Annotated in this window: 46 protein-coding genes and 2 pseudogenes (1 of these 48 only partly in view); 20 read left to right on the forward strand and 28 right to left on the reverse strand. The window is 70.8% G+C overall.

Annotation, left to right across the window (positions count from 1 at the left end; genetic code table 11):
- Window positions 1-49 precede the first annotated feature (49 nt).
- The gene (locus tag ACG83_RS12240) at window positions 50-811 is read right to left on the reverse strand and encodes an SDR family oxidoreductase (RefSeq protein WP_054566592.1); all 762 of its coding nucleotides are present in this window, start codon (window positions 809-811) and stop codon (window positions 50-52) included.
- A gap of 202 nt (window positions 812-1,013) precedes the next feature.
- Here ACG83_RS12240 and ACG83_RS12245 point away from each other — a divergent pair, with 202 nt between their 5' ends.
- Window positions 1,014-1,877: a helix-turn-helix transcriptional regulator gene (locus ACG83_RS12245; protein WP_054566229.1), complete on the forward strand. Its 864-nt coding sequence runs from the start codon at window positions 1,014-1,016 to the stop codon at window positions 1,875-1,877.
- A gap of 18 nt (window positions 1,878-1,895) precedes the next feature.
- Here ACG83_RS12245 and ACG83_RS12250 read toward each other — a convergent pair whose 3' ends face one another.
- Entirely contained in the window at window positions 1,896-2,345 is a 450-nt protein-coding gene (locus ACG83_RS12250; RefSeq protein WP_054566230.1) for a group II truncated hemoglobin, read from the reverse strand.
- 248 nt (window positions 2,346-2,593) lie between these two features.
- On the opposite strand from ACG83_RS12250, the gene ACG83_RS12255 reads away from it, so the two are divergent.
- The gene (locus tag ACG83_RS12255) at window positions 2,594-3,355 is read left to right on the forward strand and encodes a crotonase/enoyl-CoA hydratase family protein (RefSeq protein ID WP_054566231.1); all 762 of its coding nucleotides are present in this window, start codon (window positions 2,594-2,596) and stop codon (window positions 3,353-3,355) included.
- A gap of 40 nt (window positions 3,356-3,395) precedes the next feature.
- Here the strand turns inward: ACG83_RS12255 and ACG83_RS12260 are convergent, their stop codons facing one another.
- The 6 genes from ACG83_RS12260 to isoA form a co-directional block, all read right to left on the reverse strand.
- On the reverse strand, window positions 3,396-5,054 hold the full coding sequence (locus tag ACG83_RS12260) for a GMC oxidoreductase (RefSeq protein ID WP_054566232.1): 1,659 nt from the start codon (window positions 5,052-5,054) through the stop codon (window positions 3,396-3,398).
- Between the two features lie 782 nt (window positions 5,055-5,836).
- Window positions 5,837-6,883 carry a toluene hydroxylase gene (locus ACG83_RS12265; RefSeq protein ID WP_054566233.1) on the reverse strand — a complete coding sequence of 349 codons (1,047 nt, stop codon included), beginning with the start codon at window positions 6,881-6,883 and terminating at the stop codon, window positions 5,837-5,839.
- Entirely contained in the window at window positions 6,880-7,224 is a 345-nt protein-coding gene (locus ACG83_RS12270; protein ID WP_083473159.1) for an MmoB/DmpM family protein, read from the reverse strand. The genes ACG83_RS12265 and ACG83_RS12270 overlap by 4 nt, the downstream gene beginning before the upstream one ends.
- 74 nt (window positions 7,225-7,298) lie before the next feature.
- Window positions 7,299-7,676 carry a Rieske 2Fe-2S domain-containing protein gene (locus ACG83_RS12275; protein ID WP_054566234.1) on the reverse strand — a complete coding sequence of 126 codons (378 nt, stop codon included), beginning with the start codon at window positions 7,674-7,676 and terminating at the stop codon, window positions 7,299-7,301.
- Window positions 7,669-7,974: a toluene-4-monooxygenase system B family protein gene (locus tag ACG83_RS12280; RefSeq protein WP_054566235.1), complete on the reverse strand. Its 306-nt coding sequence runs from the start codon at window positions 7,972-7,974 to the stop codon at window positions 7,669-7,671. Before ACG83_RS12280 ends, ACG83_RS12275 begins: the two co-directional genes overlap by 8 nt.
- Before the next feature lie 100 nt (window positions 7,975-8,074).
- Window positions 8,075-9,559 carry an isoprene monooxygenase oxygenase subunit alpha gene (gene isoA / locus ACG83_RS12285; RefSeq protein WP_054566236.1) on the reverse strand — a complete coding sequence of 495 codons (1,485 nt, stop codon included), beginning with the start codon at window positions 9,557-9,559 and terminating at the stop codon, window positions 8,075-8,077.
- Window positions 9,560-9,684: 125 nt separating this feature from the next.
- Between isoA and ACG83_RS12290 the strand changes: the two genes are divergently transcribed.
- Genes ACG83_RS12290 through ACG83_RS12300 form a run of 3 tightly spaced genes read left to right on the forward strand, consistent with a single transcriptional unit; the run spans window position 9,685 to window position 11,318 of the window.
- Window positions 9,685-9,948, forward strand: coding sequence for a hypothetical protein (locus tag ACG83_RS12290; protein ID WP_054566237.1), 264 nt, complete (start codon window positions 9,685-9,687; stop codon window positions 9,946-9,948).
- Window positions 9,949-9,960: 12 nt separating this feature from the next.
- Window positions 9,961-10,407: a nuclear transport factor 2 family protein gene (locus tag ACG83_RS12295; RefSeq protein ID WP_054566238.1), complete on the forward strand. Its 447-nt coding sequence runs from the start codon at window positions 9,961-9,963 to the stop codon at window positions 10,405-10,407.
- Entirely contained in the window at window positions 10,404-11,318 is a 915-nt protein-coding gene (locus ACG83_RS12300) for an LLM class F420-dependent oxidoreductase (protein ID WP_054566239.1), read from the forward strand. Before ACG83_RS12295 ends, ACG83_RS12300 begins: the two co-directional genes overlap by 4 nt.
- A gap of 25 nt (window positions 11,319-11,343) precedes the next feature.
- Here ACG83_RS12300 and ACG83_RS12305 read toward each other — a convergent pair whose 3' ends face one another.
- From ACG83_RS12305 to ACG83_RS12315, 3 genes are all read right to left on the reverse strand, one after another.
- Window positions 11,344-12,672 carry a cytochrome P450 gene (locus ACG83_RS12305; protein ID WP_054566240.1) on the reverse strand — a complete coding sequence of 443 codons (1,329 nt, stop codon included), beginning with the start codon at window positions 12,670-12,672 and terminating at the stop codon, window positions 11,344-11,346.
- Window positions 12,673-12,695: 23 nt separating this feature from the next.
- Window positions 12,696-13,334 (reverse strand): TetR/AcrR family transcriptional regulator, encoded by a 639-nt coding sequence (locus ACG83_RS12310; protein WP_235497842.1) that lies wholly within the window; start codon window positions 13,332-13,334, stop codon window positions 12,696-12,698.
- 124 nt (window positions 13,335-13,458) lie between these two features.
- A complete protein-coding gene (locus ACG83_RS12315; protein WP_054566242.1) occupies window positions 13,459-14,466 on the reverse strand; it encodes an effector-associated domain EAD1-containing protein in 1,008 nt (335 codons plus the stop codon).
- Between the two features lie 260 nt (window positions 14,467-14,726).
- Here ACG83_RS12315 and ACG83_RS12320 point away from each other — a divergent pair, with 260 nt between their 5' ends.
- Genes ACG83_RS12320 through ACG83_RS12335 form a run of 4 tightly spaced genes read left to right on the forward strand, consistent with a single transcriptional unit; the run spans window position 14,727 to window position 20,321 of the window.
- Window positions 14,727-15,797, forward strand: coding sequence for an effector-associated domain EAD1-containing protein (locus tag ACG83_RS12320; protein WP_152991350.1), 1,071 nt, complete (start codon window positions 14,727-14,729; stop codon window positions 15,795-15,797).
- A complete protein-coding gene (locus tag ACG83_RS12325; protein WP_054566244.1) occupies window positions 15,797-16,825 on the forward strand; it encodes a MoxR family ATPase in 1,029 nt (342 codons plus the stop codon). Before ACG83_RS12320 ends, ACG83_RS12325 begins: the two co-directional genes overlap by 1 nt.
- Complete coding sequence (locus ACG83_RS12330; RefSeq protein WP_054566245.1) at window positions 16,822-17,991, forward strand: VWA domain-containing protein; 1,170 nt, start codon at window positions 16,822-16,824, stop codon at window positions 17,989-17,991. The genes ACG83_RS12325 and ACG83_RS12330 overlap by 4 nt, the downstream gene beginning before the upstream one ends.
- A complete protein-coding gene (locus ACG83_RS12335) occupies window positions 17,988-20,321 on the forward strand; it encodes a toll/interleukin-1 receptor domain-containing protein (protein WP_054566246.1) in 2,334 nt (777 codons plus the stop codon). The genes ACG83_RS12330 and ACG83_RS12335 overlap by 4 nt, the downstream gene beginning before the upstream one ends.
- A gap of 118 nt (window positions 20,322-20,439) precedes the next feature.
- On the opposite strand, the gene ACG83_RS12340 is transcribed toward ACG83_RS12335, so the two are convergent.
- The 5 genes from ACG83_RS12340 to ACG83_RS12360 all read right to left on the reverse strand — a co-directional run bounded on the left by ACG83_RS12340 (window position 20,440) and on the right by ACG83_RS12360 (window position 28,816).
- On the reverse strand, window positions 20,440-21,681 hold the full coding sequence (locus ACG83_RS12340) for an EAL domain-containing protein (RefSeq protein ID WP_235497843.1): 1,242 nt from the start codon (window positions 21,679-21,681) through the stop codon (window positions 20,440-20,442).
- A 230-nt stretch (window positions 21,682-21,911) separates the two neighbouring features.
- Window positions 21,912-22,451 (reverse strand): hypothetical protein, encoded by a 540-nt coding sequence (locus ACG83_RS12345; RefSeq protein ID WP_054566247.1) that lies wholly within the window; start codon window positions 22,449-22,451, stop codon window positions 21,912-21,914.
- Between the two features lie 3 nt (window positions 22,452-22,454).
- Window positions 22,455-24,317, reverse strand: coding sequence for a VWA domain-containing protein (locus ACG83_RS12350; RefSeq protein ID WP_054566248.1), 1,863 nt, complete (start codon window positions 24,315-24,317; stop codon window positions 22,455-22,457).
- A 17-nt stretch (window positions 24,318-24,334) separates the two neighbouring features.
- Window positions 24,335-27,025: a P-loop NTPase fold protein gene (locus ACG83_RS12355; protein ID WP_063793042.1), complete on the reverse strand. Its 2,691-nt coding sequence runs from the start codon at window positions 27,023-27,025 to the stop codon at window positions 24,335-24,337.
- 189 nt (window positions 27,026-27,214) lie between these two features.
- Entirely contained in the window at window positions 27,215-28,816 is a 1,602-nt protein-coding gene (locus tag ACG83_RS12360; RefSeq protein ID WP_083473161.1) for an MFS transporter, read from the reverse strand.
- A gap of 129 nt (window positions 28,817-28,945) precedes the next feature.
- Here ACG83_RS12360 and ACG83_RS12365 point away from each other — a divergent pair, with 129 nt between their 5' ends.
- Window positions 28,946-29,878 (forward strand): helix-turn-helix domain-containing protein, encoded by a 933-nt coding sequence (locus ACG83_RS12365; RefSeq protein WP_054566250.1) that lies wholly within the window; start codon window positions 28,946-28,948, stop codon window positions 29,876-29,878.
- A gap of 275 nt (window positions 29,879-30,153) precedes the next feature.
- Here the strand turns inward: ACG83_RS12365 and ACG83_RS42205 are convergent.
- Window positions 30,154-30,276 (reverse strand): annotated as a pseudogene (locus ACG83_RS42205) (helix-turn-helix domain-containing protein); the annotation flags it as partial.
- A 21-nt stretch (window positions 30,277-30,297) separates the two neighbouring features.
- Between ACG83_RS42205 and tnpA the strand changes: the two are divergent.
- Window positions 30,298-30,722 (forward strand): annotated as a pseudogene (gene tnpA, locus ACG83_RS12370) (IS200/IS605 family transposase).
- A gap of 89 nt (window positions 30,723-30,811) precedes the next feature.
- Here the strand turns inward: tnpA and ACG83_RS12375 are convergent.
- The 3 genes from ACG83_RS12375 to ACG83_RS12385 form a co-directional block, all read right to left on the reverse strand.
- A complete protein-coding gene (locus ACG83_RS12375) occupies window positions 30,812-31,462 on the reverse strand; it encodes a hypothetical protein (RefSeq protein WP_054566251.1) in 651 nt (216 codons plus the stop codon).
- A gap of 137 nt (window positions 31,463-31,599) precedes the next feature.
- The gene (locus ACG83_RS12380) at window positions 31,600-32,664 is read right to left on the reverse strand and encodes a winged helix DNA-binding domain-containing protein (RefSeq protein WP_054566252.1); all 1,065 of its coding nucleotides are present in this window, start codon (window positions 32,662-32,664) and stop codon (window positions 31,600-31,602) included.
- Window positions 32,664-33,683 (reverse strand): aldo/keto reductase, encoded by a 1,020-nt coding sequence (locus ACG83_RS12385; RefSeq protein ID WP_054566253.1) that lies wholly within the window; start codon window positions 33,681-33,683, stop codon window positions 32,664-32,666. Before ACG83_RS12385 ends, ACG83_RS12380 begins: the two co-directional genes overlap by 1 nt.
- A 152-nt stretch (window positions 33,684-33,835) precedes the next feature.
- On the opposite strand from ACG83_RS12385, the gene ACG83_RS12390 reads away from it, so the two are divergent.
- Complete coding sequence (locus ACG83_RS12390) at window positions 33,836-34,468, forward strand: TetR/AcrR family transcriptional regulator (protein WP_063793043.1); 633 nt, start codon at window positions 33,836-33,838, stop codon at window positions 34,466-34,468.
- Window positions 34,469-34,562: 94 nt separating this feature from the next.
- On the opposite strand, the gene ACG83_RS12395 is transcribed toward ACG83_RS12390, so the two are convergent.
- From ACG83_RS12395 to ACG83_RS12415, 5 genes are all read right to left on the reverse strand, one after another.
- Window positions 34,563-35,882: a lipase gene (locus ACG83_RS12395; protein WP_200931307.1), complete on the reverse strand. Its 1,320-nt coding sequence runs from the start codon at window positions 35,880-35,882 to the stop codon at window positions 34,563-34,565.
- A gap of 121 nt (window positions 35,883-36,003) precedes the next feature.
- The gene (locus ACG83_RS12400) at window positions 36,004-36,753 is read right to left on the reverse strand and encodes a hypothetical protein (RefSeq protein WP_054566255.1); all 750 of its coding nucleotides are present in this window, start codon (window positions 36,751-36,753) and stop codon (window positions 36,004-36,006) included.
- Window positions 36,754-36,862: 109 nt separating this feature from the next.
- Window positions 36,863-38,407: a TIR domain-containing protein gene (locus ACG83_RS12405; RefSeq protein WP_054566256.1), complete on the reverse strand. Its 1,545-nt coding sequence runs from the start codon at window positions 38,405-38,407 to the stop codon at window positions 36,863-36,865.
- A 201-nt stretch (window positions 38,408-38,608) separates the two neighbouring features.
- Window positions 38,609-39,778 carry a thiolase family protein gene (locus ACG83_RS12410; RefSeq protein ID WP_054566257.1) on the reverse strand — a complete coding sequence of 390 codons (1,170 nt, stop codon included), beginning with the start codon at window positions 39,776-39,778 and terminating at the stop codon, window positions 38,609-38,611.
- Window positions 39,779-39,833: 55 nt separating this feature from the next.
- On the reverse strand, window positions 39,834-40,601 hold the full coding sequence (locus ACG83_RS12415) for an SDR family NAD(P)-dependent oxidoreductase (RefSeq protein WP_054566258.1): 768 nt from the start codon (window positions 40,599-40,601) through the stop codon (window positions 39,834-39,836).
- 135 nt (window positions 40,602-40,736) lie between these two features.
- Here ACG83_RS12415 and ACG83_RS12420 point away from each other — a divergent pair, with 135 nt between their 5' ends.
- The 5 genes from ACG83_RS12420 (at window position 40,737) to ACG83_RS12440 (ending at window position 46,286) form a co-directional block, all read left to right on the forward strand.
- A complete protein-coding gene (locus ACG83_RS12420) occupies window positions 40,737-41,747 on the forward strand; it encodes an LLM class F420-dependent oxidoreductase (RefSeq protein ID WP_054566598.1) in 1,011 nt (336 codons plus the stop codon).
- Window positions 41,748-41,798: 51 nt separating this feature from the next.
- Window positions 41,799-43,514 (forward strand): AMP-binding protein, encoded by a 1,716-nt coding sequence (locus tag ACG83_RS12425; RefSeq protein ID WP_054566259.1) that lies wholly within the window; start codon window positions 41,799-41,801, stop codon window positions 43,512-43,514.
- Window positions 43,515-43,530: 16 nt separating this feature from the next.
- Window positions 43,531-44,400 (forward strand): SMP-30/gluconolactonase/LRE family protein, encoded by an 870-nt coding sequence (locus ACG83_RS12430; protein WP_054566260.1) that lies wholly within the window; start codon window positions 43,531-43,533, stop codon window positions 44,398-44,400.
- A 432-nt stretch (window positions 44,401-44,832) separates the two neighbouring features.
- Window positions 44,833-45,627, forward strand: coding sequence for a GntR family transcriptional regulator (locus tag ACG83_RS12435; RefSeq protein WP_054566261.1), 795 nt, complete (start codon window positions 44,833-44,835; stop codon window positions 45,625-45,627).
- Entirely contained in the window at window positions 45,624-46,286 is a 663-nt protein-coding gene (locus tag ACG83_RS12440; RefSeq protein WP_054566262.1) for a YdcF family protein, read from the forward strand. The genes ACG83_RS12435 and ACG83_RS12440 overlap by 4 nt, the downstream gene beginning before the upstream one ends.
- Window positions 46,287-46,389: 103 nt before the next feature.
- Here ACG83_RS12440 and ACG83_RS47905 read toward each other — a convergent pair whose 3' ends face one another.
- Window positions 46,390-48,186 carry an IS481 family transposase gene (locus ACG83_RS47905; RefSeq protein ID WP_369812880.1) on the reverse strand — a complete coding sequence of 599 codons (1,797 nt, stop codon included), beginning with the start codon at window positions 48,184-48,186 and terminating at the stop codon, window positions 46,390-46,392.
- Window positions 48,187-48,714: 528 nt separating this feature from the next.
- On the opposite strand from ACG83_RS47905, the gene ACG83_RS12450 reads away from it, so the two are divergent.
- From ACG83_RS12450 to ACG83_RS12460, 3 genes are all read left to right on the forward strand, one after another.
- Window positions 48,715-49,176 (forward strand): hypothetical protein, encoded by a 462-nt coding sequence (locus ACG83_RS12450; protein ID WP_200931308.1) that lies wholly within the window; start codon window positions 48,715-48,717, stop codon window positions 49,174-49,176.
- Between the two features lie 67 nt (window positions 49,177-49,243).
- Window positions 49,244-49,420, forward strand: a complete 177-nt coding sequence (locus ACG83_RS46595) for a hypothetical protein (protein WP_206745187.1) — start codon at window positions 49,244-49,246, stop codon at window positions 49,418-49,420.
- A gap of 791 nt (window positions 49,421-50,211) precedes the next feature.
- Window positions 50,212-51,159 carry a LysR family transcriptional regulator gene (locus ACG83_RS12460; protein ID WP_054566266.1) on the forward strand — a complete coding sequence of 316 codons (948 nt, stop codon included), beginning with the start codon at window positions 50,212-50,214 and terminating at the stop codon, window positions 51,157-51,159.
- A gap of 29 nt (window positions 51,160-51,188) precedes the next feature.
- On the opposite strand, the gene ACG83_RS12465 is transcribed toward ACG83_RS12460, so the two are convergent.
- Entirely contained in the window at window positions 51,189-53,495 is a 2,307-nt protein-coding gene (locus ACG83_RS12465; RefSeq protein WP_054566267.1) for a hypothetical protein, read from the reverse strand.
- A protein-coding gene (locus ACG83_RS12470; protein ID WP_054566268.1) for a type I polyketide synthase crosses the window boundary here: on the reverse strand, window positions 53,482-57,671 show its 3' portion. Its footprint extends 2,182 nt past the window's final position; only the last 4,190 of its 6,372 coding nucleotides appear in the window; the start codon falls outside the window, past its right edge — the gene reads right to left on this strand; it ends in the stop codon at window positions 53,482-53,484. Before ACG83_RS12470 ends, ACG83_RS12465 begins: the two co-directional genes overlap by 14 nt.

Consider the following 57,671-nt stretch of genomic DNA (forward strand, 5'->3'; position numbering starts at 1 on the left):
TGTCTGACTGCTGTCGGCAAATCGAAGTCGCTGGTCGTCCCCGCCCGTTTCAGACCAGGCGGTGGCCGCCGTCGACGTGCAGCACGGCGCCGGTCATGAACTCGTTGCGCAGAACGGCGAGGTAGGCCTGCGCGAGGTCCGCCGGGGTGCCGATTCGCCCGGCCGGGAGGCGGTGTGCCATCGCCGCGAGCGCGGATGACCGGTCGACCCCGGCGAGTGTGTCCCAGACCGGGGTGTCGACCCAGCCAGGGGAGACCACGTTGACGCGGATCGGCGCGAGTTCGAGGGCGAGTGCGTAGGCGAGCGATTCCAGTGCCCCGTTCGCGGCGGCGACGACCGAGCCGCTGACCGACGGCCGGTAGGCGGCGATGCCGGAGGTGAAGGTGAGGGAGCCGCCGGCCGGCAGCCGCCGCGCGCAGTGCTTGGCGACCAGCCAGGGGCCGAGCACCTTGGTACCGAGAAAGCCCAGGGCGCCCTCGACGCTGATCGTGGCGATCGGCCCGCTGGCGCCCGTCCCGTCAGCGGCCGTCGTCACGACGTGTTGGATGGGCCCGGCTTCCTGGAAAAGCCGCTCGACGTCGCTCTCCCGGGAGATGTCCGCCGCAGCGGTGCGGACGAGCGTTCCCGAGCGGTCGAGGGCGCCCAGCGAGCGGGCGGCGGCGGCCAGCCGGTCGCCGGAACGTGACACCACCGTCACCTCGGTGCCTGCGCGCACCAGTGTCTGGGCGAGCCCAAGCCCGATGCCGGAGCTACCCCCGACGATCAGCACCCGTCCGCAGGCCGCGGGCAGGGGCTGGTCGGACGGCACCATGCCGGCCGAGGTGGCTGTGCCGGCCGAGGTGGCTGTGCCGGCGGATGACGTCGGAGTCGGGGCTGGAGTCGTCATGACGCCCAGACTGGCGGCAGGCAGCCGGCCCGACGAGACCGTGCTGTACCGGGTGGTGCCGAACCAGGGTGTGGCAGGGCCAGGCAGCGGGCCCGGCCGACGGGACATGGGCTGACACAATCGGTAGATGGCCGATGACCACGGGATGGGAGCCTTCCTGCGGGATCGGCGGGCCCGGGTGCAGCCGGCGGACGTCGGGCTTCCTGGCGGGCCGGGCCCTCGGCGCACGCGCGGCCTGCGGCGGGAGGAGCTGGCGGCGCTGGCAGGGGTGAGCGTCGACTACTACACCCGGATCGAGCAGGGCCGCGAGACCGCGCCGAGCGATGCGGTGCTCGACGCGCTCGCTCGGGTGCTGCGGCTCGACGACCACGAGCGGGCATACCTGTTCACCCTGGCCGATCACGCGGCCCGCCGGGCACCCCGGCATCCGGTGACGCCCAGCAGAGTCGTCCGGCCCGGTCTGGCGCAGCTGCTGGAGTCGGTGCGGACGAACCCGGCGTTCGTCCTCAGCCAGCTCAACGATATCCTGGCCGCGAACCCGGAGGGCCTGGCCCTGCTCGTCGGGATCGACCGATGGCCGGTAGGCCGGCGCAACCTCATCCGTTACGTCTTTCTGGACCCGGCATCCAGGACAGTCTTCGTCGACTGGGAGCGGATCGCCCGCAACACCGTCGCGCACCTGCGTGCGGTCAGCGCCGCAAGCTCGGAGCCGGCGGACCTTACTGCGCTGGTGGAGGAGCTGTCCGCCAGCAGCGCGGAGTTCGCCGAGCTGTGGCGGACCTATGACGTGCGGGTCAAGACGGGTTCCGAGATCCGGTTCCGGCATCCGGCTGTCGGCGAGTTCAGCCTCCGCTCGGAGATCCTCGGGCCCGGCCCGGACGGTCAGCGTTTCGTCGTCTACCAGGCCGCGCCCGGCAGCCGGGACCAGGACGCTCTCGTCCTGCTGGCCATGACGATCGACGGCGGCAGCGGCGAGCGCGTCACCAGCTGAGACCGGACCTGCGTCGGGTCAGTGGACGAGCCCCTGGTACCCCCAGCGGGGGGTGGCGCCGGGATCGCCCAGGTCGGTTCCGACGGGATCCTGGGAAACCTCCTGGGCGATGGCGGTGCCCCACTCGAAGTACTCCATGAGCGTCGTGGCCAGCTCCGGCCGGGCGGGTAGCACCTCGCTTATCGCGTCAGCCATCAGGTCCAGCCAGCGTTGGCGGTGCTCGTCGCGGATGCCGAGGCCGAGATGGCTGCGCAGCAGGGCCTGATGCCCGCCGAGGCGGGCCGAGAAGTCCGCCGGGCCCCCGAAGACCTCTCCCAGCCAGATGGCGACATGGTCGAGGTGGGTGGGTGTGAAGTGCGCGAACACGGGTGCGAGCACCTCGTCCGCGAGCACCCGGTCGTAGAACGCCTCGGAAAGTCGCCGAAGACCTTCGAGCCCGCCGACGTCGTCGTAGAGCGAGGAGCTCATTGTTTCCTCCAGTGGGACGGCTGTCGCCAGCCTCCCGGAAGTCCTGACGGACCGGAACGACTTTCGCCGGTCGCGGATTCGCCGCGGGCGAACGACCACGGGCCCAGCTGTTGTTCCCCGCCCGCCCGCCCGCGTGCACTGCCATGTCACCATTCCAGCGTGGTTGGCTCGGCCGATGGGCCGATGGGCCGATGGGCCGGTCTGATGACGGATGAGCTGATGACGAGACAACCTGTTGAGGAGGTCCGATGGCCGACGAGGCGCTGGTCGATGTCGACGGCGACGTCATGGTCATAACGCTGAACCGGCCGGCGGTGCGCAACGCGTTCAACCGCGCGTCCAGCCAGGCGGCGGCGGACGCGTTCCGGGAGTTCGACGCCCGCCCCGATCTGAGAGTGGCCGTGCTGACCGGCGCGGGCGGCACCTTCTCCTCCGGCCAGGACCTCAGAGCATTCGCCGACGGCGAGGTCGCCGAGGTCGAAGGTGGACTGGCCGGCATCACCGGCGCGCCTCCGCGCAAGCCGGTGATCGCGGCCGTCGAGGGCTATGCCCTGGCCGGCGGCTTCGAGGTCGCGCTCGCCTGCGATCTGATCACGGCGGCGTCCGATGCGGTTTTCGGCCTGCCCGAGGTGCGCCGCGGCCTGGTCTCCGGAGCCGGCGGTCTGCTGCGGCTGTCCAGACGCATCCCGTACCACACCGCGATGCGCCTCGCCCTCACCGGCGCGACGCTCCCCGCCCCGCAGGCCTTTGAGTACGGCCTGGTCAGCACCCTCACCGAGCCGGGTGAGGCGCTGGCGGCTGCGCTGGACCTCGCTGCCGAGATCGCGGCCAACGCGCCGCTGGCCGTCATCGGCAGCAAGGAGGTCGTCGCCGGATCAGCGCAGTGGGGCGCCGACGAGGCCTGGCAGAGGCAGCGGAAGATCATGAAGCAGGCCGCCCGGTCCGCCGACGCACGTGAAGGCGCGATCGCCTTCACGGAGAAGCGCCCGCCGATCTGGCGCGGTGAATAGCAGGCGCCGTGACGTCCCGGACGGCCGGTGTTCCGTTGAATCAGAAGATGGTGCCGACGTCCTGGGTGACGATGCGGGACATGCTGTGTTCGGCGAGGGCGGCGATGGTCATGGACGGGTTGCACGCGCCGGTGGAGCCGGGGATGCGGGCGCCGTCGAGGACGTAGAGGCCGCGGTGGCCGACGATGCGGCCGGTCAGGTCGACGGCTGATCCCATGGGGACGCCGCCGAGGGCGTGCCAGGTCGAGTTCTCGGTCAGGTTGGTGTCGATCATGACGCCGCCGCCGGTGAGGGCGAGGCCGGTCATGCGTGCGGAGATCAGGGTCTGCAGTGCGGTGTCGGCGCCGATGGGCCAGGTCAGGACGGCGTCGTCCTTGGCGGCGTCGTAGGCCCAGGTGCCGACGGCGGGGACGATGCCGAAGCCGACGACGGTCATCAGGCGCTGGATTCCGGCGATCAGGGGTGGCGCCCCGGCGTGGATGATCTTCAGGGGGATCGGGCTGGTCGTGTCGGTGGCGCCGACGCAGGCCGGGCCGCCCTGGACGGCGCCGGGGTCCTGCCACATCCCGATCCATTCGTAGATGCGGTCGCCGTTGTTGCCCCACTGGGTGCCGATGGCGTCCGGCAGGTTGGGGATGAGGTTCTTGGCCTTTGCTTTGACGAGGAGTCGGGTCGTGCCGGGGGAGCCGGCGTTGAGGAAGACCGCGCCCGCGGTGATGATCTTGCGTTCCTGGACGGTTCCGGCGGTGTCGATGCGGTCGACGGTCAGGGTCCATGTGTTGTTGGCGGCGAGGGCGATGTCGCGGACGATGTGCAGTGGTTGCACGGTTACCTTGCCGGTGGCCTCGGCGGCGGCGAGGTAGGTGACGTCGATGGAGTGTTTCCCGCCGTTGTTCACGCCGAAGGCGATGTCGCTGTTGGTGTAGGCGGGGTTGTAGGTGCCGTTGAGCTCGCCGCGTACGTAGTTCCAGTCGACGGGCAGTGGGACTTTGAAGGTTTTCAGTCCGAGGTTGCGGGGGGCGACGTCGAGGAAGATTCTGGAGGATTTGTAGGGTGCGGCGTTGAGGATGTCGTCGGGGACGGTGGAGACTCCGAGCATTGATGCGACGGTGGGGTACCAGGTGCTGTTGAGTTCGTCGTACAGGCCGGCGGCCATGGGCATGGAGCGGGTGAAGTCGGATTTGGTTGGCTGCAGGGTCATGCCGTGGTACATGAGTGAGCCGCCGCCGACGGCGGCGCCGCAGTTGACGACCATGTTGTTGCCTTTGATGACCTCGAGTACCCCGGTGTAGAGGGGCCAGGTCTGGTTGGCGCCGCCGGTGAGGCTCGCGATGCTCGGTAGTGGGGGTGTGGGGGAGAGCCAGGCTGATCGGTTGTCGAGGTTCGCGAGGGTGGCGAAGGTGTTCGAGTTCGGTCCGGTCGGCCACCGTAGGCCGCGTTCGAGGACGAGGGTGGGTACTCCGGCCTTGGCGAGGCGTAGCGCGGTCACCCCGCCGCCGAAGCCGGTGCCTACGACCACCGCCCGTGCGCTGACCTCGGTCGTCGTCACGGCCCGGGCCGGTGACGCACCGGCTACCAGGCCGCCGAAGGCGGCGGTGCCGACACCGGTCGCCGCGGCGCCGATGAACGTGCGCCGGCTGAGGCCGGTGGGGTCACCCGGAACGGTGGTCTCGGGTAACGGTGCTGCTGTGCTGGGCATTTTGCTCTCCTGTGCATAGAGTTGTTGCGTTCCGCCGCCGTGCGGACGGAACGTGGGGTACCTGTTCATCGCGCGCTCGTCGGTGTTGTGAGTCCTGTTTGCGCGCGGACACCTGCGGGCTGGGTCGACAAAGAGAGGAGCGCGGGCCGCTCCTGAAGGCTCCCGTTTCCTCGGGCAGGTATTCGTCGCGGCCGTCGCTCGATATACGGTGAACGTGGCGCCGGGTTGTCGGATCGTGCGCGTTCGGCATGGGTGGCCGGGTCCGGCGGCCAGTGGAAGGGGGCGTCACCGGGTATCCGGTGGCCGCCGACACTCATTGAGCCCTGGCTGTCTCACGCCCCACGGTCGGCGGTGTCGTGAATCCGAGTCGGCGAAGGAAAAGGCTCGTTCGCGAGCCGATCGCGCCCGGGTCGTTCGGTCAACTTGTCCGTTTATGTATAGAAGATTCGTGTGCGGGAGATTTTTAGCATGTGTTCAGAGTGTTATACAAGTATCCTCGTTGGAGGATGTTCCGGGATCGGCGAGTCGACCCACTTATCGCATATATTGGATAATTTGAGATCGCAAATTATGGCGTTTGAGGTGTGCGATGGTCCCTGGAAACGGATCTCAGACCTGCACGCCGAACCCGAACCCGAACCCGAATCCGGATCCGAGGAGTGGCCGTGCCTTCGGGGGTGCTCCACCGCCCGAAGGCACGGCTGTGTCCGGGCAACCGCGACCGGTGTCGGTCACGGTTGGATCCCGCGTATCGGTAACCGCGCCGTCCCGTAACAGCGCGGTCAGAGCCTCCCGGCGCCAGGACCGGCCGCGGTGGCCAGGCCGGCCTCGGCCAGGAGGGCGCCCCACCGGGTGCGCACGGCAGCGGCGATCTCGGCGGCGTCACGTCCGCTGCCGGTGGCGAGCAGCCGGCCCCCGGAGCCGGCCATGGCGTCACCGAGCGGGGCGAACTCGTCGAGGTGGCCCTGCAGCACCTCCCGGTTGGCCTCGTCGGCGAGCAGGAACCTGGTCAGCGCGGCGGTCCACCGCCAGCCGCGCTGGGCGTCGATCCACAGGTTCTCCAGGATCAGCGCGTCCAGCCGGGCACCGGCCTCGGCGCACTGCCTGCCGAGCTCGCTCAGCGTCAGCAGGTCGGCGACCGGCTTCACGACAAGGTTGGTGACGACGAAGGCGCGGTCCCAGTCGAACTCGACAAGCGCGAGCTCGACCGCACGGCGGATCGGCTGCCAGTCGTCGGCGCCCTCCCAGTCCTGGCGCTCCCCGGTCGCGAACCCGGCCCGCGGATGGGCCGACCGCAGCTGGGTCGTGCGGTAGGCGGTGAGCTGCACGCGACGCAGCTGGTCCGCGGTCTGGAACGCGGCGCAGTTCGCGACATAGCTGCTGGACGCGAGCTGCTGCAGGTAGGCGGAGAGCATCTGCTGGCCGTGCGCCAGGTAGCGGCTCGGCGCCAGGGCCCGCCGCAGCAGGGCGACGGCCTCGGAGCCGAGCGTCGCGTCGTGGTCCTCCCGCTCGAACTGCTCCAGCAGGCCTTCGACGTAGGTCTCCTGATCGTCCTGCTGCGCGACGTACTTGCCGTAGGTCATCGCGTCCGGGTCGCGGAAGGCGTCCCAGTCGGCGCAGCGCAGCCTCGTCGCGTCCCGGTGCTCGCGCAGCCACACGTTGCCATGGACGTCCGGGCCCATCTCCAGCGGCACGGGGCGCCCGGTGGTGTGGTTGAGGCCGTGGGTGAGGATCTCGTACTCGGTCGGCCGCCGGCCGAGGTTCCCGAACGCGCTCCAGGTCTTCAGCGCGCGCTGGCGCGATCGGGGCGTGGCCTGGGGATTCGTCATCGCTGATCTCCTGGGGTGGCGGCGCCGCGCTGGTTGTAGAACCACAGGTACTCGTCGTCGTGGGTCTTCAGCCTTCCCCGGAACGACGGCATGTCGATCTCGAGCTCGGCGAGCCGGCAGGGCTGGCCGAGGCATGCCTGCAGGCTCGCCTGGGTCAGCCGGCAGGTGCCGAGCGTGTGGACCCGGACGTAGTCGTCGCGGTCGAGGACGAGGACGTCCGAGCCGGGATTGTCGAGGGCGACCGCCTCGATGACCGCCTCGGCGAGGTTGCCGGCCCGGATCACCGGGCCGACGAGGTCCGGCGAGGCTTCGGCGTCGGGCGTCATCTCGAGTATCGCCATCTGGGTGCCAATCCTTCGGTCGGACGGGGCGGGTGCGGGCTGTGGGGCGGGGCGAGCATGCGGCCGGCGGTCTGCTAGCGGGCCTGCGCGGGTTCCGTCGGGGCTGGCCGCGCGCCGGAACGGGCGCGGGCGCAGAGCCGGACCTGGATCACACCGGACTCGTCGATCCGCACGTCATGCCTGGTCAGGCGGCTTCCCCGGGGGTTGATGCTCTCGCCGGTGCGCGCGTCGAACTGCCACTCGTGGGCGCTGCAGGTCAGCACGCCGCCGGCCAGCTCCCCGTCGACGAGGGAGATGCTCTGGTGCGGGCAGGCACCGTCGTAGGCGTGGATCTCCCCGTCGACCCTGAGCAGGAGCACCTCGTCGGCGCCGACGTCGAACGCCTCCATCTCGCCGTCCCAGAGGCTGTCGGCGTCGACCAGGTCGACGAAGCCGTCGCCGGGCTCAGGCATGGACGGCGCCCGGCTCGGCGGTGGGGAGCTTCGGCTCCCGGAACCGGACGTCGAACCACTGCAGCGGCAGGATCTGGTGCTCGGCGATGACCTGGCCGAAGGTCGCGGCCGGGTCGAGGACCCGGCCGTCGAACAGAACCTCGTACCCGGGCTCGGCGGTGGGCCGGGCGACGCGGCGCCCGACGCTGTGGACCGCCACCTTCGCGGCCACCTCGTCCAGGGTGTCCTCGGTGTCGACGGCGACGAGATGCGGGACGAAGTCGCCGACGAACCGGCCGGTGATCGGAAACGCTGCCATGCGGACATCCCTTCGGATTTCTGGCGTTCGGCCTGGAGGCCGGCCAGGATGGTCGGCCTGGAGGTCGACCATCCTGGTCGGTTTTCCGGGGGGATCCCGGTCAGTCGGATTCGGTGCCGGCGTAGTCCTTCGCCCAGGCGTAGTTGTAGACGTCCTCGCCCATCACCTCGGGGGTGATGCCCATGTACGCCAGGCCACCGGTGAGGTCGGGTGGCAGGATCTGGCCGTCGATGAACCGGTCGACGATGTTCTGATGGCCGGCGTAACGTTCCGGATCCTGCTCGAAGCACCATTTCGAGACCGCATGGTCGAAATGGTAAAGACGGCCCCGGTGGACCAGCTGGTGCGGGGCCAGGTCATGCCGGGACGCGGCGGAGCCGAGCGGCAGCTGGGTCAGGTTGCACAGTGACGGCAGGGTCTCGGGAAGGGTCTGTTCCATCGAGCCGTCGTTGACATTCCTGATGATCTCGTCCCACAGGACGCCCCAGTTCTCCTCCCAGGTGGGATATTTCTCGTTCAGCCAGGCCCGCTCGTCCTTGGAGACCCCGGCATTGGGCCGCCAGAACAGCGTCGGGCGCCAGAACCAGGTCCCGATGTGCATGGCATGGTGGCCGTTCTCCAGCGAGTGCAGGAAATCGTCCCAGTACCACGGCTTCTTCAGCCCGTAGTCCTCCAGAACCCGCTCGTGGTGGTTCACGATCCACTCGAGCATGAACTCCTTGAACGACATCTTGCGCTGGTCGAGCGGCGTGTAGTAGTCCATCGCGGGGCCGGTCAGGGTCTGGAACAGCCGGGTCGACCGCCAGAAGGCGACGTCGAGTGCCTTCTGGGCCCGCTCGGGGTCGTGCTCCATGAGCACGGCCAGCGTCGGGAAGCCCTGCTGTGCGTGCCGGGCCTCGTCGGTCTGGATCGAGGACAGCAGGTTCGACCAGTTGATGTCGCCGGCCGCCATCGCGTCGGCGGCCAGGGCGACGAACTGGATGTTGGTGAATCCGTGTTCGACGGTGAGGCTGGTCGCGAGTGCGGCCTCGACGCAGTCCGCGTTGAGCATCACGTCGTCGAAGAAGTTCTTCACGGCCAGCACGCCCCACTCGTTGGTGTGGAACGCCTTCTGGGTCCAGTCGAACCGCTGGTCGTGCCGGAGCAGGTTGTGCGCGAAGCGCATGTCCAGCTGGGTGTGCCGGGTTTCGTCGAGCATGCCGAAGACGCCGAGGTTGCGCCACCGGGGCGTGGGTGCGAACCGGCAGAACCGGCTCTGCATGGTGACCGCCATGTGCTCGACCATGCAGGTCGTGCCCATATGCAGCTGGGAGGCGGCGACGTGGGCCGGGTCGAGCTTCTCGTAGGTGGCGGACCGCAGCAGCGCATTGCTGACCGCCTTGACGCCGGCCTCCTTCTCGCGCTGGATCCGGACGTAGTCGCGGTAGGAGACCCGGAACGGCTCGTCCCACGCCTGCCAGGCCTCGGCCGGAATGCCCTGGGTGCCTGACCACCGGGCCGGGAACGCCAGCTCGGGGTCGACATAGGACAGGGTCCACTCCAGGTCGCGAGAGGTGTCGTACCAGTCGTCACGATTCAGCGGCATCGGCGCGATTCCTCCAGGTGGACGACATCCAGGCCGCCCGGCGCGCGCGGCCTTCCCGGGCGCTTGGCTACCGTTTGCTCCACAGCACGAAGACGCCCGGTTCAGCCGGGCGGGCCGTGCGGTGAATGCGCCTGGACGAGCGGATCTTAGACGCGCCGTCCGGCCGCTGGCCGGCATTTGCCGAATCCGCCGGACGGATACTCGCTCTGTACATCGCGAACCGAGAACTCGGCGACCGTTTTGGCCGTTTCAGGTTGTGGGCCCAGGTAATCCCCTCCCTGGTCGGAGGTGTCGGTGTGGCTGGTGGCTGGTGGCGGTCGTCGGCTGGTTCGACCGTGGATGTTGACGTCGATCTCGATATCGAGAACGATGTCGACCTGCGATGCTGACAGGAGATCCAGGTGGGAGGCAGCGTGACCGACGCCGACGACGCCGCTGCGATCATGGCGGTGCAGAACTCCTATGCGATCGCCATCGACCGCCGGGACTGGGTGGCGCTGCGTGCCTGCTTCGCGCCCGACGCCACGATCAGCTTCGGCATGCGGCTCCAGGTGGGAACCCTGGACGAGTTCATGGCCTGGGCCGCCGACTTCCACGACCCTCTCGGCCCGACACTGCATCAGATCTCCACCCACCAGGTGGTGTTCCAGGCATCGGCCGCCGTCGCCGAGGCGTCGTGCTACCTGCACGCGGTCCTGGTGGAAGCGGCGCGCGGTTCAGCCACCTCCGTCTTCGGCCGGTACGACGACGAGTTCATTCGGAGGCGCGATCGCTGGGAGATACGGCGGCGGCGCTTCCGCCCGACCTGGCTGTCGACGTCCGGCGCGACGGAAGGCCCGCGGACATGACGCATGGGTCGGTTCGGCCGGGCCACGGGCCTGTCCGGCTGGGAGTGGTGCTCCCGCAGGCGGAGATCCGTCCGAGCGACCCGCGTGCGGTACGACGTTTCGTCGAGCACGTCGAGGAGCTCGGATTCGATCATCTGATCGCCTACGACCACGTGCTCGGCGCGGACTCGCAGAGCCGCCCGGGCTGGACCGGCCACTACGACCACCGGACGCCGTTCCTCGAGCCGCTGACCCTGTTCGCGTATCTCGGCGCCACCAGCTCCCTCGAGCTCGTCACCGGGGTCCTCGTCCTGCCGCAGCGGCAGACGGCGCTCGTGGCCAAGCAGGCGGCGACCGTCGACCTGCTTCTCGACGGCCGGCTGCGTCTCGGTGTCGGCATCGGGTGGAACGAGGTGGAGTACGAAGGCCTCGGCGTGTCGTTCCGCTCGCGCGCCGCCCGTCTGGAGGAGCAGATCGGTCTGCTGCGCCAGCTGTGGACCCAGCCCGTGGTGGATCACCGGGGCCGGTTCGACATCATCGACCGCGCCGGCGTCGAGCCCCTGCCGGTCCAGCGACCGATTCCGATCTGGATCGGATGCGGTGACGCACCCACCGCACTCGAACGGGTGGGCCGGGTCGCAGACGGCTGGATACCCCATCCCGCGCTCGGCGGCGGCAGCCGGCTCGCCGCGGCGTGGACGGCCGTGCGCGCGGCGGCGGAACGGGCCGGCCGAGACCCGGCAACCCTCGGCCTGCAGGGGCAGGTACGGCTGACGCCCGGCAGCCTGAACGACGTGACGACCAGGATCGACCGCTGGATCGAGCTGGGCGCCACCCACGTGGCCCTCAACACCCTGGAGGCGGGGCTCACCTGGCCAGCCGACCACCACGACCTCTACACGCGGATCGCGCGGGCCTGGCGAGCCCGGTAGCACCTGGCAGGCCCGGTAGCACCCGTCAGGGCCGTGCGGCCCCGGCACGGCGGTCGGCCGCGGTGAACTCGACATGCAGCGCCTTCAGGCCGCGGAAAAGGCTGGTCGGGTCGTAGTCGTACCGGCGGGCGCCGGCCGGGCCGTGCTCCGCGGTGGAGATTCTGATGCCGGCCATCCGGTCGAGGATGTGTTCCAGACCGATGCGGGCCTCCGCGCGGGCGAGCGGCTGGCCGAGGCAGGTGTGGACGCCCCGTGCGAAGGTGACGTGTTCGTAGCTGTTGCGGCGGTCGAGGCTGAACTCGTCCGGCGCGTCGAAGCGGCGCGGATCGCGGTTGACGGCGCCGATCATCACCATCACGGTGGTTCCGGCAGGTATCGACACACCGCCGAGTGTGGTGGCCTTCCGCGCCAGCCGGAAATGATCCTGGACCGGGCTTTCCAGCCGGAGGATCTCCTCGATGAAGCCCGGGACGCGGTCCCGGTGCTCGCGGAGGAACTCCTGCGTCCGGGGATACTCGGCCAGGTACTGCACGGCGAAGGCCAGGGTTCGCGCGGTGGTCTCCTGCCCGGCGGCGAACAGGAAGGCGGCCTCGTTCGCCAGCACGGTGGTCGTCGGTGTCGAACCGTCGGGGAAGGTGACCTGCGCCAGATGAGTGAGAACGTCCCCCCGCGGCCGGCGCCGACGGTCCTCCAGGTAGCTGGTGAAGGCGTCCTCGAAGGATGACAGGACGTTCAGGTCCTCGACCTGGACCCTTCCCTCACCGGCGGTGTTGCGGGCCTGCTGTGCGTCGAACCAGGCCCGGAAACGCGGCAGGTCCTCCTGCGGCACGCCGAGGAGCGTGGCGATCACCAGCATGGTGTACGGCACCGCGAACTGGTAGATGAGCTCGCAGGCTCCGCGTTCGAGGAACTCGTCGATCTGGCGCTCGGCGAGCCGCCCCATGAAGGCCTCGGTCGCCGCGAGCCGCCGTGGTGTGAACAGCCCGGTGAGCAGGGAACGGTACGCGGTGTGCTGCGGCGGGTCCCAGGTGGCCATGTACCCGTGCAACGGCATGTCCGCGCGGTGTTGCTCGACCAGGGCACTGACGTCGTCGACCTCGGTGCTGGCGGGGAATCCCGAGAACGGCCCGGAGGGCGCGTTGCACGAGGAGAACGTCTCGTGATCTCGGTAGACGGTGAGGGCCTCCTCATACCCGGTGACCATCGCCATGCCGTGGACGGGCTCGATCCAGACCGGTCCACGCCGCTCGTGCAGGAACTGGTAGTACGGGTACGGATCCCGGATGATTGTTCCGTCGGTCAGGAAGTCGAGTGACTCGTACCTGTCTGTCGTTTCCTTCGATGCCTCGTGCACCGTCCACCTCCGCTGGCGGGGACCTACCGGGGTTCCAGACCGCGCAGCACGGTGGTGGCGAACTGGTCGAGCGCGTCCGCCCGTGCCGCGTTGTTCTCCTGTGTGAGCAGCAGTGCGTAGAGCCCGAGAAGGAAAACCGTCGCGCTGTTCGAGGGGTCGGCCGCCGCATCGATCTCGCCGCGATCCCGGGCAGACCCGACCTCGCCGATGACGCGGGCGACGACCGGGTGCTCAGGCCACAGCCGAAGCTCGGGGCGTGACGGCGAGAAATAGAGCGCGAGCAGGTCTCTGAAAAGAAGCGTGCCGATGCGCTCCTCCAGCGACACCGCCATCCCGGTGACCACCGCGAACAGCTCCGTCAGGCCCCGGGGCGCCGCCAGGAAGTCATCGAGCTCGGCGGCCATCCGGACCTCCTCGCGCTGGCCCAGCTCGGCGACGACGTGTTCCTTCGTCGGGAAATGCGAGAAGAACGTGCCGTGGGCCACGCCGGCTGCCCGGACGATCGCGCCCACGTCGGCCGCCGCTGAGCCGGCCCGTTCGAACTCCGCCACCGATGCGGCGAAAAGCCGCTCGTGGGTCGCGCGTCGCTGCGCCTCCCGGCCTCCAGCCTTCGCGCCCGCCGCCACATCCGGAAAGCTAGCGAGCTCGATGACTTGAGTCAATGACTTGAGTCATCGCTGTAGGCCGGAACCCGGTGTGGCACCGTTGCGTCGACGGAGTCTGCCGTACCGGCGGCTGCCGATCGGCCGTGATCGAGTGATGCGTCGACCTCGTGTAGGTCCGCGGTCAGGCGCCGCCGAAGGCAGGGGCGATCGCGTCGAAGGCGACAGCGAGAGGGCCCGGTGGCAGCGGCGGGCGGCGGGTGAGATCCGCGACGAGGTCCGCGAGATAGTCGCGGACGGTTCGGACCTCCGTTCCGAAGGTGTCCCGGCGGCTGTACAGGTGGCGCAGCCCCCGCTCCCGGTAACGCCGGAACTCGGCGCCGTTCGGAGCGAACTGGACGGCGGGGAAGGGCGGCTTCGCGAGCCGGTCGGCGTAGTTCGCGGGGTTGTCCCAGAGCACCGGGACGATCGAGCCCGCCGGCCTGCCGGTCGCCCGTTCGAACTCGTCCTGGCGTTGGGTGAAGTAGGCCCACTCACGGCCGCAGCCACGGCTGCTCATCAGGCTCACGCTGTAGAAGGGCATGAGGACCCGGCAGCGGGAGAGGGCCTCGACGAGCTCCGGTGACCATTCGACGCCCACGCTCAGGCTGGTGTCGACGTAGAGAGCCCGGGCCGGACCTACGCCGGTGGCGCGAACAATCGCGGCCCGCAGATCGTCGACGAACAACCCGAACTGATCGTCGTCGTCCGCCCCGTGGCCGTAGCTGACGAACACGACCGGCGGGTCATCGCCCGAGACCGACGGTGCCGCAGTGGCCGTTCTACTCCCAGTCATCGTCGCGGCGGCGAGCGCGGCCTCGGGCCGGTCCTCCGGTCCACCGGCCGGCTTCGGACCAGCCGTCAGATAGGGCCGTGCCCACTCCCGCAGCTGTCGGTTCCCACTGGTGGCGAGGGCGGCTTCCACGAGGTCGACCAGCCAGTCGTCAACGGCCGCCGCTTCGACCACTCGGAGCGAGATATCCCGCAGGTCGGAGGCCTGGGGTGCGTAGTCGGCCAGGTATCGATCAAGTCGGAACAGCAACAGTCGTTCCCAGTCTGCACGGGCCGGAAATGCCCTCCGCAGGACCTCGCCGAGCGTGCCCCGCTCCGGACCGGTCAGAGCTCGGATCCGATCGCCATCGAGCAGACTCATCTGTTCCTGTCTCCTACGTGTAGCCGGAGGATGCCGTGCCGCCACCGTTATATCCGGAGGGAAACGAGCACCGCTGACGGCCGCTGGGCATTCGGGCGGCTCTTCGCGTGGGCGGGGCCTTACCAGCGTCGGGCGCCCGCCCGGCCACGCATGCGCCAGAATCGACCGGGCCCGGAAACGGCGAACGTCGCCGTGGCATTAGAATGTCGCGACACGGCGACGGGCGGGGGGACATCGGCGTTGGCCGGGGTGCGTTCTTGATGGACCTTGACGTTGACCGGCTTGAGGGGCTGACAGGCCCTCAGCTCCGCCCCTTCTTTGACGCGTTGAAGGAAGCGTTTCCCGAGCGTGCGGCCGTGGATCGGCTCCTCCTCTTCAACCTGGACAAGCGAGTCGGCGACTACGCGGGTGACGGCAGTGGCATCTCGGAGATCCTGATGGCGGTGTTGACGGCGGCCAAGGCCGGGGGATGGTTGCCGCAGCTCGTGGCGGCAGCGAGCCAGGAGGCACCGGACGACAGACATCCGTTACGGATTTTCGCGCGGCAGTTCGAACGTCACCCGCAGGCGTCGGACACTCCCCGCATCGGCGGCAGCGCCGACTCCGGCGGGCGGGCTTTCGTCCCGGCCATCGATCGCCACTTCAACAGCACCTTCTTCGATCTCGCCTCGGTGGACGACATCGTGCTGACCGCTGTGGGTACCGGGGCGCCGATCCTCGCCTTCGCCACCACGTACGCCGAGGACATGTTCCTGGACAAGCTCCAGGTCCGCATCGAGGGCCTGGTCAGCGACGACGTCGCCCGGAAGACCCCGATCAACCTGCGTGAGGACATCCGGCCGCCCGGACGGTGGGCGGACGAGCTGTGCGGGCATCGCGACGAGCTGGCCTGGCGAGACCTGTCGTTCCGGGTCCACGTCGACGGGGTCGAGCGGGGGACCAGCGACCGGATCCCGGCGGCGATCGAGGTGTTCTGGAACCGCGTACGAAGCGATTTCGTCGCCGGGCCCCGGCAGCTGGTCCTGCTGTTCGTCAGCCGAGTCGGTATGGCTCTGCCGGACGACATCATCGCTCTCGACCCACCCCGCTTCACCTCGTCGGACGTCAGGACATGGGCGCACGGCGCGGTGTCACGGCTGGCGGAGACCCACGGCTGGCCGCTGGCCCTGCGCTGGGCCTGGCAGGAGCAGATCTGCCGGCGTGCCGCGCTGGGTCTCCCGGACAGCGAGGTTCTCGACGTCCGGGCGCTGTACTCGGCGATCGACGAAAGCGTCGATGAGCTGCATCGGGATCAGGCCGCCTTCCGCGGTCGACTGGAAGGAACCGGCTGATGCGTACCCGCCATCGGGTCGACACGTCCACGCGGTTCGACCCGGCCGCCGCCCTCCCGGAACACCGGCGCATCGAGCGGGTTGACCTGGAGCCGGTGCCGGCCACCGTCACCGACACGGTGGAGGTTGGCCGCGAGCCCTACATCGCCGGCCCTCGACTGGCCGAGGCGGTCAACGTCGCTGTCGCGTTGGGCCGGCCGCTGCTGCTCCAGGGGGATCCGGGCGCGGGCAAGACGCGGCTGGCCCATGCCGTGGCCTACGCGCTGGGCCTGCCGCTGGAGGAGATGTACGTCAAGTCGACGACCCGGGCCCAGGACCTGCTCTACAGCTATGACGCAGTCCGCCGGCTGTACGACGCCCAGCTCCCGGCGGGAACAGCCGGAGACCCGAGGAACGTCGGCGACTACGTCCGGCTGGGACCGCTGGGGCGGGCCATCGCCCGGGCCGAACAGGGGCGGCGCTCCGTCCTCCTGATCGACGAGATCGACAAGGCCGACATCGACTTCCCGAACGACCTGCTGCGCGAGTTGGACCAGCTCGCCTTCGACGTCGCTGAGCAGCCCGGCCGCCGTCACGCCGTCCCGGAGAACCGCCCTGACCTGCGGCCGATCATCTTCGTTACGAACAACGAGGAGAGGGTGCTGCCGAGCGCGTTCCTGCGGCGGTGCGTCTTCCACTTCGTGGAGTTCCCGCGCGACGTCGGGCTGCTGGACGAGATCCTGGCCGCGCACGACGTGCCCGAGGCGGCGCTGCGCGAAGGCGCGATCGACGTCCTGGTCCGGCTGCGATCGCTGAACCTGACCAAGCGGCCCGGCCTGTCCGAGCTGCTGGACTGGGTCGGCTACCTGCGGGCTGTCCAGACGCCGGTCGTCGAGCTGGACCTCCTGCCCTACATCGGCGCGCTGCTGAAGGTGCGCTCCGACGTGGCGCTGGCCGAGACCATGCCGGCACCGAGTGCTGCCTCGCCATCCGGCCGAGTGGTGGGGGAGCGCCTGCCGCGCGGCCTGCCGGGCGGGGACGGCGGATGAGCCCCGGGCCGCCGCCGTTCGTCACCGATCTGATCGACCAGCTGCGGCGGCGAGCGTTCATGCTCGGCCCCGAGGACGTGGCCGCGCTGCGCCAGGCTCTCGCCGCAGGCTTCGGCTGGTCCTCCCGCGCGGCGCTGGAGGACCTCTGCGTCACGCTGTGGGCCAAGTCGGACCGCGAGGCCGATGTCGTGCGTGCCGCGTTCCTGCGGGTGGACGTGCCGGACCTCGACCCGCCGGCCGCGGCCGAAGACGAGCCCGCCGCAGACCTGGACGCGAGCAGGTCTGACGCGGAGCCAGATGCCGTCGCATCACCTGCGGCTGAAGAGGTCCGTGCGGAGCCGATGGGTGGTCTGCCGGCGCTCCCGGCCCCTTCCTTCGCCAGCGTCGACCGCCGACTGGTACTGGTTCCGCGGTACCCGGTGAGCGAGCGGGAGATCGCGCAGGCCTGGCGCCGGGTCCGCCGCCCGGTGCGGGTCGGCCCGGCCGTCGAGGTCGACGTGGACGCATCGCTGCGTCGGCGCTGCGACAGCGGCGTGGCGACGGCGCCTGTCCTCGTCGCCCGGCGGCGCAACGCTGTCCGCATGCTGGTCCTCATCGACGCGGGCGGGTCGATGACGCCGTACGCGGACTATGTCGAACACGTCCGGCGCGCGCTGACGGAGACCGCCCGCTCCGAGACGACCACCGTTCGGTATTTCCACAACGTGCCGGCCCCGAGCCCCGACCGGCGGCTGCTGGACACGTTGTCCGACCCGTTCGCCGGCAACCTCGACGAGATCCTGCTCCGGATCTCGCCACTGCCGAACGGTGCCGTCTACGCCGACCCGGCGCTGACCCGGCCGGAGCGGCTGGCCGACCTGCTCGACCTCGACGACGCGGCGGCCGGCGGCCCGACGGGAGCGGTGGTGATCGGGGACGCGGGGGCCGCCCGTGGCCGCTACGACCCGGTGCGGCTCCTCGACACGATCGCCCTCCTGAAGGCACTACGGGAACGGTGCGGTCGCCTGGTCTGGCTGAACCCGACGCCGGTCGGCCGCTGGGCCGGCTCGACCGCCGGGCGGGTCAGCCGGCACGTGCCGATGTTCCCGCTGGCCACCAAGGCCGGCCTCGACACGGCGGTGGAGGCCCTGCGGGGCCGGTCGGTCCTGGTGGACGCGCCGCTGTGAACGCCGCCGCTGACACCGACACGGGCGACGTCGCGCGTCGCCGCTCGGACGTCCTGGCCGAGCTGCCTGACGGGCCAGTGGCGCTGGCCAGCCACGCCGCCGTGCCGGTGGTCGTCGACGCCCGCCTGCTGCACCTGCTGCGGGTGAACTTCTTCCTCGATGACGAGCCGCTGGACTACGCCGTGGAGGCCGATCTGCTGCTCTCGCCGGTGTTCCGCGACATCGGCGACGGCCTGTTCGAGATCGAGCCGGAGCTTCGCCGGTTCCTGCTCACCTCGCTGCGCGCGCGGTACGGGATGGACCGGGTGCTCGCCGTCGCCAACCTGCTCTGGCAGTACGCCGAGCAGACCGGTACCTGGCGGCATCGCCCCGAGCTGGAGAAGGCCCAACAGCTCACCGCGCTGCACCTGCTCGACCCGGAGGCGGCCGAACGCTGGCTGGCCGAGTCCGAGTCGACCGCGGGCACCGAGCACTCGCTGGCTCCCGGCTGGTTCGCGGCGATGCGCTACCAGTTCGCCCACCAGCCCGACCTCAGCCGCATCCCGGACGTGGAAGCGGCCCTGCCCACGATCGACGAATCGAAGATCGCGGCGATGAACGACGCGCAGCGACGAGCGGTACAGGACGCGCTCCTCGTCGTCTGTTCAAGCCGGGACCGGCTCGACGAGCTGCTTCACAGGCTCGAACGGCCTTCGGCGCACATGCTCGAGCGCGAGCGTGGCCCTATGACGGAAGTCGTGTTCAAGGTCGTCGGGGAGGCGCAGGCCGAGGGCTGGCTGGCGCACCTGCTTACCGAAGCCGCCAGGGAGTACCCCGCCAGCCGCCAGCTCGCCGACGTGGTCCGCCTGTTCGAAAGCTCCGGCCGCGGTGTCGCCGACGGTACTCCGGTCGACTCGTTGACCAGGTTTGAGGTGCAGGCCCTCGCGGCCGTCTATTCCGAGCGGACCGTTGCTGGTCAGCTGCTTTCCCGGGCCGGTCTGAAACCCGAACAGCAGCCGCCGACGACACCGATCGAGATCGAGTACTGGCACGCGGTCAACGCCACGCTCGTCCGGGGCGTGCTCCCAGGCGCCCGCCTCCGGATTCTCACCCTCGCGGCTCGCGACTTTCCCGCCAACAAGGCGTTCCAGACGGGGATGGCCGCCGCGCAACACGCCGAATCCGTGGCAGACTCGCCCCGCGACGCCAGCCCGGAGCCGCGAACGGATGGCGGGCTGCCCGCGAACAGCACCGTCATCGCCTTCGACACCGTCGGCGACAGCGATCGCAATATCGTGGAGATGAGGCGGCTGCGGCAAATCATCGAGAGCTCCCTCATCAGGGCCAAAATTCCCCGGGCGCTCCAGCGGCAGGACCGGGGCGATGACTATCCCATGGTGTTCTCGGCCGACATTCCGAAAGCATGGATCGTCGTCGACTTCGTCCGCGAGCTGGTTATCGCGCTGCGGGCGTACAACTCGACCCGCGATGATCGCGACCGTATCCGCCTGCGGGTCGCGATGCACGAAGGCCAGAATATCGTGGACCCCGGGACCGCCTGGGCCGATGAGGCCGTGGTGACCTGCGCGCGGCTCGTCGACTCGGCGCCGATCCGCGATGCGCTGCAGCGCAACAGGGACGCGGACCTGGCGCTGATCCTGTCGTCGAAACTTTTCGACACGGTGGTCCGCCCCGGGTTCCATGGCCTCTCTCCGGACGACTATCGCGAGGTCGCGGTGTCGGTGAAAAGTTTCACTGGTACCGCCTGGCTGACCCTGCCCGGCCGCGGGGCGCCTTCCACGCCGATGATCGGACCGTCGAACCAGTCGCTGGCCACGGGAACAGCGACCGGTCCGGAGAGCCGGGAACACACAGGTGGTCTCGATGCCCCGGTCCGGCCGGACGGCACCAGGTGGGACTTCTTCGTCTCCGCCGTCAGCGCCGACGAAGCGTGGAGCAGGTGGATCGCATGGCAGCTTCAGGATGAATATCTCGTTCGCGCCGACGCCTGGTATCCCACCGGGACCAACAGGATTTCCGCGCTCGAGGAGAGCCTGCGGTTCTCGGCCCGCGTTGTCGTCGTGCTGTCACAGGCCTACCTCGAGGCGGACGACATGCGGCCGGTCTGGCAGGCGGTCTTGAGTCGAGACCCAGGGGGACTCCACCGCTCACTGATTCTGGTCCGGGTGGAGGAATGCGAACCCGAAGGCCTGCTGCGCGGGATTCGCTACATCGATCTGGTTCCGTTCGCGAACGACGCCGATGGTGCACGCGAGTATTTGATCGACGAGATCAGGCGATTGGTCGAGGGCTCCTCCCGCCCGTCAACGGCGCCACCGTTCCCGGGCTGACCGGCCTCCTGGACGATCTGCCGTATCGGGTCAGAGTGTGTTCTTTGCGCTGATGGTCGAGAATGCTTGTTATATGCGAAGAGGCGCTTCTGTCGCATGTACCGGGATGTCTGAGGAACTACTCTCCGAACGCGGCCTGATCCGCTGGCGCGGGAGGCGGGCGGGTCTGGTCGGCGTTCGGGGGTAGCGGGAGCGGTCCCGGGGGCGCGAGGTAGTGGCCCTGCGCCTGGTGAACGCCGGCGCCGATCAGGACGTCGAGTTCCGCGGCGGTCTCGACGCCTTCGGCGAGCACCAGCCCGTCGGTCTCCCGCGCGAAGCTCACCAGCGCGGTCGCGAGTGCGCGCCGGGCCGGATCGGCGTCGATGTGCTGGGTGAGGCACCGGTCCATCTTGATGAAGTCCGGCCGCAGCTGTACGAGGTGACGCAGGCCTGCGGAGCCGCGGCCGACGTCGTCCACGGCGACCCGGACGCCCGCCCGACGCAGGACGTCGAGCGCGCGGTCCGTCGCCGGGTAGTCCTCGATGTAGTCATGCTCGGTGATCTCGAGGACGAGGCGCTCGGCGGGGACGTCGACGATCATTCTGGCGATCTCCCCGGAGACGACCGTGGTCGGAGACGCGTTGATGCCGAGCCCGAACTCGGGTGGAAGCTGCGGCAGGGCGCCGAGCGCCGCCCTGATCGCGGACACCTCGAGGGCGATGGCCAGACCCAGCTCGGCGGCCTCCGCGAAGCAACGCTCCGGGCCACCGAAACCTGGCGGGAACCGTGCCAGCGACTCCGCTCCCATGCAGTCCATCGACGGCAGCTCGAAGACCGGCTGGAACGTCATCCGGGGACCGCCGTTGTCGATCAGCTGCCGGAACCGCCCGCGCCGTGCCTCCAGGTCCGGCCGCTGGCAGGAGAGCGACTCGGCGAGCACGCCGGCGAGCAGGATCAGGGACCGCGCCTGGCGGCCACGCGCGGTGAGGACGCGGTCGCGGCTCAGGCAGCACAGCATCCCGTACGCTCGCCCGTCCGCCAGCACCACCGGGACCCCGAGGTACGAACCCGCTCCGAGCCGTCCGGAGACCTGCCCCTCGGCAACCGTCGTGCCTGTGCCTGTGCCTGTGCCCGAGCTCGGGCTCGCCTGATCGGCCGGTGCGGGCCGGTGGCCGGTGTGCCCCCGCGAGTGCCGTCGGTCGCCGTAGCGGACGGTCGAGCCGGGACGAACGCCGAACGAAACCGCGTCCCCGCTGCAGGCCTCGATCACCTGGGCCCCGCCGATCAGCCGGGACAGCCAGCAGACATCCACTTCGAGGCAGCCGCGGGCGGTCGCGAGCAGCCCGGCCACCGCCGCCGGCACTGGCTCCAGCCCAGCCACAGGCTCCAGCCCAGCGGGGTGCTCCGGGTCCGGCTCCGGCCTCGAGTCCGGCTCGGGACGAACCGAGCACGGCGGTGCCCTCGTGCCACCGCGATCCCCGCTCTCCGCCACGGCCATCTCCTCCGTGCAGCTCCTCCCTCGGATGCTTCCCGGATACCCGGCAGGCACACGGCCGGGCATGCGGGCACGGCCACGTGGCCGTGGCACGTGCCGGGGCTGGGACGTGCAGGTCAAAGATCGGGATCGTTGTGGAGCATGCCGTGCACCCGGTTGAAGCGCTCCCGCAGCTCGTCCCAGTGGACCGTTCTCGTCGGAGCGATCCCTCTGGAGACGTAGAAGCTGTCCAGAAAGCGCGTGAGGTAGGCGACGTCCAGGCTCAGGTCGCGGGCCATCGCCTCCCGTGCCGCGGCCTCCTCGATACCGGCGATCACGTGTTCCCGCCGCAGGATCAGCAACTCGACCGTGTCGGCCAGCTCGCACACCTCGTCGGCACGGGAGCGGGCGGGATGGTCTGCTCCCAGGTCCTCCCTCCACTCCCGCACCAGCCGGACGGCGTCCGCCGCTCCCAGCGGGTGCGGCTGCGGAGGAGGGGGCGGCGGCTGCGGGCCGCGTCGAGTGGCCGTGATCAGGACGAGGGCCGCCGTCACCGGCCCGGCCACACCGGCCAGCCACGGCCACGGCCCGACCAGCCCGGCCACGAACGCGCCGAGCCCGAGCACGACGGCCTCGCCGACCCCGACCGGATCCTGGAACCGCTGTGGAAGCGCCACCGTTCAGCCGAAGTTCCGGAAGACCCGGACGAAAGCCGCGTCGATGTCCAGCGGGTTGCGGGCGTCGTACTGGGCCGCCCGGGTCAGGCGCGCGATCTCCGCGAGCGTGCCGACGTCGGCGTTGTCGGCCCGGCCGTAGGGGACGGTGAAGATCCGGACTGGCGTGTCCGAGGTGCCCGGGTCCAGGGCGGCCAGCAGCGCCTTCGCGTCACCGCGGTACGGCTCGGTGTTCTGCCCGTCGCTGAGCAGCACGATGGCGTTGATGCGCTCCGGGTCCGCGTTCGCCGTCATCATCTCGCTGGCCCGCTGGGTGGCCTCGAACAGGGCGGTGTCCCCGCGTGCCCGCAGTCCCCGCAGCCGCTCCTGCAGCGCGGCGCGGACCGTACCGACCGGTGACACCGGCACGACCTCGGTGTAGGCCGGGCCTGAGGAGAACGTCCACAGGCCCACCTCGTCATCGTCGTCGAGCAGCGTGAGCGCACGTTCGGCGGCCGGGATCATCAGCTGCAGCTTCGTGCGGTCGACGGCCTTGTCCGGGTCGTCGACCGGTTCGTTCATCGAGCCCGACACGTCGAGCAGCAGCACGCGGGCCTTGCGCCGTACCCGGTCCCAGTTCTCCAGCATTGCCGCGAGCAGCTTGCCGTCGGGGATCGGCACGAGCGCCGGCATCTGGTCCGCCGGTATGCCGAGCGTCCGTACGAGCTGCTCGGTCGGCCGGGTGGCCGTGGCCTGCTCGCCGTTCTCGCCGTTCTCGCTGTTCCCGCCATGCTCGGTGGAGCTGGCGGGCAGCGGGCGGAAACCGACGTCGGCGAACAGCCGCTGCTGGTCGTCCTCGACCAGGAAACGGTAGAAGTCCTCCGCGACGCGGCGCTGCGGCGGCGTCGCCGAGGCCAGCACGACGAACGGGTGATCGAGCTCGAGCGTGCCGTCCTGCGGATACACCACCCGAAGCGGACGGCGTGGCTGGCGCTCGTCGCTCATCTGGGCCGGATCGCCGCCGGGCGCGCCTCGGTTGTACAGGTAGACCATCTGCTCCTGGATGACTATCGCGTCCACATACGGCCGGTAGGCGGCCTCGTCCTGTTTTTGCTCGGCGTCGTAGATCTGCTGCATGAACAGCACCGCCTCGTCGCCGTAACGCGAAACCGACGACTCGATTCCGTGCACGAAACCGACGACGTCCGGATCGTTGAGCCAGTCGGAGGTGGGTGTGGTCGCGGTACCGGTGGCGTGGGCGGCGGCGAGATAGGTGGCGACCGTGGCGGCCAGCCCGGAGGTCGACGTCTCCGCGTTGTCCCGGCCGAGCACGAACTTCCCCCAGTCCGGTCGGCCGTAGGCGGACCAGCCTTTCCGCGCCAGGTCGAGCACGTCCTTCCAGGTGGCGAGCGGGGCGCTGTGCTGCGCCAGCGTCTCGGCCACCGGCTGCGGCATCGCGATGACGAGCATGCTCCGGGTCACGGACCGGTGCGCGGGCTCGGATACCAGGAGGTCGCCGTGCCCCTCCTGCGCGAGCAGGCTCGTCCACATCGACGATGTCGGCAGCCACACCTGCGGTGGGTCCTTCTTGCCCTCGGCGAGGTCGTTCTTCGTCGCCCCGGAGGTGCGGGCGCTGAGCTGGACGTGCCCGCACAGGCCGGCCACGGCGCGCCCCGCGTCGTTGTACCGGTCGACGAGCTGCGCCATCACGCCGGCCTTCTCCGTGGACGAGGTGACCCGGATCGTCTCCGTGCGGTCGCAGTCCGCCGGGCCGTGGCCGCCGACCGCGACGCGCGGCGCCACCGCGGTCACCGCGACGAGGACGACGCCGACCAGACCGCCGAGTGCGTGACGGCGGCGGAAGAACCGGTGTGCCCGTCCGCCGAACACGGTCGCCTCCTGATGGGTCAGCGGGGCTCGGTCAGATCCCAGGTCTCGAAACTGAACCGCGCCGTCGTTCCCGCCCAGCGCCGGTAGGTGGGAAGACTACTGTGTACGGAATTCCCGTCTCCCAGCAGAGCCAGCAGACGCGCCCAGATGTCGTGTACCCGCCAGGGCTGTTCGCGGCGGGACAGCTCCTCGATCAGCTCGTGGATACCGGTCCCGTCGACTTGTCCGTGTAGCGCCTTAATCAGGGTCCGGCCGCCTTCCGGATCGGCCACGAGTACCGCGAGCAGTACGAGCACCGCCTGGTAGGGGCCGTTTTCGTCGGTGCCGATGAAGTCGTCGAGCTCGTTGTCGGGAATGCCCGCGCGCACCAGGCGGTACAGATTGACGAACCGTTTCAGCGCGCGCGGTGTCTCCAACATCGGGCGCAGCCGCTGGACGAACCGCAGCTCCTGGGGACGCAGCCGCAGCTGGTCCGGCTGGGGCGGCATCTCGCCGGGTGTGGCCGCCCGCCCGGTGCGTCCCGGCCCGGGCCGGTCGGGCTCCCCGGAACCCGGGCGCGGCCTGGCCTCGGGCGGTTCGGCCTCCCGGCGCCGGGGGCGTTCGTCCTCGGCAGCCGTCGGCACGAGCCACTCGACGTAGCGGTCGGCCTCGGCCCCCATCGGCCGCAGCGCGAAGACCACCTGGAAGATCTTGTCCAGGTAGTCGAACGGTGTCGCGCCGCCGGCGGCGTCCGCGTTCCCGGCGAAGATCTCGGCGTAGTACTGCTCGAGGCAGCGCCGAAGCCACCGGGGATCCACGGCGACCACCACGACGAACAGCGGAAGCGCCAGCAGCATGTGCACCGCGGCGAGAACGTCGACCACCCTGCGCGGTGAACAGCGGTCGAGGTCGTCGATGTAGAGGATGACCCGCTCCAGCGGAGGCCTGCCCCGGGAGCCGGTCCTCGTCCACTCGGCGAAGGCCCGCCGCGCGCTGTCGCTGAGCTGGCGCAGGTCGGCGTGGACCTGGCCGAGCAGCCCGCGATACTGGTCGTAGGCGCCCGACCGGGCCTGCTCGATCACGACCGCCAGCCGCTGCGCCGCGTCGAGCGTGGCCAGCTGCATCCGGGTGTCCCGCGCCTGTTGTTCCAGGACGTCGACACGCCGCTGGTCGAGCCCGCTGACCGCCTGCCAGGCCGCCACGAGCCAGCCGACGATGGGAAACCCGGCCAGCACGGCGACGACGCCACCGACCGCCACCACCGGAGCCGGGCCCCACAGCAGTCCGACCAGACCGGTGCACACTCCCAGCACCAGCACCGCCCCCGCGAGGACGAACCGGCCACGCCACCGCGCGAGGTCGACCCGCCACAGCCGGGCCCGGGCCCGCAGCCGCTGCGTCCAGTCGGTGTCCTCGGCGGCCAGGTCCTCGAAGGCGCGCAGCCTGTCGCGCAGGACCTCCCGCCTCGCGCGGATCTGCTCGGTGTCCGACGGCTCCGGCTCGACGAGGCCGGCGAAGAGGTGCTCGGCCATGCCCACCCAGAGGTGGTCGTCGTTGTAGTGCCAGGCGTCGAAGCGCACCTGGCGGATGTTGGTCGCGAAGATGCTGCGCGCCGCGCTGCGGCTGGACTGCTGGGCCAGCGCGGCCACCCGGTCGTGGAGCTGGCGGGCGAAGCTCGACTTGCCGGAGCCCCACCGGCCGAGCAGCGCGATCGCCAGCGGCGGCTCGGTCGAGCGGTCCGCGAGGAGCGCGGCCATGGCCTCGACGTCCGTGGCGAACCCGAGCAGGTCGAGCGCGCTTTCCTGATCGCTGACGTGGCCGGGCAGCGGGCCGGGGGCGGTGCCAGGCGTGATCCGCGCACCCGTCGCCAGGTCCCACAGCCGGATCGTGCCGTCATCGGTGCCGCTGACCAGGCGCTTGTTGTCCGGCGTGACGGCGAAGGCCCGCACCGCGCTGTGGTGGCCGCGCAGCCGCACCGGTGCCTGGCCGGGCTGCTCCGCACTCCACACCCAGATCCCGCCATCGAGGCCACCCGCGACGACCTGCCTGCCGTCCGGGGTCACCGCCAGGGTGACCGGGTCCTCGCAGCCGGTCAGGTCGACCGCGGTGCGGGAAACCGCCGTGTCCCAGTACCGCACAGCTCCCTGGATCGCGACGGCGATGTGACTGCCATCGTGGGAGGCCGCCACGGCGACACTGCCGTGCGCGGCACCGTCCAGCCGGCGCAGCTCGGCCCCGTGCCGATCCGTCACGCGGACGATCGGCTCCGATCCGCCGGTGACGACCTGCCCTCCGTCGCTCACCGCGATGCTGTCGACGCGCCGGTGGCCGCTGGGCCAGCTGCCGGTCCCGGGTGGCTGGACGACGACGTCTTGGCCGGTGTCGATGCTGACCACGGTGTCCCCGCGGGGCGAGACGGCTGTCTCGGCGACGCGCCTCGGATACGGCACCGAGGATGGCGCCGCGGACGAGGCCGCGGCGGGCTCGCACGCCCAGACGACCGTCTTCCCCTGGTCGCTGGAGACCACCTGGCACTGCTCGTCCACCGCCACCGCGAGGACGGGGCCGGTGTGCGCGTTGTGTTCGGTGAGCAGCCGGCCCGACGGCAGGTCCCAGACCCGGATTCTGCTGTCGGCTCCGCCGGTGACGATTCGGCGGCCGTCCGGGAAGACCGCGATCGCGCGCACGGCGCCCTCATGTCCGGCAAAGAAATCTGCGGGTGTGGTCATGGTGGTCGCCGAGAATAGCCGGCACCGGCTCACCGGCCCACCGGGCCCGCGCGATCGGCCTATCCGATGGCTGACATCCAGCCGGGTGGAGCCGGAAAAGCCCCCACCCAGCCGGCGCGGCCGTCGGCGGATCTCGTTGTCGCTTTGCTGTGAACAGGGTGGAGAAACCCTCTGGAAAACGCACCCGCCTCACCCGGTCGTGCGCCTGGCGGCGTCGGTCGCTGTGCGCGCTGTTCGTGTCCGCAGGCGGGGGAGGATGGCGGCGACGGCGAACCCGGCCGCGATCGTGACGGCGCCGTCGATGGACAGGGCCATCCTGATGCCGTCCAGCGTCGCCTCGTCGGCGGCGAGGGTGCCGGGGGCTCCGGCGGCGTTCGCGGCGACGACCGCGCTCAGGATCGGGATCCCGACGGTGAGCCCGATCTGCTGGGTCATGGTCGCGAGCCCGGTGGCCAGACCCTGTTCGTCGTCGGGCAGGTCCGCGGTCGCCGTCACCAGGAACCCGACGATGCCGAGGGCATGGCCGAAGAACCCGAGCACCGACGCGATCATCACCAGGGTGAGCGAGGTGCGGTCGAGGTCGACGAACGCCAGCGCCACGGCGGACGACCCCTGGACGAACAGCGCCGTGACGAGGGTCGTCCGCGGGCTGATCCGGCGCAGGACCCGCGGCGCGACGATGCCGGCGGTGAAGGCCGCCGCGCCCGGGACACCGAAGATCAGCCCGGTGACCATGGCGGAGTAGCCGAGCAGCTCCTGCAGGTAGACGGTGAGCAGGAAGACGATCGCGCTGCCCATCGCGAAGATCACGAATCCGCCGGCGTTGCCGCCACCCACCGCGCGCCGGCGCAGCACGGCCAGTGACGCGAGCGGATGCGAGCTGGTCGACTCGATGCGCCAGAAGGCGACCAGCAACGCCAGGCCCACCCCGGCGGTGATCCACACGACGGGCCGGCCCCAGCCGTCCTCGCCACCGGTGGAGATCCCGTAGATCAGCGCCACCAGCCCGCCGGTGACGGTCAGCGCACCCGGGACGTCCAGTCGCCCACCGGTCTCACCGCGCCCGTCCGTGACCACCCGCGGTGCGGCGGCCAGGATGGCGAGCGCGATCGGCACGTTCAGCAGGAAGGCCCAGCGCCAGCTCAGGTACTGCGTGAGCAGGCCGCCGATGAGGGCGCCGATGGTGAACCCGGCCGGCAGGAGCGCACCGTTGAGCCCGAGCGCCCGCTGGCGGGCCGGCCCCTCCGGGAACGTGGTCACCAGCAGCGAGAGCGCGGCCGGCGTGGCGATGGCCGCGGCCATCCCCTGGCCCACGCGGGCGGCGAGCAGCACCGCCGGCGTGCTCGCCACCCCGCCGACCAGCGAGGCGACGATGAGCAGCCCCAGCCCGACCATGAACAGCCGGAGCCGCCCGGTGAGATCGGCGATCCGCGCGAACAGCAGCGTGAAGCCGGCGGACGGGAGCGCGAAGGCCGTGGCGATCCACTGCAGGTGGCCCTCGGAGATCCCCACGCCGGCGCCGATGGAGGGCAGGGCGACGTTCAGGATGGAGAAGTCGACCGCGAGCATGAACTGCGTTCCGAGCAGCAGCAGGAGCGCGACGCGCTGCCGAGCGGTGAGCCGGTCGGAGCCCGCCGCCGCCGGCAGCGGGGGCTGCGGAGGCTGCGTCGTGGCGGGCAGGTCATCCGGTGCCTGCCGGCCGGGTTCCGCGGAACCGCGTCCGGTCTGCGCCTGCGCCCGTGCCTGCGCCGGGACGGCGACGGGCGTCGGTGTGGCGGTCGTGTCGGTCATGGGCCTGACGATCCAGGCGCCTGCGCGGGGTAGCCATCGCCTTGCACGGGCTATCCACCGGGTGGGTAGCCCTGGCAGGGTCACCTTCCAGGTGCCGAAAACGTCTGCCGGCGGAGCGACAATGCCAGAATGACCGAGCTCGGTGAGTTCCTTCGTTCGCGTCGCAACCGGCTCGCGCCCGCGGAGGCCGGTATCGCCCGCCCAGGTGATCGGCGCCGGGTGCCTGGCCTGCGCCGCGAGGAGCTCGCCCAGCTCGCCGGGGTGAGCGTCACCTACTACACACGGCTGGAGCAGGGCCAGAGCCGCAACGCCTCCGACGCGGTGCTCGGCTCACTCGCCCGGGTGCTCAGGCTCACCGACGACGAGCAGGCTCACCTGCTCACCCTCGCCCGCCCGGAGCGGGCGGCCCGGCGCAGCCGCCAGCTGGAGCGGGTACGTCCCGGGGTCCGGATCCTGCTCGAGTCGGTCCGTGACAGCCCGGCCCTCGTGATCGGCCGCCGCACCGACGTGCTCGCCTGGAACCGGCTCGGGCACGCACTGGTCGCGCCGCACCTGGACTTCAACGCCCCGGACCGCTGCGCCTCCCGCCCCAACATGGCCCGGCTGATCATGCTGGACGCCCATGTCCGCGACCTCTACGTAAACTGGCGGCGCAAGGTCGAGGACCTCGTCGGCTATCTCCGCCTCGCCTCGGGGCAGTATCCCGACGACGAGCAGCTCACCACCCTCATCGGTGAGCTCTGCGTGAAGAGCGAGGAGTTCGCGTCGGGGTGGGCGCGCCATCCGGTCAAGGACTGCGCCAGCCACGTGCGGGCCTACCGCCACCCGCTGGTCGGTGAGCTGACCCTGCACGAGGAGACGCTGCGCCTGCCGGAGGACCACGGCCAGCGCATCGCCATCCTGTCGGCCGAGCCGAACTCGCCGACCGCCGAGCGGCTCGCGCTGCTCGCCTGCCTGGGCGCAACCGCGCTCCAGGGGCCCTGCGGTCCTCCCGCCCAGCCCAGGGCTGACCGGGAGGCGGTCGCCGAACCCGCAGGCCCCGCGCGGGGGCCGGGCGCCTGACGCCCACGGGAAATCTCCCCGGACACTGCTTTCACTCCCGGGTATCTCCTTCAGCTCGGCGGGCCGCGGTCGCGATTGGCCCGCGATCTGGACAGAAGTCCGGATTTCGTCAGGCGGTGGCGTGGGGATCTGCGCAGGTCCATAAGAATGCCGCCGAATTCGGCCCCTAGCCCGGGCTGCCGACGTACGCTCGATCTCGGCCGTTTTCCGGGGGGAGGGCGTTCGTGCGTACTGGCGCGATGCGGGTCGGCGTCGTACTACCGATCGTCGAGTAGCGCCTCGTCGCGCAGCCGGATCGCGTCGTTGAACACGACCCGGGCGCAGCCGAACGCCCGCGCGAGCGCCTGAACCTGCCCCGGTTCGGGATAGGCCCGGTAGCGGTACCGCACGATCGGCATACCACCGATCATGCTTGCCCTATGGACATCTCCGACGACTATCGGCGTGGTAGGCATGTGGTTTCTGCACTTCACGTCCACTTGGTTTTCTGGCGAAGTACCGGCGTGGCGTGTTCGACGAGGCGATGCTCGACGCCTACGAACGGACGATGCGCGACGTACGCGCCGACTTCGGCACCCGCCTGGTCGCGTTCGACGGCGAAGACGACCATGTGCACCTGCCGGTCGAACACCCACCGAAGGTCGCCGTGTCCGCGCTCGTGAACTCTCCGAAGGGCGTGTCCACGCGGATGCCACGGGCCGAGTTCACCGGCCGGGTGAACCACGCCTCGATACGGGGGCGTTTCTGGTCGCCGTCATACTTCGCGGTCTCCGCCGGTGGAGCCCCCATCGCGCTGCCGCGCGAGCACATCGAAGGCCATCGAAGGCCAGCCCCGATGCGCTGACCCCGCCCTGAAGGACGGGGCTCGCGCGCTACGTTCCTCCGGTCAGACGTGGCCCGCGGCGAGGATCCCGGTGCCTGCGGCGTCGCGGGTCAGGGTGTGGGGTAGGCGGTGGTCACGGTGCCGGCCTGCCCGTGGAAGGTGAACGTGACGCCGAGCGGCACGCTGACCACCTCGGGACGGGAGAACCCGAGCGGGTAGGCACCGGTCGCGTCGGGCAGCCCGACGGAGAACAGGATCTGTTCGGCGAGCGGCACATCCGCGTTGATGAGGATCCAGTTTCCGACCGCCGTGTGGCTGAAGGTGCGCAGGCTCAGCGACACCGTCGCGCCGGTGAGGACCCTGCGGAAGACGAGCTGGCCGTCGATCTGCGCGGTGATCGACCCGGCACCGCGCTGCGGGGGCTCGAGCGGGAAGGTGAGCCGTTCCGAGAGCGGGTTCAGGCACACGCTGGTCTGGCCGGGCGCGGTGGCGTAGGCGATCACACCCGCCCTGGCGAGCGCCAGCAGGAACTCGCGGTTGAAGGTGAACTGCGCGGTGCCGACCCCAGACGCCGGTGTCGCCGGTGGAGTCGGGGAGCACAACGGCCCGGATGAGGCGGCGGCCTGAGCCGCCAGCGTCGCGGCGAGGCCCGGCGCGGCGGCCGGGCTGGCCGCGCCTGCGGTTCCCGCCGTCGCGGTGAGTGCGGCCAGCACTGATAACAGGCCCGCGACAAGGATTGGCATCTTGTGTCGGATGGTCATGGGCGTCCCCCTCGACAGCACACGCACACCTTTGGGCGATCAAGCTAGCCGGAACCGCTCGTTCGCGCTGTGAATACAGTCGAGCACCTGCCGTAAGGTGCCATTGAGGGTTCTGGTTCGGCGCCGGCCGCGGCCGGTCAGGGCAGGAGTGTGGCGACCCGGTCGATCTCCGCGCGCACGGGTGCGCTCAGGCTCGTGAACGGCGAAGTCTCGATCGTGTCCCCGCGGCCGCGTGGCCGGCGCCGTTGCCAGGTCGCGACGATGCGGCCGTCATGGACGACGGTCGGTCGGAACACACCGTTGCCGCCGGGGACGACCCGCTGGAAGTCCTCGCGGCCGAGCATCGCGGACCGGTCGGTGTAGCCGAGCACCAGTTCGTCGAACGCGGGCAGCAGGTGGACGGCGCGGGCCTCGTCCCGGCAGGCCGCCAGGCGTTCCGGGGTGAGCGGGTCCATCAGGTGCTCGACGCCGTCCACGTCCAGACCGGCGAGGCTTGGCCGGGCCACCGCGACGGCGGTGCGGACGTCCGCCGCCAGCAGCTTCGTCCACTTCGCGAAGTCGTCTCGGCTGGCCGGCCCGTGCCCGCGGAAGTAGGCGAGCGCCAGCGCGCCGAGAGCCTCGTCCCGGTCCAGCTGCCGGGGCCGGCGCACCCACTCGGTGACCAGGACGAAGGCCTGCTGCCCGTCCTGGGCTGGGCCGAGGCAGAGCGTTCCGGTCTCTGCCAGGTGGACGATCAGGTGATACCCGCGCTGGCCACCGGTGACGATGCTCGCGGCCTCCCAGACGGCGTACAGCTCGTCCCGGAGCAGGCGGCGGCCCCCGGCCAGCGCCTCGACGGCCCGCGTGCGGGCCTGCTCGAAGACGGCGGAGTCCAGTCCGAGCTCGGCTCGGCGCCGGGCGGCGAGGGTGGCCAGCCGGGGAGCGGTGAGCGCGGTGAGCCAGCCGAGATCCTCCGCGGGGACGGTATGCAGCGTGCCCCTGATCGGCCAGCTGGTGACCAGCTCGCCGGCGTCGAAGGCGGCTGCCACGCCAGCCTGGTTGCGGGTGGTGGTGCGCAGCGCGACGGACATCAGCAGGCTTCGCCGCTCCTGCGCCTGCAGGCCGCCGAGCGTGCGCACCGCCTCGGCCGGTGTCGCCGCGGGCTCCCCGGCGAGCCGCTGCGCCACCAGCCTGAGCAGGCCGATCTCGGACGTACCGGGCATTACCGCTCCTCCTGCAGGGTGACGGGTAGGCCGGTGACGGGCCTGTTGGGCGGTGCCGAGAGGTCGTCGAGCCGTGCGGCGAGATCGGTCGGCAGGTCGAGGTCGAGGCTTGCGAGGTTGTCGGTGAGCTGGTCGATGGTGCGTGGGCCGAGGATCACCGAGGTGATGCCGGGACGCCGCAGAGCCCACGTTATGGCGACGGCTGACGGGGTGGTGGCGAGATGGTCGGCGACCTCCGTGACGCCGTCGGCGATGTCGAAGCTCCGGTCGCGCAGGAGTGTGGCCGCCCAGCGGGCGGCGGTGGGGTTGAAGGCGAGCCACTGGTGCAGGCGGCTGCCCGGTGCGGGCTGGGCACCGCGTCGGTACCGGCCGGCGAGCACGCCACCAGCGAGCGGTCCGTAGGCGATGGCGCCCAGGCCGTGGCGCGAGCAGGCCGGCAGGATCTCGGCTTCGATCTCGCGGGCGAGGAGCGAGTAGTGGGGCTGGAGGCTGATGAAGGGCGTCGTTCCCAGCCGCTGACTCGCCCACTGGGACTCGATGATCTGGCTGGCGGTGTAGTTGGAGCAGCCTATGTAGCGGACCTTGCCCTGGCGGACGAACCCGTCCAGGGTCGTCATCGTCTCCTCGACGGGCACGTCCGGATCCCAGCTGTGGCACTGGTAGAGATCGACGTGATCGGTGCCCAGGCGGCGGAGGCTGGCGTCCAGCGCACGGCTGAGATGGCGTCGGGACAGGCCGCGGTCGTTCGGGCCCGGGCCCAGCGGGCCAGCGCCCTTGGTGGCCAGTACGACCGAGTCCCGGCGGGCGGCGATGGCGCGTCCGACGACCTCTTCCGAACGTCCCCCGGTGTAGATGTCGGCTGTGTCGATGACGTTGCCGCCCCGGTCGAGGAATGCGTCGATGATCCGGCGTGCCTCCGGTTCGTCGCAGGGCGCGCCGGGACCGGCGCCGAAGTTCATGGTCCCAAGTGCCAGCCGCGACACCTTGAGGCCGGATCGTCCCAGCAGTGCGTACTCCACAGGATCTCCTCCATCTATCCGGGGCGCCGCCCCGCTTAGTGGTGACCACACTGTACGGGGCGGCGCCCCGCTTCGTGCCGGGAGCTCGTGGCGCAGACTGTGGAACGCGCAGGAACGTAGCCGGCCGCGAAGGTGGAAGGGAGTGCGGTGCCATGACGGACCGGACGGGCATCGCAGGCACGGCGGCGGCAGAGACAGACCCGGGCACGTCGCTCTCCGGGCGTCCACTGCGGGCTGACGCGCGGCGAAACCGGGCGCGAGTGCTCCGCGCCGCCCGTGACCTGTTCGCCGCCGACGGCCTGTCCGTTCCGCTGGACGAGATCGCCCGACGTGCGGGCGTCGGCGCGGGCACGGTGCACCGTCATTTCCCGACCAAGGAGGCGCTGTTCGCGGCGGTCGTCGTCGACCAGGTGGAACAGCTCGTCGCGGATGCCGCCACATACGCCACGAATGCCGATTCCCGTGAGGCGCTGCTTGCCATGCTGGCCCGAATGCTGGCGGAGGGCATCGAGAGCAGGCCGCTCAAGGCCGCGCTCGCCGGAACGGACTTCGATATACGAACCGCCGCGCCCGACGTCGCGGCTCGTCTGCGCGAGACTCTGCACGACCTTCTCCAGCGCGCGCAGCGGGACCGCGCAGTCCGCGGCGACATCGACGTCGACGATCTGTTCGCCCTGCTGGCGGGGGCCTTCGCCACTCTGCGCCACGCGGACGCAGAGGGGGCCCCCGACCGGTTCGCGCGTCTCAACGCCGTGCTCTTCGACGGCCTGCGCGCACCGAGGTAGGCAGGCGGTCAGCGCGACATCTCCGTTCCTTTTCAGGAACCGGGGCGCCTGAAAGGGAACGGAGGAAGCGCGGCCGCGGTGGGGGCTCGTCTGTTCAGAGGGTCAGGAACCAGCGGACGATCGCGGCTGTGCCGAGCAGCTCGGATCCCTCGTGCACGAAGCCGCTGTAGTCACGGTTGACCCCCAGGTCGACAAGCCGAACCCGGCTGCCGCCGGCGGCGAACCGCTCCTGGCAGTGGACGGTGTTGAGGTTCGCCGCCTGCTCGTCACCAGGGCTGTAATACAGCCGGGACGGGGCGGCCGGAGCCCAGCCCGAACAGACGCTGTCGAGTACCGTCAGCGCCTGCGCGAACGCGCCGGAGGGCTGGGCCAGCAGCGCGAAACCCTGGGGTGTCAGCAGGTCCGCCAGTGTGTCGGGAAGTCCGTTGAGAACCTCGAGGCCCTGGTGGGTTCCGTCGAACAGTTCGGCGACGTCCACGTAGGACGGCTGGAATATCGCGGCCGGTGCGTCGTAGATGTGATGAAGCCGGTTGTAGGCGACCAGCAGGTACGCCGTGTAGGCCACGGAGAACTTCGGATGCAGCTCGCCGCCCAGCATGGCCGGGATCTGGGCGTTCTGGAAGTCGTAGCCACCGCTGATCGGTGCGAGGGCACCGAGCCGGAACCACGGGTCCGCGCCGTCGTGCAGGGCTCGGCCCAGCCCCAGCGCGGCCGACGCGCCCTGGGAGAACCCGGTGGCCAGCACGTCCCGCCCGAGCTGGGTCCCACGGCCGGCCAGGAACGAGCGGGCGGCCCGCAGCAGGTCGAGCGACGCGGTCGTCTCCGACGGGACGTCCATCCACGGGTGCGGCCCCGGTCCCTCACCGAGGCCGAGATAGTCGGCTGCCACCGCCGCGAAACCGGCGGCGGCGAACGTGATCGGCGGACCGGTGAGAAATCCGTCGGAGGACGTCGAGGGCGCGTCACCCTTGAAGATCTGCGTTCCGTGCGCGAAGAGGACCGGCCGCAGGCGCCGGTTGTCGTTCTCCGGTATGGCCAGCAGGCCGCTGGCCGTGGTCGGTGCGCCGTGGGCGTCGACCGTCCGGTACACCAGCCGGAACGTGCTGACGCCATACCGGACGGTGCCGGCGTCGAAGCTCTGCGCACGCAGAAACGCCTCGACGTCGGCCCGAGCCGCCAATGTTGTGAGTGGGATCGAAGAGACGAGATCTCCACGCGACGGGACGCGGTGGCCGGCCGTGCCGTCGTGATCCTGGACAGCCCAGTGCCCGGGGTGGTCGGTGGCGAACGCGGGAACAGCGCCGATCGGTGGCGCCATGAGAGCGGCAGCCGTTGCTCCGGACACGGCCAGGAAGCTGGCACGATGCAGGCGCGACCACCGGAAACGTACCTGCCGGTCGGGGTGGGAGGTCATGATGCGGAACGCTAGGCGCTGCCTGCTTTCCGTGACCGCCGGCCGCCTGGTGTTTTTCTGGTGGGGTTTCCCCCACCTTTCTTCGGCGCGGGTGGCCGGCGGCCACGGCGATGCTGGAGTGCTACTGCTGGTCCAGCATCGCGACCATCTGGGCGGCGACGGCGGTGACGAGGTCGTCAGCCGGGTTCTGTGCGCTCATCACCATGGCCATGGACCTTACCTGGCCCTTCCCGAAGAGCAGAAACTCTGTGTAGACGAGGGTGGTCTCGCCCTCGGTCGTCTGGTTCTCCGCGAAGGAGAATCGGGCCGCCGCGCCGTCCGGGAGCGGGACGTCCCGCTCCTGGACTCCATCAATCACCTGCGTGCCCTGGGTGGGATTCTCCGTGTCGCCAGCGGCGGACCCTTTGACATCCTCGAGGAGGCAGTCGTGGAACTTCTGAGTGCGCACTGCCGCGACGTCGTCCTCGACCTCCTTCGCGGGCAGGATGTCCACCTCGGAGTACACGACGACGGTCGCGTCGCCACTGGTCAGCGTCGGCCCGTTCGCCCAGCTGATCGAATCCGGAGAGGAACCGAAGGTGTTCTCGCATCCCGCCAGCTCCGCGCGTTCCGCGGAGCCCGGGCCATCGGTGCCGGGCTCCTGCTCGAAGCCGCTGGTCTCCGGCCCCCCGGTGTAGACATAGTCCGTGGCCTTCAGCGCGCGCGCGGCTGTTGTTGCCGCCGGCCTGGCAGATGTCACCGCCGGTGCGCTGGAACCGCTGTCGTCCTTTGCCGCGCACCCGCCGAGCGTAAAGGCGAATGTCAGCGCGGCCGCGGTGGTGACGGCGCCGACGTGCCCACCGAACCCTGCCGCGCCAAAACGAAAAGCCACTTCTCTCCCTGATGAGCTCCGAGATTTTGCTCGGCGCACATTACCAGGTGATCTACTGGCCGTTCCAACCTTGATCGGCGGATCCCCGGGCCCGATGTCCGTGGGATTCCTACGCCGGTGCGCGTGGGAACGGCGGCGGATCGACGGGGCGGTAACCACCTTCGACCGACCGGCGGATCTGTTCGATCAGGTGCTCCTGGGCGCCGGCGGGGTCCTCCTTGAAGGGAACCAGGTCGATGTACCGGATGCCGCCCAGCAATGCTTTGGGCTCGCAGTCCTCGATCCTGACGGGGATCAGCCTGCGGTGCCGTCCGCCCGGGTCGCGGCCGAACGCGGTTCCCCAGGCGGCTCCGACCGCATCCGAGGCGAGATAGGCCCGTGACAGCACGACGATCGTGCGTTCCGAGTACTCCAGGCCTTCCTGGAGTGCCAGGTAGTAGTTGGTGCCCGCAGGATCCCAGGCTTCGTGACGGACGCGGTATCCCTGCGCCTGCAGGTACCACGTGATCCAGTCTCCCCACGCCTTGTCGGTACTGAGCGCGGAGACGAAGAAATCCCACTTGGCGCCGTCCGCCTGAACCGGAACATCCGTACTGCCCGGAACATCCGGAATGCCCTGGTCATCCGGGCTGCTCGGGTTGGCCGGGCGGGCCGCTGTGCCTGCGGGAGTGGTCGGGGTTTCCGCACCCGCAGGGCTGCTGGTGGGGCTGGCCGGCGGGCGGGTTGGCGCGGGGGGCAGTGGGCGGCCGGGAAGGGTCAGCCAGGCGGTGGCGGAGAACTTCTTCACCGTCACGTCGACTTCGCGGAAGTCGCCCGGGGAGAGCCCGCGCAGCCGGCGGGCGACCACGGAGTCGAACAGCGTGGCGGAGAGGATCAGCGCCAGCTCCGCGTCCGGATCCTGCTGCAGCAGTTGACGGATGGGTGTCGAGTCGACCAGCCGCGCGGCGATCACCACGGTGTCACCGGCCCAGCCGGTGCCGTGCTCGAGGATGTCGCCCTCATGGATCGATACCCGCAGCCGGATCCGGCCGAGCTTGTTGCGGGTCGCGTTGTACTCGTTCAGCGTGATGCCGAGCTCGCGGACGAAGTCGGCGACGATCCGCGCTTTCGGGGTGTCGGCCGAGAACACCATGAGGAAGCCGTCGCCGCGGTCCTGCCGCAGCGGCGCGGGGGGTATTCGGGCCTCGGCTAGGGCGCCCTCGATGATTCCGCGCAGCCCGTCGCGCAGCTGCTTCTGCTCCAGCATGTTGAGATCGCTGTAGCCGACGGCGTCGAAGGCGATGACGGTGCCGTTCGTGGGCAGTTCACCATCCGCGCGCGGCGCCTGGCCGGTGTCCCGGCGCGGGCTGCTCACGAGTTCGCCGTGTTGGGCGGCGGCCAGCCCCGTCTCGAATGCCTGGTTGGCGGGGTAGGCGTGAGCCGCGATGGCGAGAATCCTGCGGCGGGCATCGGGGAGCGCGCCCTGGTGGAGCGTGGCGTTGACCGCATGCCAGTACTCGATCGCGGTCGACGTCCCCTGCGGCTGCCGTTCGGGTTCCAGGCCAGCCTGCCGGAGCAGCTGACCAGCGGAAATCCGCTCGGAGTAGACGGCCGCGAGGGCCTGCACCTCCGCCTCGGCCAACGAATGGACCAGCGGCCCGCTGCCGCTTGTCACCGCGACCTCGACTCATCGACCTCGGACACAGACCGCCTCCCCGTACCTGCCGGCGCCGTTGGCTACCTTTTCCTTGCGGAATGCAGGCAGACTATCCGGCGCCGGCAGAATCATTGCCGTCGGTGGCCGGTTTCTGACCAGGTGCGGCGATGATTCGAGGGAGATGCCGGCGGGAGATGCCGGCCGGCGCGGGGCGGTGGGTCAGATGATCTCAATGATCATGGCGGCGCCCATCCCGCCGCCGGCGCACATCGAGACGCAGCCGAGGGTGGCGCCGCGGCGGCGAAGCTCGCCGACCATGGTGACGACCATCCGCGCGCCGGTGGCGGCGATGGGGTGACCGAGGCTCGCCCCGCTGCCGTTCACGTTGACGATCTCGGGGCGGATGCCGAGCTTGCGCACGGCCGCCACCGGCACCGCGCAGAACGCCTCGTTGATCTCGAACAGGTCGATGTCGGCGAGGGTGAGCCCGGCGCGGTCGAGCGCGCGGGGGATCGCGAGGGTGGGCGCGAGGCCGGTCAGTGCCGGGTCGATGCCGGCGGTGGCCCAGGAGCGGATGCGGGCCAGCGGGGTGAGGCCGTGGGCTGCGGCGTAGTCGTCGCTGGTCAGGGTGACCGCGGCGGCGGCGTCGTTGAGACCGGCGGCGTTCGCGGCGGTGACGGTCGCGTTCGGCAGCTCGGGATGCAACAGGGGCAGCGTGGCGAGGCGTTCCAGGGTGGTGCCGCGGCGGGGGTGCTCGTCGGTGTCGAACCGCTTGGTCGTCCCGTCGGGCAGGGTGACGTCCAACGGGATGATCTCGTCGACGAAGGCGCCGGAGTCGATGGAGGCCAGCGCCCGCTCGTGGGTGTAGACGGTCCACTCGTCGACGTCGCGGCGGGTCAGGCTCATCTCCCGGGCGGTGTTCTCGCCGACGGTGATGGACATGTCGAACGCGGGGGCCTCCGGCGTCTCCGGGTGCGACGGGGCCATCCAGGGCTGGTACTCGCCGGTGGCGTCCCGCTTCGAGCTGCGGGCCGCGTTGGTGAGGCTTTCGGTGCCGCCGGCGATGACGACGCGGTCCATGCCGGCGCGGATGCTGCCGGCGGCGAACGTGACGGCGGTCAGGCCGCCGGCGCAGTGCCGGTTCGTCGCGGCGCCGGAGGCATTGAGCAGGCCGAGCCGGACGGCGATGTTGCGGGCGATCACCCCGCCGCCCTGGTACGACTCGGCGAGGACGATGTCGTCGACGTCCGCCGCGGGCACGCCGCTGCGTTCCAGGACGGCCGGGACGACGGCCTCGGCCAGCTGGAACGCGTCGAGGCCGACGAGGCTTCCCTTGCGGGTCCGGCCGATCGCGGTGCGGGCGGTGGAGACGATGACTGCTTCGGTCACGGGGGATCTCCTCGATCTCGACCGGACGACTACCTGGGTTTGCCTGGGGCCTGGGTTACTTGGGCGGGAAGCGCAGGGCGCCGTCGAGGCGGATGTTCTCGCCGTTGAGGTAGGGGTTGCGCACGATCGACTCCACCAGCAGGGCGAACTCCTCGGGCTTGCCCATCCGCTTGGGGAACTGGATGGTCTCCACCAGGCGTGCCTTCAGGGCGTCCGGTGCGCCGAGCATGATCGGCGTGCCCATGGTGCCCGGCGCGATCGCGCAGACCCGGATGCCGGCCGGAGCGAGGTCGCGGGCCATCGGCAGCGTCATGCCGAGGATGGCCGCCTTGGCCGCGCCGTAGGCGAGCTGGCCGGCCTGCCCTTCGAGGCCCGCGATGGAGGCGGTGTTGACCACCACGCCGCGCTCCCCGTCCTCGGTGGGCTCGTTGCGGCTCATCGCGGACGCCGCGAGCCGGGTCACGTTGAACGTGCCGATCGCGTTCATGTTCATGACCTTCACGAACGCGTCCTTGTCGTGCGGCGTCCCGTCGCGGGCTACGGTGCGCCCGGCGATGCCGCCGCCGGCGACGTTCACGACGACCGACAGGACGCCGAGATCCTGCGCGGCGGCGATGGCGGCGAGGACCGCGTCGTCGTCGGTGACGTCACCGCTCACCGCGGCGGCGGCCGGGCCGATGCTGTCGGCGAGCTCCTTGGTGCGGCCCTCGTGCAGGTCGAAGACCACGGTCTTCAGGCCGATGCCGGTGAGGTGGCGGACGCAGGCGGCGCCCAGCCCGCCCGCTCCGCCGGTGACGATCGCCGAACGCCCTGCCAGATCCACTGGTTCCTCCCACGACGAACAACATCAAGATGGGACAATATTGACATCAAGATCGAAAAACTGTTCAAGATCGAAAAGGCTCGAACTTCGAAATTGACATCGAAGTTGCAAAAAAGTTATTGTGCGCGAGTGTCGGTGTCAAAGGTTGCGCTAGGGCTCAGTCTCGCCGGAATCCGCGGTGACGCGGCCACCCTCGCCGCGGTCGCGCGGCGGGCGGAGGAGTCGGGGTACGACTCGGTCTGGACCAACGAGGCGTGGGGTAACGACGCGTTCACGCCGCTGGGCGTCATCGCGGCCGTCACCTCCCGGCTCGGGCTCGGCACCGCCATCGCCCAGATCCCGGCCAGAACGCCGGCGACCACGGCGATGACCGCCCTGACGCTGCAGCAGCTCTCCGGCGGCCGGCTCACCCTCGGGCTCGGCGCCTCCGGGCCACAGGTCGTCGAGGGCTGGCACGGTGTCCCGTTCCGCCAGCCGGTGCGGATGACCAGCGAGTACCTGGCCGTGCTGCGCAAGGCGCTCGCGGCGAAGGAGCGGCTGGAGTTCGCCGGCTCGATCTACACGATTCCCTACGCGGGGGCGGATGCCACCGGCCAGGGCCGGCCGCTGCGTTCCACGATGCCGCCCGCCCCGGACACGCCGATCCTCGTCGCCGCGATGGGCCCGAAGAACGTGGCGATGACTGTCGCCGAGGCCGACGGCCTGCTGCCATACCTGTGGAGCCCGACCCGCTGGAGCGCGGCCTGGGGTGAGACCCTGGCCAAGGCGCCGGCCGGGTTCCAGGTCGCCCCGACCGTCCTGGCCTGCGTCGGCGACGACCTCGACAAGTGCCGTGACCAGGTCCGTCCGCGCATCGCGCTGCACATCGGCGGGATGGGCTCGAAGAAGACGAACTTCTACGCGGCGTTGGTCTCCCGCTACGGGTACGAGGCCGAGGCCGGCCACATCCAGGACCTCTTCCTCAGCGGCGACCGCGCCGGAGCCTGCGCGGCCGTCCCCGACGAGCTCGTCGACGACCTGGCACTGGTCGGGCCGCTCGAGCGGATCGCCGACCAGCTCGCCGCCTGGCGCGACGGCCCGGTCACCACCATGATCATCGAACCGGCCGACCTGAGCATGCTGGAGCCCATCGCCAGCCTGTGGTGACGTAACCACGCCCGGTCCGTGCCAGAGAGTCAGACTTCGAAGGAGACAGCCATGCCAGCAGCGGCGACCGGGGGCGCGCAGGAAGCGGCAGGCGCGGGCACGGCGACCACGGCAGACGTGGCTGCGGTCACGGCTGCGGCCGCCGTCGCGTCCGCGACCACGGTCGCGGATGTCCTGCTGGCGCGGGCCGGGCAGGACGAGCCCGCGTTACTGGTCGCTGACCGGCAGTGGAGCTACCGCGAGCTGGTCGAGGAGGCGTCCCGCCGCGCAGCGCTGTTCGAGCAGCTGCGTGACGCCGACCGCCCCCCGCACATCGGCGTCCTGCTGGAGAACGAGCCCGACTACCTGTTCTGGCTGGCCGCGGCCGCGCTGTCCGGGGCGGTCGTCGTCGGCATCAACTCGACCTACCGCGGGGACGCACTCGGCCAGCTGATCCGGCACAGCGACTGCCAGCTGCTGGTCACCTCGACCGGTCAGCAGCCGCTGCTGGCCGGCGTGGACACCGGTGTCGCCGCCGACCGGGTGCTGCTGATCGACGATCCCGACCACATCGCGCTGGTCGCCCGCCAGCCGGCGCAGCCGCCGCGGCGGCAGGCCGCGCCCGACGACCTGCTCCTGCTGATCTTCACCTCGGGTTCGACGGGCCTGCCGAAGGCGGTGCGCTGCACTCAGGGCCGGTACGCCCGCACCGGCGCGCACGTCGCGAAGATCGCACAGCTGGGCGCGGGTGACGTCGTCTACTCCCCGCTGCCGTTCTTCCACTCCAGCTCGCTGTTCACCGGCTGGTCGTCCGCGCTGAACGCCGGCATCCCGATCGCGACCCGGTCGAAGTTCTCCGCCTCCAACACGCTGCCGGACGTCCGCCGCTTCGGCGCGACCATGATCACCTACACCGGCAAGGTGCTCAACTACATCCTCGCCACCCCCGAGCGGCCCGACGACGCCGACAACCCGCTGCGGCTCGCGGTCGGCAACGAGGCCTCCGCGCGCGACATCCGCGACTTCGCCCGCCGCTTCGGCTGCACCGTCCGGGACAGCTACGGCTCCACCGAGGGCATCATCATCATCCGCCGCGACCCGGCGATGCCCGAAGGCGCGCTGGGCGTCGCCGACCCGACGGTGAAGGTGCTCGACCCCGACACCGGGCTCGAATGCCCGCCGGTCACGCTCGGCGCGGACGGACGTCCCACCAACCTGGACATCGCCGTCGGCGAGATCGTGGAGACCGCCCCGACCGGCGGGTTCGAGGGCTACTACCGCAACGAGGCGGCCACCCAGGCCCGTTTCCGCGACGGCTGGTACTGGTCCGGCGACCTCGCCTACCGCGACGCCGACGGCTGGCTGTACTTCGCCGGCCGCTCCAACGAATGGCTGCGCGTCGACGGCGAGAACTTCGCCGCCGCCCCCGTCGAAGCCATCGTGGGCCGCTACCCGGACGCGCGCTCCGTCGCCGTCTACGCCGTCCCCGACGACCCGGTGGGCGACCGGGTCATGGTCGCCCTCGAGCTGCGCGGCGGTGCCGAGTTCGACCCGGCGGCCTTCGACGCCTTCCTCGCCGACCAGCCCGACCTCGGCCCCAAGTGGGTCCCGGCGTTCGTCCGCGTGACGCAGGAGCTGCCGAAGCTCGCCAGCATGAAGATCGACAAGATGCGGCTGCGGCGCGAGGCCTGGCAGGCCGACCAGGTGGTCTGGCGCCCGGGCAAGGGCGAGCCGCTGCGCCGGCTCGACGAGGCCGACCGCACCCGGCTCGCCACCCTCCTCGGCTGAGCGGGGGAGCGCACCCATGACGACGCTCGAGCCGGCGGGCACCCGCCCGTCGCTGCTCACCGACGGCCTCGTCTTCGCGGAGGGCCCCCGCTGGCACGCCGGCCGGCTCTGGTTCTCCGACATGCACGGCGAGGCCGTCCACACCGCGACCTTGGACGGAAAGACCACCAAGGTTCTGGCCCTGCCCGGCGAGAAACCGTCAGGCCTCGGCTTCCTGCCGGACGGATCCGTGCTGGTCGTGGCCATGAAGCGCCGGGCACTGCTGCGCTTCACCACCGACGGCTCGTCCGAGGGCGCCTCGTACCAGGTGCACGCGGATCTAGCGCACCTGGTGTCGGACGAACTGAACGACATGGTGGTCGACACGACCGGCACCGCCTACGTCGGCAGCTACAACACCGAGCCAGGCACCGGCGTGATCGTGCGGGTCGCCCTCAACGGCTCGGCCGCGATCGCCGCGACCGGCCTGGAGTTCCCCAACGGCACGGTCATCACCCCCGACGGTCGGACGCTGATCGTCGCCGAGTCCAAAGGCCGCCGCCTCACCGCGTTCGACCTCGACGACCAGGGCAACCTCGCACACCCCCGGACGGTCGCGACCACCCCGGACGCCGCCCCGGACGGCATCGCCCTCGACGCGGCCGGCGCGATCTGGGCCGCGTTCCCCCTCGCCCACGAGTTCCGCCGCATCCTGCCCGGCGGCGAGGTGACGGACCGGATCAGCACCGGCGAACGCATGGCCATCGCCTGCACCCTCGGCGGCGACGACCGCCGGACCCTGTTCCTGCTCAGCGCGAAGAACTGGAGCGCCGACGCCCTCGCCGGCGCCCGAACCTCCGTGGTGGAAACCCTCCGCGTCCCGGTACCCGGCGCCGGCCTGCCCTGACCGCTTGTCGCCGCCGGGATCAGGCGTGGGGGTTCATGTCCCCCCCAGCGATGCGACCTCCACTGCCGCCGCACCCGACGCCCGACGCCACGCCAGGCGCTCACGGCCATACACGGGCACCTCGAAGCGCCGACCAAGTAGCTCATCCAGGTTCCATGCCTTCACCCGCACCCCCAGTCATCGGCAAACAGGCAGACGATCTGCCCGGCGGATCGACGGCCCCGGGCACGGCCAGGACATGGATGTGTGTGGTCCGACGCCACACCCGGGACAGTCAGAGAACAGCGCGCCAGTGCCGGCCATCGGAACCGGTGCCACTCGCGTTCTCTTGTTGCCACCTCCTAGCGGAAATCTTCCTAGGAAGCTTGACCAGGCCTGCCCCACCCTCCTAGGTAGGTCAAGACCTTCCTAGGAAGCCTCTACACTCGCGCAATGAGCAGCAGCAGGCGCGGGGCATCTGATCGGATCTGGGCCGATCTCCGCGAGCAGATCACCACCGGACGCCTTGCCCCGGAGACCGCGCTACCTTCGACCGCCGAACTGGCCCGGCGCTACGGCGTCGCGACCGAGACGGCCCGCCTCGCCGTGACCCGTCTCAAGGAAGAAGGCCTGGTCAGCGGCAGAACCGGAGCCGGTGTCTACGTCCGCTCCCGGCCACATCTGCGCCGACTCGGGATCGACCGGTACGACAAGGCCAAGTGGCGCGACGCCGATCTGGTCGCGTTCGCCGCCGACCGGATCGCCTCCGGTCGGACCTGGAAACCCGGCGACCAGACGCAAACGGTCTGCCGCCTTCCCGCACCACCCGACGTCGCCACGGCACTCGGGATCCCCGAAGGCGCTGACGTGTACGAACGCGCGCGCCTGATCCGCGAGAACGACGAGCCCACGCACACGCTCACCAGCTACTACCGGCCCGAGCACGTCGAGGGCACCCGCCTCACCGAGGACACCGCCGGCCCCGCCGGTCCCGGTGGGGGATTCCGGGTCCTGTACGAACAGGGCCTCGAGCCCGCCTGGATCGAAGAAGACCTCCGGGCACGAATGCCAACCCCCGACGAGGCCACGACCTTGCAGCTACCGCCCGGCGAACCCGTCGTCGAGCTGCACCGGACCACCTTCACCGCCGAACAGACGCCCGTCGAATACGCCGTCGGAGTCCACGCCGCGTCACGGTTTGCCTGGTCCTACCGGTTCCCGGTACCCGACAGCACCCACCGCCCATGACCCCAACCGCGACACTGCCCACGGCGATACGAGGCCCGGTCGAAGTGCTCTGGAACTACCACGACCTGCACCACGACCCCCAGCCCACCGACATCGGCATCGGCCTGGGCAGCCACGACCTCAGCGTCGCCACCTGCACCGCCACCCTCTACCACCGCGGCCTGTTCCCTCGGATCGTGTTCACCGGCGCCAACGCCCCCACCACCATCGACACCTTCCCCCGCGGCGAAGCGGTCCACTACCGCGAACACGCCCTCACCCTGAACGTTCCCGACGCCGCCATCCTCATCGAGACCACCGCCCGCAACACCGGCGAGAACATCACCCGAACCCGCGACCTCCTCACCGCCCACGGCATCACACCCAGGTCCGTGACGCTGATCTCCAGGCCTTACCAGCAGCGCCGCGCCTACGCCACCTGCCGCAAACTCTGGCCAGACGTACACGTCCGGTGCGCATCCCTACCGGTCACTCTGGACGACTACATCGCCAGCATCGGCGACGCCGACCGCGTCGTGTCCATGCTCGTCGGAGACACCCAACGCATCTGGCTCTACGCCGAACGCGGCCACGCCATCCCCCAGCCCATCCCCGACAACGTCCGCGACGCATACCGCGAACTCACCGAAGCCGGCTACACCAGCCGCCTGATCACCTGACCGCCGAGCCACACCGGCAGCACCGAGCAGGCCAGGCGGACCGGAGTGTCTAGTCCCACCTGATGCTTGACGGTTTCGTCCCGGCTCATGGTTGACAGTCGATCTAGGAAACGTTGGTGGTGCGGGGGCGGTAGGCCTTCATGCTCCGGACCGGCTTGCTGGTGGTCCGGGCGAAGGTCCACCGTGTCGTGGGATCGAGTTCGATCGTGATCGTGGTGTCGGAGACGTGCGCGGTCACGATGGCCCCGCCGTGTTCGCGGCCGACATTGAGCCGCTGCCCGGCGATCATGATCCGGCCGATCGGGTCTGTGCGTCGCTGCACGGTGATCGGTTCGACGGACGGTCGGGGTGGTGGGCCGGCGGGACGGGCGCCCTGGAGCCGGGCGAGCCGCTCCACGGGGATCGGGTTCGTGCGGGTCCGTAGAAGTTCCCGGGTCTGCGGATCGAACACGGTCAACGTCGCCGGCTCGACCCGGATCGTGACCCGGCGGCCCGCGAGGATCTCCGCGATCAGGACCACCTTGCCGCCGACACTGACCGACCCGAAACGGTTGATCGTCCGGTCGATCTCCCACGCCGTCCCGTCGGCCTCCGCGGCGGGCAACGGGGCGGGCCCGGCGGGGCGCCCGCCGTCGGCGGCCAGCGCGGCCAGGTCCGCGCTCGACAGGTGCGACCGCAAAGACTTGATCCGAACCCCGGCGATCAGCAGGTGGATCACATCGTGATCCGCCCAGAACGTCACGGTCAGCCCGGCGCGGGCCTGGCCCAGCCAGAACTGCCGGCCCGCGACCCCCAGGTTCCCCGAGTTCGGCACGATCCGCTCGAACTCGACTGGCCCGCCGTCATAGACGACCTGGACAGGCCGGGGGTCGTCGTCGGGGGCCGTGACCGCACCGGCCGGCCCCGTGGTCTCCGTCGAGACTGGCGCCGGATCGGCCAGGCCCAGGATCGCCGGCAGCCGGGGCGGCAACGGATCGGCCTCCTGGCGGGCACGCGCGGTCTCGCTGAACCGGTCCGCAGGGCAGGCCATGTCCAACGCCTGGTGCGGCCTGCGGATGTTGTATTCGACAACCCACCGGTCCACCGCGGCCTGCGCGTCAGCCAGCGACGCGAACGGCACCGCATGGTCGAGCAGCTCCCGGCGCAGCGTCAGGTGGAACCGTTCCACCTTCCCTGTCGTCGTCGGTGACGCCGGCTGCGTCAACCGGTGCGCGATCCCGTTGTCCCGGCAGATCCGGTCGAACAGCACCTCCCCGCCATGGCCGAACCGGTCGGTGAACTGCTTGCCGTTGTCCGTCAGCACCTCCTCCGGCACCCCGAACCGGCCCAGCGCACCGGCGAACGCCTGACACACCGCCCGCCCCGTCGCCCGACTCACCACGGAGGCGATCACGCAGAACCGGGAATGGTCATCGACGCCGGTCACCACCTTGCATTCCGTCCCGTCGACCAGGAACACCCCACCGACGATGTCCATCTGCCACAGCGCCATCGCCACTGGACGTTCCCAGCGCACATAGTCCTCCCGGCGCCGCCGTCTGGCCTTCGGCTCGGTCAGCCCATGCCGGGCCAGGATCCGGTAGACCGTCATCCGCGACGGCACCACCATCCCCGCAGGCGCCGTCCGCGCCAGTTCATGCACCAGCCGGCGCGCACCCCACCGCGGATGCTCCCGCCGCAGCTCACACACCGCCGCTTCCACCTCCGGCGACGCCTGATGCGGACACGACTCCGGCCGCCGGGACCGATCCGCTAACCCCGACAGCCCCGCCGCCCGATACCGGACCACCCAGGCATGCACCGTCTGCCGCGACACCCCGAACTGCGCCGCCACGACCGTCACCGGCTCGCCACGCTCGACCGCCAACACAGCCCGATACCGCTGCTCGACAACCGACAACTCAACCAGGGCCAATCCCGGCCTCCCACGGCGACGCCACCCCCACACGACGCGCCACAGCAAAGCCGAACACGACCGAGGTCAACCATCAGGTGGGACGCACCTGACAAGCATCTACCGAGACAGGACAGGCGGACCGGAAAGATCGTCGCCAATCTTCTGTACGGGTTCAAGGCCGCCCCTCCGGGGCGGCAACCCCCGCGCTCACCAGGCCGGAAATCGAGGCCGAGGGGCGCCGCGCGCGCCGCGCCGAACAGGACCCCGTCCGGCCCCGTGTCCGGCCGGGACCTGGCCGACAAGCTCAGCCGCGGTATGGACCACATCCATGCCTTCCGGGTGCGGCAGCTCACCGAGACCGCCGGGTCAAGCCCTGCGCTGGTGCGATGACCGTCGCGAACTCCGCGCCGAGCCCGGCACGCCGCTACCGTTGACCGTCAAGTCCAGCCCGCCCCGCTGATCGGAAGCATCGCTGACATGCGCCCGACTCTCTACACGGTCCACCAGCCAGGCCCGGGCCGGTTGAGCATCATGGCCAAACCTCGTGGCCTCGACTGGCTTGACGACGAGATGGCCGCGCTGGCCGCCGCCGGCGTCGACCTTCTGGTCTGCGCGCTCACCCAGCACGAACTCGACGAACTCGGCCTCTCCGAAGAAGCCTCGGCGGCACGCAACGCCGGCCTGCGGTTCGTCGCCCTTCCCATCCCAGACCGCCAGGTCCCCGAACTCGCCGCCGTCCTACCCGCCCTGCGCCACCTCGCCGAGCAGCTCCGACGCGGCGCACATATCGTCACCCACTGCCGGTTCGGGATTGGCCGCGCGTCCCTGCTCGCCGCCGCGATACTGATCCTCAACGACGTCGACCCCACCATCGCCTGGCAGCAGCTCGAACAAGCCCGCGGGCAGACCGTCCCGGACACCCCCGAGCAGCGAGAATGGGTGAACAAGCTCCTCGAACGGGCATCTATTGACAAATCAGATTCCAGAGAATGATGTGGTTCACGGTGCCTTCGACCTGTCCGGAGCTGTGCGGCAGGGTAAGCCCGTTGAGGACGGCGTCGTGGTCGCGCAGGAGGCCACAGGTGAAGCGGTGAAGTTAGGGCAGGTCGTCGGCGTCGACAGCGGCGATCCAGCTGTTGAGCCGGTCCCCGTGACGACCGATGAGCATCTGCGCGAAAGCGGTGACGTGGCCGGCGGTCTTCTGGAGGCCCGGGCAACGGGAGAGGATCGTCTGTAGCGCCAAGGTCTCGTGCTCGTCCAGGTGGTCGGAGTGCGTGAGGATCCACCGGGTGACGGTGCGGACCTTGGGAGCCTGCCGTGCCGCGGGTGCGGCGGTGCCACCACCGGCGCGGAGTGGGCGGTGGGCGCGACATCCGCCTCGGGTTGATGTCGAGGGCGAGTTCGCAGTGTCTGTGGGCGGATGTTCCGGATCAAGGTCTGGTCGGTGTCACAGTCATCGGTCGCCCGCCGACCTGAGGGCTGGAAAGTTCGTGTGCCGGTTGAAGGCGTGTGTGTAGTGGCCGAGTCCCCCCTCGGACACGTTCCATTACTCCACGGTAACTTGTGTCGATCTTCATGTCGGCCCTTACCGTGGTGGTCGTGGGGTGGTAGGTCGGGCGTAGCTGGAGCGGCGTGGGACCGAGAGCCGCCCGGCCGCCGGTAAATGCTGACCGTTACGGAGGTGCCAACATTTCGGCCCGTCGTCACCCGTGGTTCAGAATCGGCCAATAGCATTCGGCGTGCATGCGTGGTGTCGTGGCAATGGTCAGAATTGATGTTACCGGACTCCATCGGCATTTTTGCCGCAGCCAACTGAACCTGAAAACCAGGAGCTGACGGAACACGGACACCCAGCTGGCAGCAAGCCACACTCCGGACCGACCGTGATCCTCATCGGGTGTCGACGGGCCGCGTCGTCGGGTCGGCTGTCGGCTCGCTGTCGGGCGAATGAGGTGGGCGCGGCGGCACCGGCCGACCACCGTCAATGCAGGGCCGACCCCTGACCAGCTGCTACAAAGTGAGATCGTGATGGAGATCAAACACATCAGGTCGTTCCTCGCCGTGGCTGAGGAGCTGCACTTCAGCCGCGCCGCGAAACGTGTTCACGTCACCCAGCCGACACTCAGCCAACACATCCAGATCCTGGAACGTGACCTCGCGGTCCAGCTGGTCAACCGAACCTCCCGGAAAGTCGAGCTGACGCCGAGCGGCGAGGCGTTCCTGATGAAGGCGCGCAATGCCATCGCCGAATTCGAGCAGGCTCGTGAGAACGCCCAGCTCGCGGCCGTCGGACGTATAGGGTCCATCAAGGTGGGGTACAGCGTCGTCGCCAGCAGGACGGTATTGCCGGGCGCGGTGAGCGCGTTTCAGGGCGAATCGCAGCGGGTTCACGTCCAGCTGCAGCAGCTACGGACAGGCCCGCAGCTGGCCGCCCTCGAGGCCGGCGAGCTCGATATGGCGATCACGTCCGGCAAGCCGTCCACCTCCGACCTGTCCGCCCACTGGCTGCACCCGATCCGGGTTCAGGTGGTCGTTGTTTCCTCCGACCGCCTCGCGGGCCTCAGCGCGGTCCGTTTCAGTGATCTCGCGAACCGGCCGTGCATCCTGTTCGAACGCGCGCAGAGCCCGATGATGTACGACGCCATCGCGAGCAGTGCGATGCAGGCGGGCGTCGACCTGAAGGTCGCCGACGTCGTTTCCGACCCCTGGCATGCGAACGCGCTGGTCGCGGCGCGCGCGATGGTCGCCTTCACCACCGGCGTGGACCGCGAGCGCCGCCAGACAGGTCCGCATGTGAGCCGTCCGATGACCTATATCCCGCTGGTGGATCCGACTCCCCGGCTGGCGCTGCACGCGATGTGGCGGAAGTCCAGCGAGACACCCCTGCTCGTCCGCTTCATCAACGCCCTCGACGCGGCCGCGGCCGCCATGGCGATGCCCGGCGGGTCCGGTTCGCCGACCCCGCCGGGCATCTGAGTGGTGCCTGCCTCACCAGGCGCACTGCCTCACCAGGCGGGCGCGTCCGCCTCACGTAGCTCGACGCACAGCTGGTCGACCTGGTAGATGCGCATGCCCGGCTTCCAGACGTTCCCGTCGGCGGTGACCCGAACCCGGCCCGGCCGGCGTTCCACCCCGGTGATATGCGCCTCGAAGGTCATCGGGGAGTCGGTCCGGAGAAACTGGCCACGATATTTCCACCTCAGGGTGGAGCCGACCGGGACGACGAACTCCGGACGATCGAGATCCCGGTCGAGACCGGCGTCCAGCGCCCACTCCTGGACCGCCTGGATCAGCGTTTCCACGCCGAACGATCCGGGGATCACCGGATCGAGGCGGAAATGCTGCTCGAAATACCAGGCCGTCGGATCGATGGGCTGTACCCAGTGCAGGTACGCCAGGCCGGCGTTCCCGCCGCCGTCGACGACGTCGAACCCGTCGACGAGCGCCAGCCGGCCCACGGAGCGGGCGACCTGACCTGGGCTGGCCCGGCGCGCGGAGACGTCGACCGTCCGGGTGGCGGCGGTGTCGTTGCGCTCGAGCCAGGTCGGCGCGAGCCGGCCGCCATCCAGGCCGACCTGGTTGTTCAGCGCCTCGTTGCTGAAATAGCCGAACAGTGACGTGCCTCGGTAGAAGGGCTCGCCGGCAAGCGAGCACTCGTAGGCGAACTCCTGCAACAGTGCGCCCGGGGTCACCGACGTCGTGATGACCGAGCTTTCCTGGCTGATGGTCTGGTCGCGCAGGTCGACCGCGCGCAGCAGCGTCGCCTGGCCCTCCAGATTGCGCAGCCGTAGCGGTTCGTCGCCCCCGCCGAGCAGCGTGCCTCCCAGGTAGGGGCCGATGAACGCCGCGGCCTGCAACGAGGATTCCATGTGGACACAGTTAGGCATTCCGGCGTTCGCGCTGTCCCGGTAGTACCAGGCGTCGGCCGGTGAGTCGTACTCGGTCCGCCAGCGGGATTCGCCGTGGACGTCACCCCGCCGGCCGGTCAGCGACATGACGCGGTCGACCAGCAGCAGGTCCCCGCTGGGCAGCCGGACGGCTGGGACGTGCGAGAACCGGGCGAATTCTGGGCCCATCGCAATCGCCTGATCGCCGTCCGAGATGTGGGCGAGGTTGAACTCGCTGAGCAGTGCCCGTTCACCCCGGCCGTTGAACCGGCCGAGAAAGCCGGGCACGATCCCGCCGGCGCCCGGCCCCAGTGGTGCGCCGGGCCGGGGCCTGACGTGGACACCGAGCCCACTGACCCGGCCGACTGTCGCGCCCCGCGGATCATGGAACGTGACATGGGCGGCCAGCCAGGGCAGGGGAACCAGCTCGGCCGCCATCACCTCGACGCGCATCGTGCGCGCGTCGAGGCCGGTCGGCACGGACAGAACAGGTACCGGCCACCCGTCGGGAACGGCGCCGGGGGGGAGCCCGCCGGCCAGCTCACCGTCGGCGAGACACAGGTGCAGGCCGAGGTAGAGCGCCATCACCTCCACTGCCTGCCGTGCCGCCGCGAGGTGCCGCGCCGGAGTACTCCCCGCCGCCCCGGTGGTCCGCAGACGCGCATCGAGCGCGCCGAGGCCGGCCGACCCGCCCGTGAGGCCGAGCCGGTCAACCGCCGCCAGCTCCAGTGGCCGGCCCGCCCCGAGCGCGATCCGCTGGTTGAACCCGGGCTGGGCATAGGCCGCTCCGAGGACGGCGGCGATCTCGCCGCGGGCGAGCGCCGAGAGGTCCTGCTCGACGAGGGCGACGCGGGCGGAGCGGGCCAGCGGCTTGGGCGAGGAACGCCTGGAGGGCCACGGTGCGGGGTCGGGAGGAGGGCCGGGCCGTTCGACGAGCTGGTCGTCCCGCAACTCGTAGTGGTGCCAGGCTCCCGGCTCCGGAGCTCGTGCCCCGGGCATCATCGGCGCACCGAGCACGCCGAGGCCGGGCGTGCCGAGGCCACCGAGTTCGCCCGCCACGCCCGCGGTGGGCTCAGCCTGAGACCCGTGGCCCTCCGCCCACCGGCGTACCAGGACCAGTTGCAGCGCCTGCTGCGCGGCGAGGGCGTTGCCGTGGGCCTCCGCCACACCGCGGTGGAGACGGCTGGCGATCCCGGCCGTCCCAGCCGTGCCGCGGATCGGCTCGGGACGTGCCGTCGCCGCGCAGGCGGTGGGCGGCACAGCCCCGAAGGCCGTCCGCGCGCCCGCGCTGTTCTGACCGGAGTCGTGCTCACCGGAGCCGACCTCCGCGGAGAAGTCGGACCAGCCCAGATCGTCGAGTTCGACGATCATGACCTCGCTGTCGGCGAGTTCAGGTCCGTCCTGGAGCCGGTCAGGAACTGACATGGCTACCCCCCGCCGCATCGGACGGCTTCCAGCTCCGCACACCGGCCATGAACTTCTCGTCCAGCCCGGGCGAGGTGACCAGCACGATGCCGGTCAGCCGCTGTAGGAGCAGCCCGGACGCGGACACCGCCTCGGCGTCCACCCGCATCACGTTCGGGTCGTCCCCGACCTTGCGCGCCCGGATGGTGAACGTCTCGGTCAACGGAAGCGGCTCCCGGAGGTCCAGCCGGTCGACACCGAGTGGCAGCCAGCCGACGGTGCCGGACTCGGCGGCGAGCACAAGCGCCGCCTGGAAGACCAGGTCGGTGGGTACGGCCCGGTAGCGCCGCCCACCGTAGCCGGGCCGCTCGGCCGCCGGATCAGGTATCCGGCAGCGGACGAGCAGTTCGTCGACGCCCCGGTGCAGGACGGCCTCGATCCCCTGCAACGCCGGGCCGTGGAAGAGGACGCCCTCCTCGTAGAGGCGCGTTCCGTCCTCCGGCGTCGCCAGGCCGTTCCCGTCCACCGCCGGGTGGGCGATCTGCTCGGGGGCCGGCGGCGCGGCGGCGGGGCCGCCGGTGGTGAGAGCGAGGGTCGCGCGGTAGCGCGCGGGGCCGGGTGGCGCGTCGCGGGCCGGGTGGCCGTCCGCGATCACGGCGGTGACGATCAGCTCGTCCACCGTGTCGGGCCTGGTTGTCAGCCGGACGTGGTGGGGACGGTCCCCGTCCGCGTCGAAGGTGATGCCCCGCAGTACCTCGAAGTCCTCGACCGAGGTGACATGGTGGCCGGGGTGGGCGGCCTCGGCCACCGCGATCATCCAGCCGAGGGCGTGGACCGCGGGCAGCACGATGGCCGTGCCGATGCGGTGCGCGCCGAGGACGCCGTCGGCGGCCAGGTCCGCGAGGTCGCGGCGGGCGATGTGATCCGTGCCGGCCGGGACCGGCTGGCCGTGCAAGGGCAGCGGTGGAGCGAGCAGGAAGCCGCCGCTGTCCCGGTGCTCGATCATCTCGGTGACGAAGGCGTCGGCGGCCGCGTCGGCATCGAGCAGCGGCACGCCCCGTGCCGCGAACAGCGCCCGCAGGTCCGCGGTCACCATCCCGCCGTCCCACGCGCCCCAGGCGATCGCGACGACACGCGGGCGCGGGCCGCTCGATGCCACGACGGGCCAACGGCTCAGCGCCTCGTTCGCGACCGCGTAGTCGGACTGGCCGCTGTTACCGAAGACCCCGGCCACCGAGCAGAACATCGCGACCTGCCGCAGCGGCGCCGCCGAGATAGCCCCGAGGACCGCGGCCATGCCGACCAGCTTGGGGCCGAACACACGACGCAGATCATCGCCACGCTTGCGTGCGAGCAGGCTGTCGGCCAGGGCGCCGGCGCCGTGCACGAGTACGGTGACGCGGTCCCGGTCGGCGTCGAGCGCCTGACTGACCGCTTCCGGATCGCTGATGTCAACGCTGATGTAGCGGGCCCGGGCCCCGGCGGCCCGCACCGCGTGCAGCGTCCGGTCGATCTCCCGTCGCGCCCGTACCTGGTTGACCGCGGCCGTGACAGCCCGCGGATGCGGTGGGGCGCCCGCCCGCGCATGGTCGGCGATCAGCTCCCGCGTGAGGTCCGCGTCGTCGACTCCGACGGACCAGGCGGGCAGGGGCCGCGTGAGGTCGGTCCGTCCGAGCAGGATGAACTCGGCCGGGGCCGCCGCGGCCAGCGCGACGACACAGCGGGCGGTGATGCCTCGGCCGCCACCGGTGACAAGTACGACGTCGTCGGCGCGCACCGCCGGGTCGGGCTGGCCGTCGCGGCCGGTGGGGCCGTCGACGCCCGCGGTGGGAACCGGAACGATCGTGCAGCGGTTCCCGGCGGCATCGAGCCCGACGACCGGTGGGGCGACGGCGGCGTCGCACAGCTCCGCCAGGACGAGGCGACCGAGCTGGCGCGCCGGCACCTCGGGATGGACGTCCAGGGCCCGGGCGAACAGGGTGGGCGACTCGGCGACGATGGTCCTGGTGAGGCCGGCCAAACCGCCGAGGATCCGTGTCGCGGAGCCCGCGTCGCTCTCGGCGCTCTCGTCGGTGTCCGCCGCCGTGCTCTGCTCGCCGGTGCGCCCGTCGATCCGGGTGACCGTGAGGAAGGCCGCCCGGTCACCGGGGACGGTGTCGCGAAGGCGAGTGCCCGCGTGCTTCGCCACGAGCACGGTGTCGGCGAGGCGCCGGACGTTGCGGCTGAGATCGCCCGAAGCCTCCACCCATGCGACGCAGGCGTCGACCCGGGGCAGCGTGGCGAAGAAGTCGGACAGCCGCCGTTCCAGTGCCTCGTCGTCCCAGCTCGTACCGAGCCAGCCCTGCGCGGGCTCGTCGTCGTCGAGAGCCAGCTCATCGACCGTCCAACCCGCTTCGGCGAGATGGTCCGCCAGCGCGCGGGTGTCGGCCGTACCCGTTCCCAGCCGGACGATCACCGCCGCCGGCGCCGTCGGGAAGGGGTCCGGTGCCTGGTCGGCCGGGGGCAGCGGCACCGCTACCAGGCGGTGGCGCGGGATGACGGTGAGCGGCCCGCCGCCGCCAGCACTGCCGCCGCCAGCGCCGTCGTCGTCGGCTGTCAGGCTCGTGCCGTTGGCCGTGGTCGGGTCGGGGGTGGTGAGGTGGTTGACGAGCTGGTCGATGGTGCGTAGTTCGGCGAGGGTCTCGGTGCCCAGGGAGGGCAGCAGCGGGTACTGCTCGCGGAGCTGGCTGGCGATCTGTACGCGTTTGATCGAGTCGACGCCCAGGTCGGCTTCCATGTCCATGGAGGGGTCGATCATCTCGGCGGTGTAGCCGGTGCGGGTGGCCACCATCGCCACGACGGCCGCTCGCAACGACTCCCCGTCCGGGCCGTCTGCGGGCGCGCCGCCGTGCGCCACCGCCGCCGGCGTTCTCCCGGTCCCGTTCCCGTTGCCGGTCGGTGCGGGCTCGACACGGGTGTCGGTGACGGGACCGCCCGCGTCGGTCGGCGACGCGGGCAGCGCGATGGGCAGGCCCGGCCCGGCGGCCAGGGACGGCGGCTGGGCCGCACGCGGCTCGCCGCCCCGCCCACCGGCCGCAGCGGGGTCGGCCGGGGCGTCGGGTGGATCGGACAGGCCGGCGTGCGCGAGCCGGACCAGGAGGCTGTTCGCCAGGGAATGCGCGCCGCTGATCGCCTCACTGACCGCCGCGATGCTTCCGATCAGCTCGGGCTGCCTGACGGCCTCGGGCTCGCGCAGGGCGGTCAGCAGCTCGTCGGCGATCTTCAACTGGCCGTCGAGGTACCGGGTGTGCAGGTCGGTCTGCCGGTTCAGGACGTCGGTGAACCGGTCGAGGGGGTCGGCACCGGCCGGCTCGGCCGCCGGGGCCTGGCCGTTGTCGTCCGTCAGGCCGTGCTGCGGCGACGGCGACGGCCGCGGCGGTGCGCCGACGATCGCCGCCACCGGTGCCACCGCCGCCACCGGTGCCACCGCCGCCACCGGTGCCACCGCCGCCACCGTTGCCGCCGGCGTGAGAAGGGGCGTCGGGGAAGCCGCCTCGAGGCGGTGCTCGGCCCCGATCGCGTCGGCGTAGGCCTGCCGGCGCGCCGGTGGCACGTACTCGGCCCCCGTCAGGGCGATCGTCCCGGCGGTCGACACCGCGTCCTCGGCCGTGCTGCCGGCGTCGGGCGTCGGGACCGCCGTGGGCGGCATCCGCAGCGGGACGCCCAGCACGAGCAGCTGCGCGACAGCGCGGTGGAAGGCGACGTCGCTGTCGCCCAGCGGCCCCGCGTCGACGGAGACGGTGTGCACGTCCTCGGCGACGGTCCGCCGGGCGAGCTGGGTGAGCACCTGCCTGGGCCCGAACTCCACGAGGATGTCGCAGCCGGACTCCTCGGTGACGGCCCGCAGGCCGCCGACGAAGTCGACCGGGCGCAGCAGCTGGTTGACGAGCACTTCCCGGTTCGCCGCCACGTCCGGCCCGTAGCCGGCACCGGCGGTGTTCGCGTGGACGGGACCGGCCGGGACGCGTAGGTCGACCGCGGCGACGGCGGCCCGGAACTCGTCGACCGCGTGGGCGACGAGCGAGGTGTGGAACGCGGCTGACACCGGCAGCCTGCGGGCCCTGACCCCGGCGTCCCCGCAGGCGGCGATGACCGTGTCGAGCTGTTCCGTCGGACCGCCGACGACGATCTGGTCGGGCGCGTTGTAGTTGCAGATCG

Origin of the sequence: Frankia sp. R43 (genome assembly GCF_001306465.1) — a bacterium.
Lineage (GTDB): Bacteria > Actinomycetota > Actinomycetes > Frankiales > Frankiaceae > Parafrankia > Parafrankia irregularis.

Coding starts and splice junctions, on each gene's coding strand:
- ACG83_RS12265 (WP_054566233.1), bottom strand. CDS start 6,883: ATGACGAATCCCCAGGCCACGCCCCGATCGCGCCAGCGCGCGCTGAAG.
- ACG83_RS12440 (WP_054566262.1), top strand. CDS start 45,624: ATGACCCCAACCGCGACACTGCCCACGGCGATACGAGGCCCGGTCGAA.
- isoA (WP_054566236.1), bottom strand. CDS start 9,559: ATGCCGCTGAATCGTGACGACTGGTACGACACCTCTCGCGACCTGGAG.
- ACG83_RS12325 (WP_054566244.1), top strand. CDS start 15,797: ATGCGTACCCGCCATCGGGTCGACACGTCCACGCGGTTCGACCCGGCC.
- ACG83_RS12290 (WP_054566237.1), top strand. CDS start 9,685: ATGCGCCTGGACGAGCGGATCTTAGACGCGCCGTCCGGCCGCTGGCCG.
- ACG83_RS12365 (WP_054566250.1), top strand. CDS start 28,946: ATGACCGAGCTCGGTGAGTTCCTTCGTTCGCGTCGCAACCGGCTCGCG.
- ACG83_RS12300 (WP_054566239.1), top strand. CDS start 10,404: ATGACGCATGGGTCGGTTCGGCCGGGCCACGGGCCTGTCCGGCTGGGA.
- ACG83_RS12270 (WP_083473159.1), bottom strand. CDS start 7,224: ATGGCGATACTCGAGATGACGCCCGACGCCGAAGCCTCGCCGGACCTC.
- ACG83_RS12380 (WP_054566252.1), bottom strand. CDS start 32,664: ATGCCCGGTACGTCCGAGATCGGCCTGCTCAGGCTGGTGGCGCAGCGG.
- ACG83_RS12435 (WP_054566261.1), top strand. CDS start 44,833: ATGAGCAGCAGCAGGCGCGGGGCATCTGATCGGATCTGGGCCGATCTC.
- ACG83_RS12280 (WP_054566235.1), bottom strand. CDS start 7,974: ATGGCAGCGTTTCCGATCACCGGCCGGTTCGTCGGCGACTTCGTCCCG.
- ACG83_RS12430 (WP_054566260.1), top strand. CDS start 43,531: ATGACGACGCTCGAGCCGGCGGGCACCCGCCCGTCGCTGCTCACCGAC.
- ACG83_RS12450 (WP_200931308.1), top strand. CDS start 48,715: ATGGCCAAACCTCGTGGCCTCGACTGGCTTGACGACGAGATGGCCGCG.
- ACG83_RS12250 (WP_054566230.1), bottom strand. CDS start 2,345: ATGAGCTCCTCGCTCTACGACGACGTCGGCGGGCTCGAAGGTCTTCGG.
- ACG83_RS12360 (WP_083473161.1), bottom strand. CDS start 28,816: ATGACCGACACGACCGCCACACCGACGCCCGTCGCCGTCCCGGCGCAG.
- ACG83_RS12425 (WP_054566259.1), top strand. CDS start 41,799: ATGCCAGCAGCGGCGACCGGGGGCGCGCAGGAAGCGGCAGGCGCGGGC.
- ACG83_RS12375 (WP_054566251.1), bottom strand. CDS start 31,462: ATGACCATCCGACACAAGATGCCAATCCTTGTCGCGGGCCTGTTATCA.
- ACG83_RS12320 (WP_152991350.1), top strand. CDS start 14,727: ATGGACCTTGACGTTGACCGGCTTGAGGGGCTGACAGGCCCTCAGCTC.
- ACG83_RS12275 (WP_054566234.1), bottom strand. CDS start 7,676: ATGCCTGAGCCCGGCGACGGCTTCGTCGACCTGGTCGACGCCGACAGC.
- ACG83_RS12460 (WP_054566266.1), top strand. CDS start 50,212: ATGGAGATCAAACACATCAGGTCGTTCCTCGCCGTGGCTGAGGAGCTG.
- ACG83_RS12465 (WP_054566267.1), bottom strand. CDS start 53,495: ATGTCAGTTCCTGACCGGCTCCAGGACGGACCTGAACTCGCCGACAGC.
- ACG83_RS12255 (WP_054566231.1), top strand. CDS start 2,594: ATGGCCGACGAGGCGCTGGTCGATGTCGACGGCGACGTCATGGTCATA.
- ACG83_RS12395 (WP_200931307.1), bottom strand. CDS start 35,882: ATGACCTCCCACCCCGACCGGCAGGTACGTTTCCGGTGGTCGCGCCTG.
- ACG83_RS12355 (WP_063793042.1), bottom strand. CDS start 27,025: ATGACCACACCCGCAGATTTCTTTGCCGGACATGAGGGCGCCGTGCGC.
- ACG83_RS12260 (WP_054566232.1), bottom strand. CDS start 5,054: ATGCCCAGCACAGCAGCACCGTTACCCGAGACCACCGTTCCGGGTGAC.
- ACG83_RS12330 (WP_054566245.1), top strand. CDS start 16,822: ATGAGCCCCGGGCCGCCGCCGTTCGTCACCGATCTGATCGACCAGCTG.
- ACG83_RS12315 (WP_054566242.1), bottom strand. CDS start 14,466: ATGAGTCTGCTCGATGGCGATCGGATCCGAGCTCTGACCGGTCCGGAG.
- ACG83_RS12390 (WP_063793043.1), top strand. CDS start 33,836: ATGACGGACCGGACGGGCATCGCAGGCACGGCGGCGGCAGAGACAGAC.
- ACG83_RS12245 (WP_054566229.1), top strand. CDS start 1,014: ATGGCCGATGACCACGGGATGGGAGCCTTCCTGCGGGATCGGCGGGCC.
- ACG83_RS12240 (WP_054566592.1), bottom strand. CDS start 811: ATGGTGCCGTCCGACCAGCCCCTGCCCGCGGCCTGCGGACGGGTGCTG.